Source organism: uncultured Campylobacter sp., from assembly GCF_905373215.1.
Taxonomy (GTDB): domain Bacteria; phylum Campylobacterota; class Campylobacteria; order Campylobacterales; family Campylobacteraceae; genus Campylobacter_B.
Map to the genome: position 1 here is coordinate 1 of NZ_CAJPRT010000015.1, position 53,994 is coordinate 53,994.

General features: G+C 44.3%; 41 protein-coding genes, 2 pseudogenes and 5 CRISPR repeat arrays. Of the genes and pseudogenes, 17 read left to right on the top strand and 26 right to left on the bottom strand.

Annotated features, from left to right (window positions below):
• Window positions 1-109: 109 nt before the first annotated feature.
• Window positions 110-355, bottom strand: a complete 246-nt coding sequence (locus QZ176_RS07570; protein ID WP_040303199.1) for a helix-turn-helix transcriptional regulator — start codon at window positions 353-355, stop codon at window positions 110-112.
• A 291-nt stretch (window positions 356-646) separates the two neighbouring features.
• Window positions 647-1,203: direct repeats of the CRISPR family, unit length 29 nt; unit sequence TTTCAATTCCCAACGGGATGGAATTCTAC.
• 127 nt (window positions 1,204-1,330) lie between these two features.
• On the bottom strand, window positions 1,331-2,233 hold the full coding sequence (gene ppk2, locus QZ176_RS07575) for a polyphosphate kinase 2 (protein ID WP_295152493.1): 903 nt from the start codon (window positions 2,231-2,233) through the stop codon (window positions 1,331-1,333).
• 108 nt (window positions 2,234-2,341) lie between these two features.
• Between ppk2 and dsbD the strand changes: the two genes are divergently transcribed.
• The 15 genes and pseudogenes from dsbD to QZ176_RS07650 all read left to right on the top strand — a co-directional run bounded on the left by dsbD (window position 2,342) and on the right by QZ176_RS07650 (window position 14,064).
• On the top strand, window positions 2,342-4,312 hold the full coding sequence (dsbD, locus tag QZ176_RS07580) for a protein-disulfide reductase DsbD (protein ID WP_295152495.1): 1,971 nt from the start codon (window positions 2,342-2,344) through the stop codon (window positions 4,310-4,312).
• Window positions 4,313-4,360: 48 nt separating this feature from the next.
• Window positions 4,361-4,939, top strand: coding sequence for an imidazoleglycerol-phosphate dehydratase HisB (hisB, locus tag QZ176_RS07585; protein ID WP_295152497.1), 579 nt, complete (start codon window positions 4,361-4,363; stop codon window positions 4,937-4,939).
• Between the two features lie 261 nt (window positions 4,940-5,200).
• Window positions 5,201-5,623 (top strand): hypothetical protein, encoded by a 423-nt coding sequence (locus tag QZ176_RS07590; RefSeq protein WP_295152499.1) that lies wholly within the window; start codon window positions 5,201-5,203, stop codon window positions 5,621-5,623.
• An 8-nt stretch (window positions 5,624-5,631) separates the two neighbouring features.
• The gene (locus QZ176_RS07595; protein ID WP_295152500.1) at window positions 5,632-5,769 is read left to right on the top strand and encodes a hypothetical protein; all 138 of its coding nucleotides are present in this window, start codon (window positions 5,632-5,634) and stop codon (window positions 5,767-5,769) included.
• Between the two features lies 1 nt (window position 5,770).
• Window positions 5,771-6,718, top strand: coding sequence for a substrate-binding domain-containing protein (locus QZ176_RS07600; RefSeq protein ID WP_295152502.1), 948 nt, complete (start codon window positions 5,771-5,773; stop codon window positions 6,716-6,718).
• 86 nt (window positions 6,719-6,804) lie between these two features.
• Complete coding sequence (locus QZ176_RS07605) at window positions 6,805-7,293, top strand: HAD-IIIA family hydrolase (protein ID WP_295152504.1); 489 nt, start codon at window positions 6,805-6,807, stop codon at window positions 7,291-7,293.
• Window positions 7,294-7,348: 55 nt separating this feature from the next.
• On the top strand, window positions 7,349-7,882 hold the full coding sequence (gene lptC / locus QZ176_RS07610; RefSeq protein ID WP_291937575.1) for an LPS export ABC transporter periplasmic protein LptC: 534 nt from the start codon (window positions 7,349-7,351) through the stop codon (window positions 7,880-7,882).
• Window positions 7,846-8,361: a lipopolysaccharide transport periplasmic protein LptA gene (gene lptA / locus QZ176_RS07615; protein WP_295152505.1), complete on the top strand. Its 516-nt coding sequence runs from the start codon at window positions 7,846-7,848 to the stop codon at window positions 8,359-8,361. Before lptC ends, lptA begins: the two co-directional genes overlap by 37 nt.
• Window positions 8,358-8,657 (top strand): annotated as a pseudogene (locus QZ176_RS10460) (GTPase); the annotation flags it as partial. The gene lptA and the pseudogene QZ176_RS10460, both read left to right, overlap by 4 nt.
• A gap of 237 nt (window positions 8,658-8,894) precedes the next feature.
• A pseudogene (locus tag QZ176_RS10465) lies at window positions 8,895-9,257 on the top strand (YihA family ribosome biogenesis GTP-binding protein); the annotation flags it as partial.
• Between the two features lie 112 nt (window positions 9,258-9,369).
• On the top strand, window positions 9,370-10,191 hold the full coding sequence (locus tag QZ176_RS10470) for a GNAT family N-acetyltransferase (RefSeq protein ID WP_306528396.1): 822 nt from the start codon (window positions 9,370-9,372) through the stop codon (window positions 10,189-10,191).
• Window positions 10,158-10,646, top strand: a complete 489-nt coding sequence (locus tag QZ176_RS07635; protein ID WP_005869105.1) for a hypothetical protein — start codon at window positions 10,158-10,160, stop codon at window positions 10,644-10,646. The genes QZ176_RS10470 and QZ176_RS07635 overlap by 34 nt, the downstream gene beginning before the upstream one ends.
• A complete protein-coding gene (gene mrdA / locus QZ176_RS07640) occupies window positions 10,643-12,463 on the top strand; it encodes a penicillin-binding protein 2 (protein ID WP_295152510.1) in 1,821 nt (606 codons plus the stop codon). The genes QZ176_RS07635 and mrdA overlap by 4 nt, the downstream gene beginning before the upstream one ends.
• A gap of 328 nt (window positions 12,464-12,791) precedes the next feature.
• Window positions 12,792-13,274: a hypothetical protein gene (locus tag QZ176_RS07645; protein WP_295152512.1), complete on the top strand. Its 483-nt coding sequence runs from the start codon at window positions 12,792-12,794 to the stop codon at window positions 13,272-13,274.
• 247 nt (window positions 13,275-13,521) lie between these two features.
• The gene (locus QZ176_RS07650; protein WP_295152514.1) at window positions 13,522-14,064 is read left to right on the top strand and encodes a hypothetical protein; all 543 of its coding nucleotides are present in this window, start codon (window positions 13,522-13,524) and stop codon (window positions 14,062-14,064) included.
• A 433-nt stretch (window positions 14,065-14,497) separates the two neighbouring features.
• Window positions 14,498-15,117: direct repeats of the CRISPR family, unit length 30 nt; unit sequence GTTTCAATTCCCAACGGGATGGAATTCTAC.
• A gap of 12 nt (window positions 15,118-15,129) precedes the next feature.
• A CRISPR array of direct repeats spans window positions 15,130-16,912; the repeat unit is 30 nt; unit sequence GTTTCAATTCCCAACGGGATGGAATTCTAC.
• A 34-nt stretch (window positions 16,913-16,946) separates the two neighbouring features.
• Window positions 16,947-22,791: direct repeats of the CRISPR family, unit length 30 nt; unit sequence GTTTCAATTCCCAACGGGATGGAATTCTAC.
• A gap of 100 nt (window positions 22,792-22,891) precedes the next feature.
• Window positions 22,892-24,499: a CRISPR direct-repeat array (repeat unit 30 nt; unit sequence GTTTCAATTCCCAACGGGATGGAATTCTAC).
• Window positions 24,500-24,885: 386 nt separating this feature from the next.
• On the opposite strand, the gene cas1 is transcribed toward QZ176_RS07650, so the two are convergent.
• From cas1 to QZ176_RS07740, 18 genes are all read right to left on the bottom strand, one after another.
• On the bottom strand, window positions 24,886-25,884 hold the full coding sequence (cas1, locus tag QZ176_RS07655; RefSeq protein WP_295152515.1) for a CRISPR-associated endonuclease Cas1: 999 nt from the start codon (window positions 25,882-25,884) through the stop codon (window positions 24,886-24,888).
• A gap of 16 nt (window positions 25,885-25,900) precedes the next feature.
• Window positions 25,901-26,179 (bottom strand): CRISPR-associated endonuclease Cas2, encoded by a 279-nt coding sequence (gene cas2, locus QZ176_RS07660; protein ID WP_295152517.1) that lies wholly within the window; start codon window positions 26,177-26,179, stop codon window positions 25,901-25,903.
• 8 nt (window positions 26,180-26,187) lie between these two features.
• Window positions 26,188-26,685 carry a Dna2/Cas4 domain-containing protein gene (locus QZ176_RS07665; protein ID WP_295152519.1) on the bottom strand — a complete coding sequence of 166 codons (498 nt, stop codon included), beginning with the start codon at window positions 26,683-26,685 and terminating at the stop codon, window positions 26,188-26,190.
• A complete protein-coding gene (gene cas3, locus QZ176_RS07670; RefSeq protein ID WP_295152521.1) occupies window positions 26,685-28,862 on the bottom strand; it encodes a CRISPR-associated helicase Cas3' in 2,178 nt (725 codons plus the stop codon). The genes QZ176_RS07665 and cas3 overlap by 1 nt, the downstream gene beginning before the upstream one ends.
• Window positions 28,852-29,565: a CRISPR-associated protein Cas5 gene (gene cas5, locus QZ176_RS07675; RefSeq protein WP_295152523.1), complete on the bottom strand. Its 714-nt coding sequence runs from the start codon at window positions 29,563-29,565 to the stop codon at window positions 28,852-28,854. The genes cas3 and cas5 overlap by 11 nt, the downstream gene beginning before the upstream one ends.
• Window positions 29,566-30,483, bottom strand: a complete 918-nt coding sequence (gene cas7b, locus QZ176_RS07680) for a type I-B CRISPR-associated protein Cas7/Csh2 (protein WP_295152525.1) — start codon at window positions 30,481-30,483, stop codon at window positions 29,566-29,568. It abuts the gene before it with no gap.
• On the bottom strand, window positions 30,483-32,276 hold the full coding sequence (locus QZ176_RS07685; protein ID WP_295152527.1) for a TM1802 family CRISPR-associated protein: 1,794 nt from the start codon (window positions 32,274-32,276) through the stop codon (window positions 30,483-30,485). Before QZ176_RS07685 ends, cas7b begins: the two co-directional genes overlap by 1 nt.
• A 117-nt stretch (window positions 32,277-32,393) precedes the next feature.
• The gene (locus QZ176_RS07690) at window positions 32,394-33,125 is read right to left on the bottom strand and encodes a CRISPR-associated endoribonuclease Cas6 (RefSeq protein WP_295152529.1); all 732 of its coding nucleotides are present in this window, start codon (window positions 33,123-33,125) and stop codon (window positions 32,394-32,396) included.
• A 72-nt stretch (window positions 33,126-33,197) separates the two neighbouring features.
• Window positions 33,198-35,225 (bottom strand): glycine--tRNA ligase subunit beta, encoded by a 2,028-nt coding sequence (gene glyS, locus QZ176_RS07695; RefSeq protein ID WP_295152531.1) that lies wholly within the window; start codon window positions 35,223-35,225, stop codon window positions 33,198-33,200.
• Entirely contained in the window at window positions 35,209-35,343 is a 135-nt protein-coding gene (locus QZ176_RS07700; protein ID WP_291937682.1) for a hypothetical protein, read from the bottom strand. The genes glyS and QZ176_RS07700 overlap by 17 nt, the downstream gene beginning before the upstream one ends.
• On the bottom strand, window positions 35,340-36,701 hold the full coding sequence (locus QZ176_RS07705; protein WP_295152533.1) for an endonuclease/exonuclease/phosphatase family protein: 1,362 nt from the start codon (window positions 36,699-36,701) through the stop codon (window positions 35,340-35,342). The genes QZ176_RS07700 and QZ176_RS07705 overlap by 4 nt, the downstream gene beginning before the upstream one ends.
• A complete protein-coding gene (locus tag QZ176_RS07710) occupies window positions 36,689-37,177 on the bottom strand; it encodes a tRNA (cytidine(34)-2'-O)-methyltransferase (protein WP_295152560.1) in 489 nt (162 codons plus the stop codon). Before QZ176_RS07710 ends, QZ176_RS07705 begins: the two co-directional genes overlap by 13 nt.
• Window positions 37,170-37,958 (bottom strand): hypothetical protein, encoded by a 789-nt coding sequence (locus tag QZ176_RS07715; protein WP_295152534.1) that lies wholly within the window; start codon window positions 37,956-37,958, stop codon window positions 37,170-37,172. Before QZ176_RS07715 ends, QZ176_RS07710 begins: the two co-directional genes overlap by 8 nt.
• Window positions 37,959-38,007: 49 nt before the next feature.
• Entirely contained in the window at window positions 38,008-39,108 is a 1,101-nt protein-coding gene (locus QZ176_RS07720) for a CCA tRNA nucleotidyltransferase (RefSeq protein ID WP_295152536.1), read from the bottom strand.
• A complete protein-coding gene (locus QZ176_RS07725; protein WP_295152538.1) occupies window positions 39,089-40,447 on the bottom strand; it encodes a hypothetical protein in 1,359 nt (452 codons plus the stop codon). Before QZ176_RS07725 ends, QZ176_RS07720 begins: the two co-directional genes overlap by 20 nt.
• A complete protein-coding gene (locus QZ176_RS07730) occupies window positions 40,440-40,682 on the bottom strand; it encodes a hypothetical protein (RefSeq protein ID WP_295152540.1) in 243 nt (80 codons plus the stop codon). Before QZ176_RS07730 ends, QZ176_RS07725 begins: the two co-directional genes overlap by 8 nt.
• 9 nt (window positions 40,683-40,691) lie before the next feature.
• On the bottom strand, window positions 40,692-41,762 hold the full coding sequence (leuB, locus tag QZ176_RS07735; protein WP_295152541.1) for a 3-isopropylmalate dehydrogenase: 1,071 nt from the start codon (window positions 41,760-41,762) through the stop codon (window positions 40,692-40,694).
• Window positions 41,763-41,771: 9 nt separating this feature from the next.
• Window positions 41,772-42,254 carry a 3-isopropylmalate dehydratase small subunit gene (locus QZ176_RS07740; protein WP_295152543.1) on the bottom strand — a complete coding sequence of 161 codons (483 nt, stop codon included), beginning with the start codon at window positions 42,252-42,254 and terminating at the stop codon, window positions 41,772-41,774.
• A gap of 407 nt (window positions 42,255-42,661) precedes the next feature.
• Here QZ176_RS07740 and rpoD point away from each other — a divergent pair, with 407 nt between their 5' ends.
• Window positions 42,662-44,542 carry an RNA polymerase sigma factor RpoD gene (rpoD, locus tag QZ176_RS07745; protein ID WP_295152545.1) on the top strand — a complete coding sequence of 627 codons (1,881 nt, stop codon included), beginning with the start codon at window positions 42,662-42,664 and terminating at the stop codon, window positions 44,540-44,542.
• A 435-nt stretch (window positions 44,543-44,977) separates the two neighbouring features.
• Window positions 44,978-45,241, top strand: coding sequence for a hypothetical protein (locus QZ176_RS07750; RefSeq protein ID WP_295152546.1), 264 nt, complete (start codon window positions 44,978-44,980; stop codon window positions 45,239-45,241).
• A 569-nt stretch (window positions 45,242-45,810) separates the two neighbouring features.
• On the opposite strand, the gene QZ176_RS07755 is transcribed toward QZ176_RS07750, so the two are convergent.
• From QZ176_RS07755 to QZ176_RS07780, 6 genes are all read right to left on the bottom strand, one after another.
• Complete coding sequence (locus tag QZ176_RS07755; protein WP_295152548.1) at window positions 45,811-47,253, bottom strand: DKNYY domain-containing protein; 1,443 nt, start codon at window positions 47,251-47,253, stop codon at window positions 45,811-45,813.
• Between the two features lie 174 nt (window positions 47,254-47,427).
• Window positions 47,428-48,669 (bottom strand): uracil-xanthine permease family protein, encoded by a 1,242-nt coding sequence (locus QZ176_RS07760; protein WP_295152550.1) that lies wholly within the window; start codon window positions 48,667-48,669, stop codon window positions 47,428-47,430.
• A 612-nt stretch (window positions 48,670-49,281) separates the two neighbouring features.
• Window positions 49,282-50,175 carry an NAD(P)H-dependent glycerol-3-phosphate dehydrogenase gene (locus tag QZ176_RS07765; RefSeq protein WP_295152562.1) on the bottom strand — a complete coding sequence of 298 codons (894 nt, stop codon included), beginning with the start codon at window positions 50,173-50,175 and terminating at the stop codon, window positions 49,282-49,284.
• A 958-nt stretch (window positions 50,176-51,133) separates the two neighbouring features.
• Window positions 51,134-52,555, bottom strand: a complete 1,422-nt coding sequence (gene gatB, locus QZ176_RS07770) for an Asp-tRNA(Asn)/Glu-tRNA(Gln) amidotransferase subunit GatB (protein ID WP_295152552.1) — start codon at window positions 52,553-52,555, stop codon at window positions 51,134-51,136.
• A 112-nt stretch (window positions 52,556-52,667) separates the two neighbouring features.
• A complete protein-coding gene (locus QZ176_RS07775) occupies window positions 52,668-52,892 on the bottom strand; it encodes a hypothetical protein (RefSeq protein ID WP_295152554.1) in 225 nt (74 codons plus the stop codon).
• Window positions 52,882-53,562 (bottom strand): F0F1 ATP synthase subunit A, encoded by a 681-nt coding sequence (locus QZ176_RS07780; RefSeq protein ID WP_295152556.1) that lies wholly within the window; start codon window positions 53,560-53,562, stop codon window positions 52,882-52,884. Before QZ176_RS07780 ends, QZ176_RS07775 begins: the two co-directional genes overlap by 11 nt.
• Between the last annotated feature and the right edge of the window lie 432 nt (window positions 53,563-53,994).

A 53,994-nucleotide genomic window follows, 5' to 3' on the forward strand; every position in this document is an offset into this window, starting at 1 on the left:
CTTCAAAACCGCCTTGTAAAAGATCGCAAATTTCGACTCTTTTTTCTCATAAATCACGCGAAAGACGCCCTGCAGATCCAGCTTTTCTTGCAAAGTAATGTTTTGCACTCTACTCTCCTATAAGTTTTTTTATCTTATGCAGCACAAACGCAGCGTCGTCGCTATCGAGCTCGCACAACATCTGGCATATCGCGGTCGCGGCTTGCGGCTTGGTCGTGCCCAAGCGCCAGTCCTGATACGTCCGCATCGACACGCCTAACCTCTGCGCCATCGCGGCGTGCGAGATCTTTTTGCCGTTATTTTTGGCTTCGACGGCATTGTGCAAAATGTTGAATATATCGCTCGTTTCTAACATATGAAAATTATACAAATTTATTCGTTAATTATACATAAAATCGTATAAAATGAATAAAAATCGTGTTATTCATAAGTAAAAATAGCAAAACACTTCGTTTATCCGTGTGAATTATACAGAATACTGCATAAAATAAACATAAAATTTTATAAAATTTTGCATGTTATGCCGTAAAGATAAACCGGCATGCACAAACAGGTATCTTATCGAGCGGCACATTAAATTTTTAAACCGGGATAGATGAAATTTTAATATCGAAGCTTTTGGGATTTGATTTTTTGATCGGTTCTGGCAGCAATTACAAACAAGATGGAATTTTACCCTATGCCGAGCCATATCCGCTGGTAAAAAGAGTGTTTCAATTCCCAACGGGATGGAATTCTACTTTAGCTCCTTTTATGTATTCCTCGTCGCTGAGCCCGTTTCAATTCCCAACGGGATGGAATTCTACGATGAGCTTGACGAGCTACAAGCAAAAGACTGTTCGCATTTCAATTCCCAACGGGATGGAATTCTACTTAGACCAAAACGATGGCAACAATATCCTAATTGATTTGTTTCAATTCCCAACGGGATGGAATTCTACCATCCTTGCAAGCTGCAAATCCAGCTCTTTAAGCTCGTTTCAATTCCCAACGGGATGGAATTCTACCGAGATGGAAAAGAAGTGAGATTTATTGTAGAGGAGTTTCAATTCCCAACGGGATGGAATTCTACGCTTACGAGCGAGAGCTTGCAAGGCAGCTCGGCGGTTTCAATTCCCAACGGGATGGAATTCTACTTTATTTGGCCGCGCAGCTCATCGCTTAGGTCAAATAGTTTCAATTCCCAACGGGATGGAAATCCCGCTAAAGATTTTAAATGAAAAGCTGTAAAATTCAATGCCTTTCTATTATTGGGAAATAATCCCTAATGAGGCAATTCCTAAGCAAGCCTCCATGGCAATTCTTAGCGAGTAATCTTCATTGGCAAGATTTAACCCTTTTTCTTATCCTTCTTGTTCTTGCGGGAGGGGCTTTCCAGCTTGCGCCAAGCCTCGCTTTTTTGGCTATCCTCCATTAGGACTATCTCTCTGGCGCCGTTTCGCACGAGGTTTGGATCCACCGCAAGTTCCTTCGCATCGATCTTTTCGGGATAGTCTATGCGCGAGAGTATGCAGCGGAAGGCGTTTAGTCGCGCGATCTTTTTGTCGTTGCTATCAAGGATCGTCCACGGCGCAAACTCGGTATTTGAAGCGAGCAGCATCGAGTATTTTGCGAGCGTGTATTGATTCCACAGCTCCTGTGATCTCGCATCCACCGGCGAGAGTTTATATTGCTTCAGCGGGTCGGTACGGCGCGATTCGAAGCGCCTTTTTTGCTCCTCTTTGGAGACTGAGAAGTAAAATTTAAACAAAATTATCCCCGCACTTACCAAAAGCTCCTCAAATTTAGGCACTTGGCGCAGGAAATCTTTATGCTCGGCGTGGGTGCAAAAGCCCATCACCGGCTCAACCATCGCGCGGTTATACCAGCTGCGGTCAAAGATCGCAATCTCGCCGCCGCTTGGTAGGTGCGCGACATAGCGCTGGAAGTACCACTGCGTCTTTTCGACGTTGCTCGGTTTTTCGAGCGCTACGATACGGCATCCGCGTGGATTTAGATGCTCGGTTAAGCGCTTGATCGTGCCGCCTTTGCCCGCCGCGTCGCGCCCCTCCATCAAAATTAAAATTTTCAATCCTCTCTCTTTTACGAATTTTTGCAGCTTCAAAAGCTCGATCTGGTATCTCTGCAGCAGCGTTTCGTAGTCTTTGAACGAGATTTTTTCGTACTTTGAGCTTTTAAATTCTATCTCTTTTAGCGCTATTTCGCCTGTTTCGGTTTTGATCTCTTTGCTCATATCGCCTCCTAAAAATTTTAAGGAATTTTACAAAAAAGTTCTTTAGATTACACTATAAATTCATACTTATTACGTTAGAATGTAGGAAAAAATTTCAAAGGATAAAATTTGATCAGATCACTTATTTTGGCAGCGCTTTTTCTTTTAGGCTTGGGCGCCGAGCCCCTAAAACCCTCCGATGCGTTCAAGCTTAACGCGGCGGCGCAAAGCGATGGCGTAACGCTAAGCTTTGATATCGCGGACGGGGTCTATCTCTATCAAAACGAGATAAAAATTTTCATCGGCGGCGCAGAGGTAACGAATTTAATAAACCTGCCCGCCGCGACCGAATATAAGGATTATAAAATTTACGAGGGCAAATTTAGCATCGTCGTGCCTTTAGGCCTCGTGCTTGCAAATGCCGCAGACAGTGATGATTTCGTGCTTAATGGTGATTTTTTGGGATGCACTAAAGCGGGCTTTTGCTACCAGCCGCAGCAGTTCGGATTTAGCTTCAAGCGCGTGGTGGAGGGCTATCAGATCAGCAAAATTTCAAACTCCGTGCTGAAAAGATACCGAAGCGGTGGAAATTCCGCGCAGATTTCTGCCGCATACAGCGCACAAGGCGGGGCTGTAAATTTTAAAAGCAATTCTCAGGCTTCGGGCGAGGAGGCAAATCCTGAGACAAACTCGCACGCAGCGGGAAATTCCGCGATAAGCTCGGCTGAAAACACTGCTATAAATTCCGACGAAGCTTCCACGCACAAAAATCCGCACGCAAATTCCATCTCCGAGCAGGATAAAATTTTAAACGTTCTTAGCGGCAAGAGCTTCATCGCGGCGATCGCGCTGTTTTTCGGCTACGGCGTGCTACTCTCGCTAAGTCCTTGCGTCTATCCGCTCATCCCGATCCTCTCGTCGATCATAGTGGCAAAAACCTCCTCCAAGCCGAGCGCGAAAACGAGCCTCACCGTAAGCCTTGCGTATATTTTTGGGATGGCGAGCTCGTATGCGATTTTAGGGGCTTTCGTAGCGGTTTTCGGGCAAAATTTACAAGGCCTGCTGCAAACTCCGCCCGCGCTGATCTTAACCTCGCTCATATTTGCCGCGCTCGCGCTTTCGATGTTCGGATTTTACGAGATTCGCCTGCCCGCGCGTTTTCAAAGCTTCTTAAATAGCAAAAGCGAAAAGAGTGGCGGTCTGATCGGAGTTTTTTCGATGGGGCTCATCTCGGCGCTCGTCGTATCGCCGTGCATCTCCGCTCCGCTTGCGGGCGCGCTCGTTTACATTGCGGGCAGCGGCGATGTCCTGCTGGGCGCGGCGGCTCTTTTTGCGCTCGGGCTCGGAAGCGGCGCGCTACTGCTTGTGGTGGGGCTCGGCGGCGCATTGCCTAGGCCCGGAGCTTGGATGGAGGTGGTGCCTAAAATTTTCGGCTTTTTGCTGCTTTTTACGGCGGTGTGGATTTCGCGCACGCTTATCGGCGAAAATTTAAGCCTGCTGATTTACGCGGTTTTAGGCGCGATCTTTGCAGGATTTTTAGGGCTGTTTGACGGCGGCGCGAGCGGGATAAAGCGCGCTTTGGCCCTTATAATCGCGCTATATTCGGCGCTGCTGCTTGCGGGCTTTGCCAGCGGCGCGAAAGATTTTTCCAGACCGCTTGGTAATCTAATCCCGCAAAGCACGAGATATTCCAGCGGCGGTTTGGGAGGCGAGAGCTTGCAAGCAGGCGAAATTTCTCGCGCTAAAAATTTAAGCGGCGCGCATTTTTCGTTTGTGCACGATCTGGCGCAGCTGCGCGGCGAAATAGAAAATTCCAAAAAGCCCGTGATAGTGGATTTTTGGGCTAGCTGGTGTAAAAATTGCGAGCAGAGCGAGCGAGCGTTCGCAGATCCTGTGCTTGCCGGCGCGCTTGATAAATTTAGCCTTTTAAAGATCGATCTTAGCGAAGATAGCGAGCAAAATAGGGCGATAAAAGCGCATTTTAACGTATTCGGTCCGCCTACGATTCTGTTTTTTAAAGAGGGCGCCGAGATTGCGAGCCTGCGCCAGATCGGCAGCGTAAATTCCGAAAAGCTGGCTGAGATTTTAAGCGAAATTTAGTGAAATTTAGATAGATTTCAAACAAAATTTAGTTTTAAGGATTGCGCGATGATAAGCAAAAATAGGGCTACGAAAGAGACCAAAATCGAGCTGGAGCTGGAGCTTTACGGGCGCGGCTCGGCGCAGATACAAACGGACATCGGCTTTTTTGATCATATGCTTAGCGCGTTTGTCAAGCACGCGTGGATCGATCTAAACCTGCGCTGCGAGGGCGATTTACAGGTCGATTTTCACCACAGCGTCGAAGATTGCGGCATCGTGCTCGGAAGCGCGATAAAAGAGGTGATCTATCCCGCGCAAAACATCGAGCGCTTCGGCGATAGCGTCGTCGTGATGGACGAGGCGGCGGTTTCTGCGGCGCTTGATTTTTCCAACCGCGCGTTTTTGGTATTTGATTGTCCTAGCCTAAAGCGCGGCAAGATCGGTGAATTCGACGCCGAGCTCGTGGAGGAATTTTTTCGCGCTTTGGCTTTCAACGCAAATTTCACGCTGCATATAAGCCAGATTCGCGGCAAAAATCTGCACCACGTGGCGGAAGCCGCGTTTAAAGCGTTTGCCGTCGCATTCCGCCGCGCGATAAGTATCAACGAGCGCGCCGGCGTGCCTAGCACTAAGGGCGTTTTATAGCGGCAAATGCGCGCTAAATTTAGCAAAATTAGCAATTCGCGGTTTTGTAATTTTATCGGCGTTTGAAATTTTACTCTCGCCGCTGCTTGAAATTTGCAAAATTTCGCCCTTGCTCGGGCAAAGCGCGCCGCTTTATTAAGATCGCTTGCGCTGGCGGTGCATTTGCGCCCGCCGCGAAAACCGCAAACTTATGCTATATGAAATTTCACACCGCTAGAGCGCTAAAATGCCGCTTTGCATATTAAAATTTAAAGGTAAAAAATGAATATTTTCGGATCGCTTATGGAGATTTTAAATGTGCTCTTTTTGATCTGCTTTGTTTGGCTTGTCGCGTGCTTGATTAAATTTATCAGATCAAAAGACGAGCCGGAGCGCCATAAAAGAGATAAAAAATTTCTAATTATTTCGACGGTTGCGTTTTTGTGCACCCTTACTCCGCTGGTATATTTTGAGTGGCTGCCGGATCTATTCATCTCGATCTCGGTTTTGATCGCGCTGCCGATAATTTCGTTTATTTTCCTCATCGTGTATTTGGTAAAATTTATTAAATCCGCTAAAAGCGCGCCCGAGCAGCGCAGAAAGATTAGAAATCTCCTGATCCTCTCCGCGTTTTTATTCATAATCTTTTCAGCCGCCTTAATAGGCTTTTTATGGCTGCTTAACAGTGCGCTTGCGCATATGTGAGGCACAAAATGAGCGACAGGGCTTTTAAAAAGACGCTAGCCGCGATCTTTACGGCGTGGGCAATCAGCGTTTGTGCGCTAGTCGCAGCGGCGCTGTATCTGCAGAGCAAATGCTCGATCATCTCCTATATCGCAAACGGAAACTAAGATGAAGCGTGCAATTATCGCCATTTTGCTGGTGTTTATCTTGGCGGCTTTCGATTTTGCGTTTTACCGCCTTGTCGTGAAGCGATACGTCAATCAAAGCAGCGCCGAGATGCAGGCCAAATCGATCGAGCTACATAAATTTCTGCCGTTTGATGAGGGCTCGCAGATCGTGCGCGTTAGCTCCAGTTTAAAACTTAGCGGCGATCTGCCCATAATTGACGGTGCAGCGGCTTTGTATCCCGTCTTTTCGGCGTTCGTCGCGGCGAACTATCCGAAGGACAGCGTGGAATTTGACGGGCAAAATTTCACGAATGTTAGCAAGCTTAAATTTAGCAATACCCGCGGCGCGTACAAGGCCATAAGCGACGGCGAGGCGGATCTCATTTTCGTCGCCGCCCCTTCGAAGCAGCAGCTTGATTATGCGCAGGAAAAGGGCGTGCGCTTGCGCTTCGTGCCGATCGGACTGGAGGCGTTCGTCTTTATCATAAATGCGAATAACAAAGTATCTAATTTAACCGTGGATCAGGTGCGAGGAATTTATTCGGGGCAATATAGCAACTGGTCGCAGCTCGGCGGCGAGCGCATGCACATAGATGCCGTGCAGCGAAACGCAGGCAGCGGCAGCCAGAGCGCGTTTTTAAAATTTATGGGTGAAACGCAGCCTAAGCGCAAGATCACGGGCTTTTTCGGCAGTGCAATCGGCTTTTCGTTTCGCTATTACGTCGAGGGGATCGTGCAAAACGGCGGCGTGAAGATGCTTAGCCTAAACGGCGCGTATCCGAACAAAGAAAATATCGCTAGCCGCAAATACCCGCTTGTAGCCGAAATTTACGCGGTTTACGATGAAAATAACAAAAACGAAAATATCCGCACGCTGATAGATTGGATTCTTTCGCCGCAGGGGCAAAGCATCATCGAAAATAGCGGCTACGTGCCGATTAAGGGCTAAGATCGCAACTTAAATTTATACGGCGTTTGCTAAAAATTCAGCCAAATTTCGTTAAAATCACAAAATTTCAAAAAACGGAAAACGAAGTGATAAAGATCATATTTTTAGACGTAGACGGCTGCCTTAGCGACGGCGGGCTGTATCATTCAAACGGCGGCGAAGAGATGAAGAAATTTAACGTAAAAGACGGGTTTGGCATCCAGGAGTGGCAGCGGCTGGGACTAAAGGTCGCGATCATCACCGGCAAAAGCTCGCAGATCGTCGCAAATCGCGCGCGTGAGCTAAAGATCGATACGTTCTTTCAAGGCGAAAAAGATAAGCTCTCAAGGGCGGAGCAAATTTTAAAAAATTTTAACCTAAGCTTTGATGAGGCCGCTGCGATCGGCGATGATATAAATGATGCGAAGCTTTTAAATGCGGTCGCGATCAGCTTCAAGCCCGCCGATGCGCTAAGCTCGCTAAAAGCGGACGTCGTGCTAAGCAAAAACGGCGGCTGCGGCGCGGTGCGCGAGATGATCGAAATACTCGTCGATAAAAATGACATGCGCGAAGAGTGGAATAGCAAATGGCTGTAATTTCGCAAGCGCGCGCGAGGGGCAAAATTCTGCGTAGATCAAAAGGAGCCGAGCGATGGTGATAAAAATTTTCTACGTCGCGATTGCGATCTTTTGCGTCGCGATGGTGTTTCTAAGCGTGCAGACGCCGTATTTTAGCGATATGTTTAGGCAGGATCTAAGCATTGCGAATATGGAGATGAAAAAGATCGTGGATTATCAGATCGGCGAGCGCGTGGATGCTAAATTTACCGCAGATAGCGGCACGCGCTATAAGGATCGCGACGAGTTTGTAAATTTTAAAGCCGAGGAGATTAGCGCGGATCTGAATCACACTTTGGTTTCAAAAACCGCGACGCGTGCCGGCGAGCTGATAAAATTTAACGGCGACGCGCATTACGTAAACAGTAGAGGCTTTGATTACACGGCGCAGGAGATCATCTACGATACGAGCAGCAAGATCGTCCGTTCCGATGTACCGTACGTGCTGCGCCAAGGCGGCGACCGTATCACGGGCGCAAGCATAAGCTACGACACCAAAACCAAACAAACAAACTCAAAAGGAATCCACGCATGGTATTTAATAAAAGATCAAAACTCCACAAACTAATACTCGCAGGCGCGCTAATTACGGGCTTTGGCGCGTCAGCTCTCAGCGCCGCGCAGGAGCAGGTCGAGGTCACGGCGGATAATTTTTTCGCCGACGAGATCAAGCAGATCAGCGTCCTAACGGGTAACGTCCATATCAAAAAGGGCGCTTACGATACGCTAAATTCTGACAAAGTGACGATCTACTTCGATGCCAAGCGCCAGCCTACCAAATACGTCGCGACGGGAAACGCAAATTTTAAAATTTTACTCAATCAGAAGCATTATGACGGCAAGGGCGGCGTGCTGACCTACGATCCGACTATCGAGGCTTACACGCTCGAAAACAACGCCTATCTGCACGAGGCCGAGACCAAAAAGGAGGTTTACGGCGATAAGATCATCGTAAATCGCCAAAAGGGCACCTACGAAGTAAAGAGCGGCGGCGGCGAGAAAAAGCCCGTGCGTCTGATCTTTCAGGTCGAAGATCAAAACAAATGATCTATCCTAGCAGCGCGCAGTTTATCACCTCCGCCGCAAATATCGCGGGTGCGCCCGAGTTTGCGATGAGCGAAGTGGCGTTTTTGGGGCGTTCAAACGTCGGCAAAAGTAGCCTGATAAACGCGCTTACCGGGCGTAAAAATCTAGCCAAATCAAGCTCGACCCCCGGCAAAACGCAACTGATAAATTTTTTTGAAGTTAAATTTAAACAAAAGCTTGCCGCAGATTTGGACGGCTCGCAAGCCAAAACGCCGCCCGATCTGGCAAGCAAAGAGGCTTTAAACTCGGCTGCGAATTGCGCGCGAGATTTTGCGGACGCTGCGGCGTCTGAGCGAAATTTAAAGCAGAACTCTATTTTAAATTTAAAAAGCGTTTCGGCGGATTTTGGATCGGATCGCGAGACGAATCCTACAGCAGGTTTGACGCCAAATTCCGCGCAAATTTCTGAATTAAATTTTACAGGCAGATCTGCGCTAAATTTAGCGGGCAATCGCGCCTTTTCGGATCTTGCGAGCTTGGGGGAAAATATCTCTTTGATCTTCGTGGATCTGCCCGGGTTTGGGTATGCTAAGGTCTGCAAAAAACTGCATTATATCTGGCAAAAAAATCTCGACGAATTTATCAAGGAGCGCCTAAATATCAAGCTTTTCGTCCATCTCATAGACGCGAGGCAGTTTGATCTTGCAATAGATAAAAATTTACAAAACTATCTCGCTAGTTTTCTGCGCGGCGATCAAAAGGTCGTGAGGCTCTACACCAAAGCCGACAAGCTCAATCAAAGCGAGCGCGCAAAGCTTTTGAGGCACGATCCGCAGGCGATTTTGGTCTCTACACTAAAGGGTAGCGGGCTTGTGAAGGCTCGCGAAATCATCGTGCGCGGGGCGTTTGGATTATGAAATTTCTAAATTTAAATACGCAAAATTTCGCGGCGCAGAATTTCAAAATAATTAAATTTAGCGGATATAAAATGCACCGCGAAAATTGCGCGAAGATTAGGGAAAATTTTAGATGATACGGCTAAAAAAAGCGCGCCTTTGCGACATTTCGCGTATGCAGGAGCTCGTAAAAGAGGAGGTGCAAAACGGCGTAATCTTGCCGCTTGAAAGCGATGAGATAGCTGCCAATATCCGCTCATACGTGCTGGCGTTCGGCTGCGATTCTAAGGCGGATACAAGCTTTGATTCCAAGGAAAATTTGAGTTTCGATTCTAAAGAAAATTCCGATTTAAATTTAGCCAGGAATTCTGATTCAAATTTAGTGCGCAATTCGGATTTAAATTTAATCCAAAGCTCCGCCGCAAATTTTGCCAAAAATTCTACTGAAAATTCCGCCGAAAATATCGCGGGTAATTTTATGTCGCAACGAGCTACGCCGCAAAGCGAAGCACAGGTCGTATCTGAGGCGAGCCGCGCACAAGCGGGCAAAGAGCAAATTTTACGGAGCGAATATTCGCTAAGCGCGGGCGTTTTTCAGAATGATTTTTCGCAGCTTTGCGAATCGCAGTCCGCAAAAGATGCGGAAATTTTGGCGGGCTTTGCTTCGCTTAAAATTTTTAACGCAGATCTTGCCGAGGTGCGCTCGCTCATCGTCGCTCCGCAGTTTCGCAGGCGCGGCATTGCCAGAGCTATCGTAAACGAGCTGCTCGGCGAAGCGAAATTTTATGGGCTAAAAAGCGTATTTACGCTCACCTATCAAAAAGAATTTTTTGAACGCCTCGGTTTTATCGAAATCCCAAAGGACGAGCTGCCTGCACAAAAAATTTGGGCCGATTGTATTAAATGCAAAAAGTTTCCGGTATGCAACGAAATCGCACTTATCTATACCTTATAGCGGACACGCTTTTTAGCGCGGGGGTTCTTTTCTACCTGCTTCTAAGTGCGGTGTATAGGGGGCTGCCGCCGCTGATCGGATTTTTTTTCACGGCGATGGTGGTGCAAAAATATGAAAACGACGTGAAATTTAAAAAGTTCGGATTTAGCTGGTTTTTCTCTATTTTTTATCTGTTTTGCGCCGAGCAGATCCACGGATTTAACCTATTTAGCGTGGCTATCGCGTATTGTATATTTTATTTCGTAGTCTATGAAAACTCATTTAAATATATTAAATTTAGAAATTTTTTGATCTGCTTTTACGTGATGATCAGCTATGTTTTGGTCTTTGTGGTGAGCAACGCGATCTCGGCGATCAAAAAGAGCGAGTATCTGCCTCTAAGCGGCGAGTATTTAAATTACATCGTGATTGAAATTTTGCTCGCTCTGCTCTTTTTTAAGGGGCGGTTGGTATGAGGCTGAAGTTCGTATTTGCTTTCGTGATACTATTTTTTAGCATGCTTTTGGTGAGAATCTATTATCTTTCGATCAAATCGAACGAATTCTACGAACAGGTCGCTAAAAACAACGTCATCTCTACCGAATACATCCCGCCGGTGCGCGGTCAAATTTTAGACGCCAAAGGTCGCCCACTCGCGATAAATAATCTCGGCTTTTCTCTATCAATTGCGCCGCATCTAAAAGACGCCGCGCTGCAAAGCGAGCTAAATAACATCTCGCGCTACTTTAAAGATCTCAACGTCACCGCGATGAGCAAGAGCTACAAGGACGCAAATTCCGCTTACAATCAAGACTTTATCGAAGTCGTGCCGTTTTTGGACTACAACGCCACGATACAGCATTTCGCGAGCTTGAGCCTGCACGAAAATATCAAAATTTCGCCCGCTTCGCAGCGCTTCTACCCTTACGGCGCGCTGGCTTCGCACATCATCGGCTACGTAGGCCGCGCAAATAAAAAGGATATCCAAAGCAACCCCCTAAGCGCGCTTACCGGATACAACGGCAGAAGCGGCGTCGAGGGGTATTATAACGAGCTTTTGCAGGGCAGCAAGGGCGAACGCAAAACGAAGGTTACGGCGCTAAATCAGGTCGTAGAAGAGATCTCGATGCAAGAGCCCAGCAGCAGCGAAATTTCGCTTACCATCGATCTTGAGCTGCAAAAATACCTCGAGGAAATTTTTAAAGATAAGGACGGCGTAGCGATCGTGATGGATCTGCGCGACGGCGCTATTATCGCAGCGGGCAGCTTCCCCGAGTACGATCTAAACACCTTCGTGGGCGGAATTTCACAGGCGCAGTGGGACGAGTTGATAAAAGATCCGCGCCATCCTTTTACGAATAAGCTCGTAAACGGCCTCTATCCGCCCGGTTCGGTCATTAAGATGGCCGTAGGTATGAGCTTTTTAAACAGCGGCAAGATCAACGAAAACTGGAGCGTGTTTTGTAGCGGCGCGATAGAGCTTGGAGGGCGTAAATTTCGCTGCTGGAAGAGCTGGGGTCACGGCCGCGTGAGCTTAGTAGAAGCAATTAAAGGCAGCTGCGACGTGTATTTTTATGAAGGCTCGCTGCTAGTGGGGATCGACTATATGTCCGCGTATCTGCAGCGTCTGGGGTTTGGTAGTAAAACAGGCGTCGATCTACCAAATGAGTTTGTAGGCACGATGCCTAATAAGGCCTGGAAAATGCAGAAATTTAAGCGCGCGTGGTATCAGGGTGAGACTGTCAATGCCTCGATCGGCCAGGGCGACGTGCTTGTCACCCCTATGCAGGTAGCTAAAAACACCGCGCAGATCGCCTCGGGCAAGGCTATCACGCCGCATTTTTTAAAAAGTATCGACGGCAAGCCGGTAGAATTTGCCCCTACCGAGCTTTTCACGCCGAAAGAAAAGGCGCAGCTACCCCTCGTGCGGCGCGGGATGTATGAGGTCGGCAACAACCCCGACGGAGGCACAGCCTACAAGCTCATCCATACCGCAGTAGTGCCTCTAGCGGTCAAGACGGGCACCGCGCAGGTCGTAGGCATCTCGCAGACCGCCAAGAAGCGAATGAAAGAGGCCGATATGGACTACTTCCACCGCTCGCACGCCTGGATGACGAGCTTTGGGCCGTACGACAAGCCGCAATATGCCGTAACCGTGCTCGTAGAACACGGCGGCGGCGGCGGAAGCGCGGCAGGTCCCGTGATAATGCAAATCTACGAAAAGCTCGCCCAGATGGGCTACATCGACGCAAATGCAACGACCAGTAAAGATACCGCAAAGAAGACGAAGTAGGATGGGATTTTAGAATTTTAAAATTTTAGAATTCTGCTCGTCCTTCGCGGAGTTGGAATTTTATCTAGCCCCATAGGTTTAAAATTTTAAAATTTATCCGCTTCTGTGAGTCTGAAATTTTAAAATTTAGCGCAGTGCGGGGGGCTTTGAAATTTAGAATTTTACCCGTCCTTCGCAGATTTTAAATTTTAAAATTTAGAGTAGCAAAAGACCTTAAAATTGAGTAGATCAAAGCAGTTTTAAATTTTAAATACATTATATATTAGCGCATAGGCGGATATAAATATATCGTAGTATAATCCGAGAATTAAATTTTGAGGAGGAGAGAATGGCGTTTGTTGCGGAATATATTTCTAAAGAGGATATTAAGAAATATGATATTATAAATCGTGTAGATCAGTGCTTGGCAAAATATCATTATGATCCACAGGGGCCTAATGAAATAAAGTGGTTAGACTGGGTCATCGACAGGCAAAGAGATATTTGGCTTATCTTTGTTTGTAGCCCGCATCTGCCTGATCCAAGAGACGGATATACTGGAGAGGAGATTTGGCTGCTTTATTATAAAGGTAGAGAAATCGAGCTTGATATAAGGCGAATTTATGATGAGACAACGAGTAAATATTTCACGGAAAATCCATTTAAGGTCAAATATAAATTCCAAAGCATAAATTCTGACATTGGAGATATTTCAATGGATGAAATTTATGAAATTTTAAATGAAGCCTTGTCTGAGTATGGTAGCGGCGGTATTGAAAATAGGGAATATGTTCCAAAAGAACACGAAGTCGTAACTTTTCTGCACGATTAAATATAAAGGATAAAAAATGACACGAGAACAATAAGCAAGGTGAGAATTATAAAGTCACGTTAATAGATGCAAGAAAAGGATAAATAGTTTTTTATCCGATCAGAATTCAGCTCGGTAAATTTTAAAATTTAGCGTAGCTGAGGCTAAAATTTGATGAGAGATCACGACAAAAGCTCTTTAAAAGTGCCGAAATGAAACGCGGTATAAAAGCCGAATTGATCTTAAAAGCTATAAATTAGGGGCTAGGGTGATAAAAGAGTTTATTAAAAAATGTTTTGAGCTAAAAGGGGTGAGGATTTTATTCTGGATCGCCTTGCTCTTTTTCACAATAGATTGCTTGGGTATTATATTTGCTAGCATAGATGCGGTTTTTTTGACGGAGTATAGCGGTTACGATATCGCGCATCCGTTTTCTATCGTTTTAAAAGCTTTTGAACTAACGTGGCACGAAGAGGCGAGCGATAGCGAAAGCGATATTTTTGGCGCTATGGTGTTGTATCTATTTTGCGCGACGGTAATTTTGCCTTTAATCATCTGCTGCTTAGTATTTTCTAAAATAAAGGCTTTTATTCTACTGGATAAAATATCCGGCGCATCTGCATTTTTTATAAGTCTATTTTATACTTATTCGCTAGCTGTGATAATTCTGGCAAAAGCTGATTTGACTTGGTTAGGTCATCTGTTTGATCGCTCAAATTTTAATTTTAACATAATGATTATAAGCGCTTTATCGTCGCTAATAATCGCGTCTGCGATGGTTTTTATTCTAAAAGGAAGAGATAAAATTTAATGCGGATAAGCTTATGAGATCGTTTTTGTTTGGATAAATTTTGCGTAAATTAATACGCAAAATTTTATGAATAGAGCTCGAGATATGTAAATTTAAAAAGGTAAATTTTGAAATGATCTTAAAATTTGCCTCCGCTTCAGATTTAAAATTTTAAGTTTCGAGGTTTGAAATTTCGATCATCGACTTCGATTTTAAAGCTCGTCGGCATTTCAAATTTTATAATATAAAATTCTCGTGTTTCGAACCACGCAGCTTGAAGTCGCTGCTTCTTAAATTTGAAATTCTAAGCTCTGGGATGCGGAACCCTGCTCGATAAATTTTAAAATCTAAGCCGGAATTTTATTTGGTAAAAATTTTATCAGGCAGAATTCGGCTCGGTAAATTCTATAGAATGCTACTATGTAAGAGGAACAAATGAAATTTTAAATAGAGCATTTTAATTCCCAACGGGATGGAATTCTACTAAGATCGCCGTAGGTTAGGCGTAAAATTTCCTCAGTTTCAATTCCCAACGGGATGGAATTCTACTGCAAAAATGCTTTGACTTTACTTGCAAATCTCAGTTTCAATTCCCAACAGGATGGAATTCTACCCATTATGGATGCCTTAGAAAAAGGACGCAGGCAAAGGTTTCAATTCCCAACGGGATGGAATTCTACGCAAAGTCATCTATACGATCCGCGCCGAGTTTGAAGGTTTCAATTCCCAACGGGATGGAATTCTACCTTTGCACCAACTTTATCTAAGCGAGCAAGCTCTTTGTTTCAATTCCCAACGGGATGGAATTCTACTACAAGGTGATTAGGCACTACAATCAGAGGCTTGTGTTTCAATTCCCAACGGGATGGAATTCTACTCTGCACGCGAAGAACTTTTTGGGCTATTTTTTGTTTCAATTCCCAACGGGATGGAATTCTACGAGAGATCAGAGAGAAGCTGGAGCGCAAATTTTAGTTTCAATTCCCAACGGGATGGAATTCTACTCGTATTGTCAAAATTTTTCCTTTTTCTATTGACAATGTCGTTTCAATTCCCAACGGGATGGAATTCTACCAACCTTAAACGTCATACAGCCTGAAAGGGATGGAATTCTACTTAGAAACGGGCTTGACGCCGTTAGGTCATGGAAGTTTCAATTCCCAACGGGATGGAATTCTACCTGCGCGATCACGTTTCTGTCATCTTTCGATTTGGTTTCAATTCCCAACGGGATGGAATTCTACCAAAGCCAACAAAAAATACGTAACACCTTTACCTTGTTTCAATTCCCAACGGGATGGAATTCTACTTGATCGAAACTATCGACTTGAACGCTATGGTTAGTTTCAATTCCCAACGGGATGGAATTCTACAAGCGCTATATATCCGCAAAACAGAATAATCAGCGTTTCAATTCCCAACGGGATGGAATTCTACGCGATGGAGATTACGTTTCTTGGCTTGATTCAGAATGTTTCAATTCCCAACGGGATGGAATTCTACGTAAGAAATAAAAACGTATATTTCGGAGTTTCATCGTTTCAATTCCCAACGGGATGGAATTCTACCCTGCCTGCGTGGAAATTTTACGAAAGTATAGCGGTTTCAATTCCCAACGGGATGGAATTCTACTCTTCTCCTTTAAATTTTTAAAACGGATATGGGAGTTTCAATTCCCAACGGGATGGAATTCTACGGCGATATTTGCTCGTCATTTCATAAAGCTCGAGCTGTTTCAATTCCCAACGGGATGGAATTCTACCATCCTCAATCGTTATTACGCGCTCCTCTTTAGGTAGTTTCAATTCCCAACAGGATGGAATTCTACCTTACGCCTACCAATTTTTCGACGACCCCGGTTATGTTTCAATTCCCAACGGGATGGAATTCTACCTTTGCAAGGATATTCTTAACGGTCTTGATTTTAGTTTCAATTCCCAACGGGATGGAATTCTACGCACAGATCGAAGCAAGCGCTATAATTGCAGAAAGTTTCAATTCCCAACGGGATGGAATTCTACGCTGCTCACTAAATACGCGCCTGGTTAGCACGATGTTTCAATTCCCAACGGGATGGAATTCTACCAAAATTCTCATCGAGAAATTTCTGCTGGAGTTTGTTTCAATTCCCAACGGGATGGAATTCTACGATATGCAATACTGCATAGCTGTAGCCAAAAGTTTGTTTCAATTCCCAACGGGATGGAATTCTACACGAAATGATCGAGCGTGGGTTTCTGCAGAGGTAGTTTCAATTCCCAACGGGATGGAATTCTACAGAGCTTATCGTTAGAATTCTATGCAAAGACGATCGTTTCAATTCCCAACGGGATGGAATTCTACAATCTCTGGCGAAGTTGAGAAGATTCGCATAGGTAAGTTTCAATTCCCAACGGGATGGAATTCTACAATGTTGCGCTTAACGGCAGAAAAGGCGATAGAAGGTTTCAATTCCCAACGGGATGGAATTCTACTAAAAATCCCTGCGATTTCGTCGAGTTGCCTAAATTTGAGTTTCAATTCCCAACGGGATGGAATTCTACGCGAGAAAAGCAGACAAAGTCGTAAACAAAGTTTGGTTTCAATTCCCAACGGGATGGAATTCTACTCTGCCGAAGCTGCGCCTAAAAGCCACGTAATGCGTTTCAATTCCCAACGGGATGGAATTCTACATTGATAAAACAGGCATTATCATCGGCAAATGGGGGTTTCAATTCCCAACGGGATGGAATTCTACCAGGACTACTCTGCGCGCGATATACGCCGAGTGGAGTTTCAATTCCCAACGGGATGGAATTCTACTTTTTTAGGAGCTTCCAATAGCCCAATGTCGCCTTTAGTTTCAATTCCCAACGGGATGGAATTCTACTAAATATGCCCTCAAATCACGAATATGCCGATGTGCCGATGTTTGCAAGCGAATGGAATTCTACTAAATATGCCCTCAAATCCGAAGCCAGCGACGGGCGTTTCAATTCCCAACGGGATGGAATTCTACCAAAAATTCGGCTCTCTGAAAATATTACGAAAGGCGTTTCAATTCCCAACGGGATGGAATTCTACTCTAGCTTTACGATTGTGCGCTTTATCTCGGTTATTGTTTCAATTCCCAACGGGATGGAATTCTACTTTAATGCGGGATTTGGGTACTTTCCAGGATTTGGGTTTCAATTCCCAACGGGATGGAATTCTACTTTGAGCTTCCGCCTGCTTTGAAGCGTAAGCACTACGTTTCAATTCCCAACGGGATGGAATTCTACGCAGCGCTGCTTGCAAACTCTATAGGCTCGCTCGTGTTTCAATTCCCAACGGGATGGAATTCTACCCTTTACCTTTTCGTCCTGCTTAAAATTTAGCTCGTTTCAATTCCCAACGGGATGGAATTCTACCCGATTCTTGGCGTAAATTCTTGCGCCAACAGATATTGTTTCAATTCCCAACGGGATGGAATTCTACGTTTCATACCTTTTAAAATATGTTCTTAAAACGTTGTTTCAATTCCCAACGGGATGGAATTCTACGATATGAGTGATGAGCGTTTAAAGCTTTATTGGCACGAGTTTCAATTCCCAACGGGATGGGAATTCTACTTTGCAAAAACGTTTTAGCTCTACTTGCAAATCCCAGTTTCAATTCCCAACGGGATGGAATTCTACTAAAGCGATACGGAATTCCGACAAATTTGTCTTTAGTTTCAATTCCCAACGGGATGGAATTCTACGGATAGCTCATGCTAAAAAGGCTATTGGTGCCTAGCGGTTTCAATTCCCAACGGGATGGAATTCTACTAAATTCAAATTTCGATCTATTCGAAAATGTGGATTGTTTCAATTCCCAACGGGATGGAATTCTACGCTACCGTTAGCGTCGCCGTAGTCTTTATTTTGCTGTTTCAATTCCCAACGGGATGGAATTCTACTAATATTCTTGTTCTTTTTCGTTTAATTTTTTGTAGTTTCAATTCCCAACGGGATGGAATTCTACGGTATGAAGCTACTTGAAAAGCTTAGGAAAACTAGTTTCAATTCCCAACGGGATGGAATTCTACATTAAAACGACGAACAAAAGCAACGCAAAACCAATGTTTCAATTCCCAACGGGATGGAATTCTACTCATCGTCGGTAAGTTTTCTTACGATTATTTCAGTTTCAATTCCCAACGGGATGGAATTCTACAGAGACAATAGTATCGGGATAGCGATTTACACCGAGTTTCAATTCCCAACGGGATGGAATTCTACGAGAATGCGACATTGTCGTATGTGCCAGTTGTATAATTGTTTCAATTCCCAACGGGATGGAATTCTACCTTTTCTAGGTCGTTTTTAGCTTCTTCGGGGCCGGGTTTCAATTCCCAACGGGATGGAATTCTACCCAGCTGTGCTAGCGTCGCGTGCCTATCTCTTTGCGTTTCAATTCCCAACGGGATGGAATTCTACAATTATGATCGTCGTCGAGGCAGTTGAATAAAGGTTTCAATTCCCAACGGGATGGAATTCTACGCTTTTCAAACGGCTGGGATCTGGCCGAGAAAGAGTTTCAATTCCCAACGGGATGGAATTCTACTGTTGAAACCGAACGTAAGATGAAAAATAGCGTTTGTTTCAATTCCCAACGGGATGGAATTCTACTAACATACGCCTGATACTCTGCCGTGTCCTGATCACGTTTCAATTCCCAACGGGATGGAATTCTACTTTATGCTGCGAAAAGAGAGGCGAAAGCTGTAGAAGGTTTCAATTCCCAACGGGATGGAATTCTACTTAAAATGATAGTGGTTTCAGTCTCACTCTCATTTGTTTCAATTCCCAACGGGATGGAATTCTACCCCGGCTGCGTGAAATACGTGATCGGCGGCAAGCGTTTCAATTCCCAACGGGATGGAATTCTACGCAGACGTCAGGAGGCTAGCCAATAGGCTCTCCGAGTTTCAATTCCCAACGGGATGGAATTCTACAAAGCTCATTAAGTAGCATAACTTTCTCTCACAGTTTCAATTCCCAACGGGATGGAATTCTACCTGGCTCAGCAGTAGAAAAATAATCGAAAGCAGTTTGTTTCAATTCCCAACGGGATGGAATTCTACATTATGCAAGGGACAACCGAAGAGCAAAAGCGAGCGTTTCAATTCCCAACGGGATGGAATTCTACTTAATTCAGTATCATTAGCACCGCCCATATAAAGAGTTTCAATTCCCAACGGGATGGAATTCTACTTATCGTTACGTCTGAATTCTTAGCAGTGTAGAAAGTTTCAATTCCCAACGGGATGGAATTCTACTTAAAATTTGGCACCGAACTTAGCGCCAAAATACGTTTCAATTCCCAACGGGATGGAATTCTACCGGAGATCAGAAAGCTATTGCAAGCCTGGATTTGTTTCAATTCCCAACGGGATGGAATTCTACCATTATAGATACCGGCTATATAGCTCTTAAGCTCGAGTTTCAATTCCCAACGGGATGGAATTCTACTTATTGTCGCTTGGAAGCGATATGATAAAGTCACGTTTCAATTCCCAACGGGATGGAATTCTACTTAATCCCAAAAATGACCATTCTTGTGATTTTAAAGTTTCAATTCCCAACGGGATGGAATTCTACCTTAGGGTAGATTTTAGAGCTTTGGGCTCTAATTGTTTCAATTCCCAACGGGATGGAATTCTACTCCAGGAAGATTTTATAAGGAAGGGTAAAAATGCTGTTTCAATTCCCAACGGGATGGAATTCTACGGTAGCTTTATCAAGAACTTCGGGTGCAGCGCAAAGTTTCAATTCCCAACGGGATGGAATTCTACCGAGCCCGCAGATGATCGCAAGGTAGAAATTCCGTTTCAATTCCCAACGGGATGGAATTCTACCTTTTATCATTGGAGCTGCAGGCGAATGTACCCGGTTTCAATTCCCAACGGGATGGAATTCTACTGATGAATACGTTGCATTCTTGCACCGCTTGAGGGAGTTTCAATTCCCAACGGGATGGAATTCTACCGAGGCAAAAGAAAAAAGATTTTTCCTTTTTTATCCGCGTTTCAATTCCCAACGGGATGGAATTCTACCGAGGTGTATAAACTCTATCACAGTGGAAACGATACGTTTCAATTCCCAACGGGATGGAATTCTACACACGGGGCAGATTTCGGACGGAAAGATCGGCGACGGTTTCAATTCCCAACGGGATGGAATTCTACCTTCAAAGATATTTAAAAGGAGCTGGAGTATGAGACGTTTCAATTCCCAACGGGATGGAATTCTACAAATTTAAGGCAAAGTGCATGGCTGATTTGAAGAGTTTCAATTCCCAACGGGATGGAATTCTACAAAGCTCTGTTTTTAATTCCCTTGCTTTAGCCAAGGTGTTTCAATTCCCAACGGGATGGAATTCTACACAATCATCTAAGGAATGTCTATTTCTATATCATGTTTCAATTCCCAACGGGATGGAATTCTACTTAATAAGTTTATCAAAGCTACGCATAGAGGAGAGTTTCAATTCCCAACGGGATGGAATTCTACTCTTTCGAAACTATTCATTTTTTAGCTCCTTTTCGTTTCAATTCCCAACGGGATGGAATTCTACACGGCATTCTAAAGTTTAATGCTGGGCTTCCGTCGTTGTTTCAATTCCCAACGGGATGGAATTCTACGGATGATGAGGACTGCTTGGCGCTTCTAAAGAAGCGTTTCAATTCCCAACGGGATGGAATTCTACGCTGCTCACCCAGATGACTTTGGCAAGATGCAGTAGTTTCAATTCCCAACGGGATGGAATTCTACTGTCTGCTTGATCTAACTGACCCTATTTTTAAACGTTTCAATTCCCAACGGGATGGAATTCTACAAAATTTATCCAGTAAGCATCGTCCTCGTCAGTAGGTTTCAATTCCCAACGGGATGGAATTCTACTATGCTGTTAAAGCCGGTCTTGCTTTGCTTAGACGCGTTTCAATTCCCAACGGGATGGAATTCTACCGAATAATACCAACGGTGCATTTTGCGACACAAGAAGTTTCAATTCCCAACGGGATGGAATTCTACTCTTTATTATCATCGTTTTATTTTCGTTTTTCAAAGATGTTTCAATTCCCAACGGGATGGAATTCTACAGTCACAAGCGATTATGAGCTTGCGTGGATAGCGCAGTTTCAATTCCCAACGGGATGGAATTCTACGCAAATCGAACTCAGCTTAAGCGAACTCGAGTCTTGTTTCAATTCCCAACGGGATGGAATTCTACCCTAAATATAAAAAAGATTACCAAGAACAAATAAAGTTTCAATTCCCAACGGGATGGAATTCTACCTTTTTGTTTTTTTGCTTGCTGATGAAAATTTGGATTGGTTTCAATTCCCAACGGGATGGAATTCTACTTTTTTAATCTCTCCCAAAAGCTCTTTATTTTTGGCGTTTCAATTCCCAACGGGATGGAATTCTACCGTGAGCGGGAGGCTATGAGAGAAGCGGCAAGCTCGTTTCAATTCCCAACGGGATGGAATTCTACAAACAGCAGACTTTTATTGTTGCGATAAATTGTATGTTTCAATTCCCAACGGGATGGAATTCTACTTAATGCCGGCAAACTTGCCGCTTCTGTGCGCTAGGGGTTTCAATTCCCAACGGGATGGAATTCTACTTAATGCCGGCAAACTTGCCGCTTCTGTGCGCTAGGGGTTTCAATTCCCAACGGGATGGAATTCTACAAATTTCCGCTGATTAAAATGCCGTCTGTCTCCAGCTCGTTTCAATTCCCAACGGGATGGAATTCTACAAAGTATCCACTAAAAGCAACATTAGAGAATATAAAGTTTCAATTCCCAACGGGATGGAATTCTACGTATTTGCGTTCCGATCAAAGACTTCCAAACGGAAGTTTCAATTCCCAACGGGATGGAATTCTACCCATTACTCATTTTTATATCCATTTATATCAATGTAGTTTCAATTCCCAACGGGATGGAATTCTACTCAGATACCCCCGTGGATACAGGCAGGCTGAAAAAGTTTCAATTCCCAACGGGATGGAATTCTACTTAAAACCTATCACTTTTATAATTGCTGCGGGTAGTTTCAATTCCCAACGGGATGGAATTCTACCTATATCGCCGTCAATGTAGTTATCCCAGAAATTGTTTCAATTCCCAACGGGATGGAATTCTACCGGATAAGAATGTCCAAAGAGAGTTTTTTGATGAGTTTCAATTCCCAACGGGATGGAATTCTACTCTGTAGGCGAAATTAAGGATTACAAATTTCTTAGTTTCAATTCCCAACGGGATGGAATTCTACCCTTTAAAAATAGCTTGCAAGCCGCATTATTGGCTTGTTTCAATTCCCAACGGGATGGAATTCTACTTGGAATTGGGAATGCTTTGAATATCGCATCAAACCGTTTCAATTCCCAACGGGATGGAATTCTACTAACGTTGCCATTATCTCGACTAATCGTCCTAAAGAAGTTTCAATTCCCAACGGGATGGAATTCTACTCATTGCGCAAATCCCCTCTCTGCGTCTTTGCTATGTTTCAATTCCCAACGGGATGGAATTCTACTTAAGAGGTCTCGAGCCTCTTTAACCTGATTTTCATCGTTTCAATTCCCAACGGGATGGAATTCTACAAATTACTAAAATTCTCATTTTATGCCTCGTTAAATTGTTTCAATTCCCAACGGGATGGAATTCTACTATCGCTTAATAGAGGCACCGAATAGTGATCGTCGGTTTCAATTCCCAACGGGATGGAATTCTACCCCGTTAATTTCGCCGTTTGCTATTTGAGCGGTATTGCTATGAAAAAGTTGTCTTTTCTAAAAGACCGTTAATTTCGCCGTTTGCTATTTGAGCCGCAGTGTTTCAATTCCCAACGGGATGGAATTCTACTGGAATCAAAATATTCGCCTTTTGAAGTATCACAACGTTTCAATTCCCAACGGGATGGAATTCTACCTGCGTAGAAGTTGGAATTCTTTGCTAAAGAGGAAGTTTCAATTCCCAACGGGATGGAATTCTACATGAAGAAGGGGTGGCCGCAGGAAAGCAAAGTGCCGGTTTCAATTCCCAACGGGATGGAATTCTACAAAGTGCTATTAGCGGTAGTGCTACCGCTGTAGAGTTTCAATTCCCAACGGGATGGAATTCTACTTAAATTTTCGCACAATAGAAATAATTTTTCCATCAGGTTTCAATTCCCAACGGGATGGAATTCTACACTTGGATGTATGACGAGACGCCCGACGGTGATCGTTTCAATTCCCAACGGGATGGAATTCTACGCGCTCACATCAAACATCGAGGCGCTCAGCTATTGTTTCAATTCCCAACGGGATGGAATTCTACACAATCCGTCCAAAAAGTCGCTCCACCACTGCATGTTTCAATTCCCAACGGGATGGAATTCTACCTATATAATCGACTGCCTGTATTGCCGCTTTGTAGTTGTTTCAATTCCCAACGGGATGGAATTCTACCCGGTGTTTGGTAAAATCTGCCTTGCTGCTGTTGCCAGTTTCAATTCCCAACGGGATGGAATTCTACGCCGTCTTTGCTAGTTACGAATACGCCGAAAGGTAGTTTCAATTCCCAACGGGATGGAATTCTACAAAAAATTGTGAATTTCATCGATGACAAACAAAACACGTTTCAATTCCCAACGGGATGGAATTCTACCCAGTAATAGGAATCATCTTATACATCTTGAGCCCCGTTTCAATTCCCAACGGGATGGAATTCTACTAAACCCATTGTTTATCCTTTCTAGGGCTAGAAAGTTTCAATTCCCAACGGGATGGAATTCTACACGAATTCCACTACCCTATTATAGACTTCTTTACGGAGTTTCAATTCCCAACGGGATGGAATTCTACCTTTGCCTCCATTCCTAACCCGTCAAGCGCCCCGCCGTTTCAATTCCCAACGGGATGGAATTCTACACTATGTCACTTGAAAAAGAGATAATTCTCATTGAGTTTCAATTCCCAACGGGATGGAATTCTACACCGAGCAAGGTGCGCTATTACCTCCAAGATTACGTGTTTCAATTCCCAACGGGATGGAATTCTACTGAGCCTCTTCCTGCTTAGATAGGCTCTCATTAATATGTTTCAATTCCCAACGGGATGGAATTCTACCATGATGAATATTGCAGGAATGGCGGCGGACAAAAGTTTCAATTCCCAACGGGATGGAATTCTACCGTAAAAATGAGGTCTTGAGTTTACTTTGGAGCGATGGTTTCAATTCCCAACGGGATGGAATTCTACGTTAGATTATAATCAACCATAGCTTTTTTAAGATTGTTTCAATTCCCAACGGGATGGAATTCTACGTTGGCAAGCTCAGCGCCGTTTAAAGACTTTTTCGATAGTTTCAATTCCCAACGGGATGGAATTCTACTAACAGATGCGTCGATGGCAACAGATGCGTCAGTGAGTTTCAATTCCCAACGGGATGGAATTCTACCGCACGAATTTTGCCATTTTTCTAGGTAGAAATTGTTAAGAGTATATATTTTTATGCCTTAAAATGGACTAAATTTAAAAAAGCGCCGATTGCTCAATGCCCAAGATTTCGGCATTTCAAAATCTTAAAAGCAACTTTATCGCTATCTATATGTATCATGAGTGCAAATGCTAAAATCTCGATATAAGATATTCAAAAATCGAAGTGTGAATAATAAAAAGCTGAAATTTTAAAAGCATATGCGTTTTTAAAGCCAATTCGTTCGCCGTTCCGTGCTTCAGATCAAATTTATTTCAAAAGCACATGCATCTTAAGAGGGCGCAATCTATAGGCACAAGTGATTCTAGTCAAAATTTCAAAAGCACGAATGAGCTTAAAACCCCGGCCTACCGCCATACCAACCCCTCGTAAGGCACGCCTTCACAGACGTATTTTTTGATATGATTTGCCTCGCGACGGATGATTTGACGCCAGGTTAAGCTCTGTCCCGCTACGTTCGCGCAAGATGATAGTTTCTCGATCATTTTTAGTTCGATCTTTTGCACCGCTTCTCGACCGAATCGAATACGCCCCGCATCCGTTTCAAAATCTTTTGCCGTAATCTCGCGTTTATTTAACATTCCAAAAATTAATCTATCACCTAAAATAGGCTTAAAAATCTCTGCAAGATCTAGATGCAGACTTAGCGCACGGTAGTTTGGCTCGTGTAAAAAGCCGATGCGCGGATCAAGCTCGGTTTTGTAAATTTCGCTGAGGCAGACGTTATAAATACGCGTATTTACATAGCTAATGAGGGCATTAATTTTATCCGCCGGCGGGCGTTTGGAGCGTGTCGTAAATTTAAAACTGCGCTGATCCTCGATGATTTTGTTCCATGCCGCGAAATACTGCTTGGCAAAGCCGCCTTCCACCGCCATTACCGCTGCTATGTCGCAGGCGCGCGCTAGAGCATCCAGATGCGGCGCAGTATCGAGCGAGACGCCGTAAGCCTTGCAATTAATGGCTGCATTTAAGATGCGAGCGCGAGTAATCTCGCGAGCGATAAAAAGGCGCTTAGAAAGATCATCAAAAGCCCGCAGCTGCGCCAAAAGCACAAAGCCGCTTTTATTTACGGAATTTGAAGTGTTCGGGAAAAAGCTGCCGCGAAAGCTTTGATAGGCGCTAAAAATATGCAGCAAAATGTTATTATCGGCCAAAAACGCCATAGTATAAGTGTCAAGCTCTACTCGCGCCAAAATATAAATTTCATCAATCGCGTTAATCGGCAAAATTTTACTAGTTAGAATTCCACCCTCGTCGTTAAATTTATCGAAGTATAGATTATTATCTTTGCGGCGCAATCGGCCTGGGCTTAAAATAAAATGCGTGCGATCCGATTTTTGCATACTTTATCCTTAAATTTTAGCTGAATATTGCTTCGTTTTTATCGCACCCGATGACGAGACGCTGTGAATATTTGAGCGAATTAAAAGTATAAATTACTACCGAATCAAGCTTGCTGGCGCATTCTTTTTGCAAAATCGCCATTAATTTTTTAAGATCGCTCGCTCTGATTTCACCCTCAAAAACGCTGAATTGCACGCGAGGCAGAAACTTCTCGACCGCCTTTCGGACGCGCGCGACGTTATTTTTCTCCTTTTCGTCGCTGCTTGAAATATCGTAAAATAAAATAGCGTACATTCTATCTCCTAAATGCAATAATCACAATAAGCGCAATTCTCGCAAATCTTTTGCGGGCTAAATTTAGGCGGCTTTGGCTCGTTCACAAGGGCGACAATGTCGTTTAGAATTGTTTCGATTTTAGTAAAATTTTCGGCGTTATCCTCAATAGCTATGACGGTTTTGCCGCTAATTAATTTGCCTTTTACCTCTTTTAAATTTAAGCCTGTTTTTAAAAGATAGATGTAAAAAAGTAGCTGCATCTTGCCTGCTTCTGGATTTTTTAGGCTCTTTTTATATTCAGTGATGAGATAATGTCCGCGCTGCTTGGAAAGCTTGTCAAATTTCAAATTTGAAAATGCGAAGTCCTGTAAACCGCTCTCTTTAATGTCCGCTAGCGCCTTGCCCATCAGCATGTTTTCATCCTCCTGATTAGCGTGAATATTGTGTGCGTAAAGCCATGCTTCGCGTTTGCAGGTAATGTAATAATTCACAAGTGTGCCGGTGATTTGGTCTTTGCAAAACATTAGTCGAAAAACTCATTCTTGAGATTTAAGGCGGCATCCTTTTTAATCCCGAAATTATTATTGTACGAAGTATCGCCGAATGATAAATAATAGACATCTTTTAGCCCATCAATACGCTTTATATTTAAACGCTTTGCATCAAATTCTGTGATATTTACACCAAATCTATTAATTTTCTTAATAGTATTCGTAAATATATCTTTCTTATTAAATTTGTCCATATCAAGCCTATTAATTTCAAAAATTTCGTTTTGAAATTCTTTAATATAATCTTCTTTTGGCTCAATTATTACTAAAATTTTGAGCCTATCGTCCATCGCCTCGCTAATCTTTTCGTTTATATCGTAAAATCCGAGCTCTTGCATCTGCTCCGCCAAAAATAAACTCTCTAGGCTTTGCTTTATGGCGCTGAAATACCTAGTAGAAATATCTAAAATTTCGCTTTCGATGATATCCCTTTGCTTTAGAATTTTTACCAAAATATTATCGCTAATGCGTTTTAAATCACTATAAATGAGATCGGAGTAGTCGCAAATATCGTTAAATACGTATAGTTCTCCCAGAGCTGCGAAATTTCTATTTATACGACCGGCAGTTTGGATAATCGAGCTAATGGGCGCTATCTCTCTAAATCCGACATCAAAATCCAAATCCACGCCAGCTTCGATAGACTGCGTAGAAATTAGCAAGATCGGATCACCGTGCCCACTTTTATTTTTGGCAATCGCGTATTTTATATTTTTGATATTTTTTCGTTTGTGATCGTCGCACATATATCCGTTTAGGCAAAAAACTTTAAATTCATCGTAAAATTCCAAAAATAGCTCTTGCGCTTTTTTAATGGTATTTACGACGACTAGTGTATTTTTGCTTTTTGCCAACTGTTTAATCTTGTCTTTTAAAGCACTCTCGTCACCATCAAACCATTTCAAAACGTATCTATTTTGGTCTTTGAAATAATCCAAATTTGAAATTTCTTTAAATTTAGTCGCATCAACAATAGGCATTGTGGCGGACATAAAGATAAAAATGCAGCCAAATTTCTCCGCCATCATCTCGCAAAGCTTCATAAAATCCGCCCTGAACTTATACGGTACTGCCTGCGCCTCATCGATTATTATTACACTATTTTTTAATCGGTTAAATTTTACGCTATCTTTATTTTTGTTTCCAAAGAGTGCAAATATAAATTGATATAGCGTGGTTACGTTAATATCTCCGCTAAAGGAATCCATCAAAAATTTAACTTTAGAATAGCGATCTTGCGGGGTACTTTCATCTATCGTAGTTTTGTGATGAATTTTATGAATTAATATATTTTTATCGTCTTTAAAAATCTCTTTTATCTCATTATAAACTTGATCTATGATAGCCGTAAACGGCAGCACGTAAATAATACGTTCTTTATTAAATTTAGCGGCAAAATTTAGCGCAGTCAAAGTCTTGCCGTAGCCAGTAGGCGCGGTTAAAGTAAAAAGATTATGATCTACATCGAAATTATTTAAAACGAATTTTCTAAACTCACTTCTTTTTGCGTTTGGCTTACGATTTTCCAGAGCTTTGATATATTTTTCGATCGTATTAGAATTCGCCGGTTTAGAAACAGGAATTCTTTGATTAAAAATAGCTTCATATTTATCACTATAAATAAGCGACGAAAATATGTCTTTGAAATTTAAAAAGTCATCGTAATCAAACTTCTTTTTCGCAAATTTGAAATATTCTCTTAAATGTTTAGCTTTAATTAAAAGCTCATTTTTATCCCTTTTAATATCTTTGTAAATTTCTAAACCTAAAGCTTTATCTACGACTTCATCCCAAAAGCCTAGTTCCTTCGAGCTCTCAAAATATTTGCCGAAATTTTTATTTTGCATTGTAAGCTCACAAAAATTTTCTACATTTCCGTGGTGTGATACGATGGATAAAAACCCAAAAGCCGTATCTAGCTCATTAAATTCTGAATTTAGTAAAAATATGTAAGCGGATAATAAAGCGTGATTTTTATCTGCAATTTTTTCGGTAGGGTTTTTGATATAAATTTGAAAATTAGTTTTTAGCTTGGCTATATCGTGATAAATTTTAACGCATTGTAAAAGCCTACTATCCGCTTCGGCAAGCATATTTGTTATATGCTTTATTAGTGGTTTGTTAGGATGTGATAGCAGCTCACTTTGCAAAGTAGACCTTGTAGTCATTTATTTGATAAATATTTCCTCTATTCTTTGCTTTGATTTGACTATTGCCGCTTAGCTTGATAACGAAATCTTTAAAATCCTTAAAAATTCGACCCTCTTCGCATCCGCAAGCCATTCTAGCCGCAGTAAGTCTAATATCAAAGCTTTGTGCATCAAATATAAAATCGTCCATTAAAACGAACGTATCTATAAAACTTTCTTTTTCATGCACCAATTCACAATTTTTTATCTCGATATATTTAAAATCCGCTATACAAAAATTTATACCTAAATATGGTGTAAAGGAGCATCTATGAGCTTTTAAGCTGTCGATTATATTTTCTTTATAAGAAGCGTTTAAAGCACTTAAATCAACGAATATAACATATCTAGGATCTTTTATTAGCTCTTTATAAAACTGCTTTTTCTCGCTAGAATCTTGATAGCCTTGTTCGATATGCATATTTGACGATAGAGCAAATTTTATACCGTTAAAAATCATAGTTTTTTTGCGAAATTGCGAACTTAAAATAACGCTATAACCTATATCGTTAAGTTTAAAATAATTCATTTCACCTATAATCGCCCCCAAAAACCCCATTACGGCAGTCTTTGGCGGCACCGGATATGTAAGAGACGAGTAGATAGTAGCCGGATGAGAAAAATGCGCATAATCTCCCGATAGCTCAAAAGCTATTATATCCATTTAAAATCCTATTTTTATCCAATTACTATCAAATTGTGATCTGTTATTTTGCTCGAAGTCAAAATCGCTCATATACTCTATTTTTTCGATCTCTTGCGCGTATCTAGTAAGTTTAGCTTTTAATCTAGAAAAATCAATCGTAAAATCATTTATACTTCTTATCTCTATGTCTTCTTTGCTACTATTTATAGCCACACAGTTATTTAAATCTCCAGCGAAAGTATCATTTTTATATGTAATTACTAGCATAAATCTAGGCATCTGACCCATTTTAGTGCGAGTAATTAAATTTTTAGTCCCGCTCCAGAGCGCGCCTAAAATCACTTTTACATCATCTTCACTTAAATTTGTAATCTTTGCACTATGATTATCCACTATTCCGTAAGTTGCAAACATTGCATAATTTAAAAAATCTTCTTCTCTAAACGTTTTATTTGCCTTATCGCTACCACTTGCAAACGCGCCGGTGCCTTTTATATGCTCTACCGCAACTCTATGAAGCGATCTGCTCATTCTAAACTGAATGGGTCCAACAAATTGAATTCCTGCTGTTTTTATGCCTTCTTTTTTCATCTCGTCTTTATCCGATATCGGCAAAACTCCACCAAATGCGCGAATATCGATAAATTTAGATAAAATTTCTTTTTCAATCTCGATTTTTTCTTGCCTTACATTAATTACTTCACGTATTGCGCTTTTGCAATCTAAGATATTTTCATCTCTTTTATACTCTTTAATGAAAATCGCACTTTCGTCTTTTTTCATAATTTCATCTCTAATTGTTCGCTTTATACGTACATCAGTGACTTCTGCTATACCCGTCTCATCGTCTATCCTAGGAGCGTTATCTCTTAGCATATCGCCGTTTGGATTAAAATTTTCGCCGTCCCAAAGAAATAGAATTTCCTTCTTTTTCATTACTCGTCTCCTTGAGTGTTATCTTTAATATATTTCGTAAAATCACTTCCGCCCATAGCAAAAGCTAGCGTTACATAAGCGCTCTTAACTCGCTTTTGAGATAAAAACGCACCTGGTAAAATTCCAATCAAAATATCGCGCATGATTTCTATATTAGCGCTTCTTTTTCCTCGCGATACATTGGAGAGTTTTTTGTTAGTTTCATCGCATTTGGTCCAAATCCGTTCTAAAAGCTCTTTCGTAATTAGTCCGGCATTATTCAGCCATTTTTCGAATGAGCTATTTTTGCTAATAGCAAATTGGCGATTTATCAACCCTGCAGACATCATTCCTAGCAAATATGCACTCTGCAATACTTCATTATCTTTTAGAAATTCACTATTTTTCAAAATAGAGCTTATTAGCTCTTTTTTATCGCTTAAGCTTTGCAAATTAACCTCCCTTGCAAATGATATTTTTTCATTTAAAGCACCTATTTCATTAAAGAAATTTTGATATTTTTCGATACTTTTTATACTTCTATTTTGATATGTCTTAACGCAATTAAAATAAAATCCCCACTCTATTTTTGACGCATAACTAGAGTTAATGTTGCCTTTATAAATCAAAGCAGCATATTTTTCCATCATATCATCTAAATTCATCCTATTTTGCGATAATAAAAAATCCATAATATCGATGTTTTTAAGAAATAAATTTTGCATGTAAATAGTATCGTCTTGTTGATCTTTACTATCTTTTCGCCTAATCGCCCTAATGTTATATCTACCCATTAAATCGGAAATTTTAGAAATATAAGACGGCAATACATCATCTATTTGCAATAATACATTAACCGCAGCATTGCTTTTTTTATAAAATAAAATTGTATTTAGCACGGGCATATTTGCTTGTGCTTTAGCTACGGATTCCAACTCGTAATTAATACTTTCTTCGATATTTTGTATGCCTTGCAGATCTTTTTTCTTTTCGCTTGGATCTTTTAAAATTTCCACTATTTCTTCTAATAAATTTGCATCATTTACCATTAACGTCGGTAAGACCGCCATTTTATCCCCGTAAAAATTAAAAGATAATTCCTTATCAATTGCCATAAAACCGTTTTTAACCAAATTTGCATTAGCACTATTTAGAGGTAGTAATCTAACTTTAATGTCTTGCAAAGCAGTCGGTAGCTCATTTACGGAACAAAACGCTAAATTCGCATCTCCGCCGATACCCATACTATTTGTAAGCATATCATAACCATAAATTTTGGCAGTTTTACTATTATCGCTATCACTTAAATGACTCGTAAAAACATTTTTGAAATACGCTGAAACTGGTCTACCCTCCCAAGATAATGCAAAAAAAGTAGCCACTTTCATGCCTTTTTTCTTAGGCTCTTCTTGTAGAGCTACAATTTCACTTAAAATATCATCAAAAAAGCTCTCATTTAAGCTAGATAAATCCGTTAATATTTTATCATTTTTGATATCGTCAGGATTGAAACAAGAGAGCATATTTTTTACGGCTTTTAAAATTCCTTTTATAAATTTAGGCGTATCGTCTTTTACGGCTTTGCTAATGAATTGGACGTTGGGGAACAAATTACCAGAATTCGCGCCTATGCCAAATCTACAAACTATTAAATCGTCTCTTGAAATATTGTTATTTACCGATATTTCTTTACTTTTAATATCGCAAAGATAAATTTTAATAGCATCATATTCATAGCTCTTGTTGTTGATTTTAGTTTTCTGTTTATCATAAATTTCACCGATACTAGAAAAAATTTTAACTATATCGCCCAAAATTTATCCTTTCTAAAACATAGGTGAATTATAACTAAATTTTAATTATATTGTCAATAGTTATTGTATTTTAAGAAAACAATTTGCCTTTTTTAGATTTTTATTATACAATCGATTTCAAGGCAAGCAATTATCCTTTTTAGGATTTGAAATTTGTACTTTAATAAGGTCTTGCTTTACAACCTCCAAAACCCCTACTCCGTAGTTCATGCACCCACTTCCAGCTCCCGCGCCAAGGATCAAATTGATTAGTTCTGCATTAGCTACAATTTTCCATCTTGCCTGCCACGCATATACCGGCTCGCGATTGTTGCCGTAATAGAATTTCACAGATTCACCCAGCTTTTGCCACAATAAATTTAACTCCATTTCGCCATCATATTTTCGCCCCATAATCGTCTCAAATCGCTGTAAAATATTCGTCTTCATCATCTCTAAATGCCTGCTATCTTGCGGCTGCAAATAAACCTTATGTCCCAAAAGCCCGCTTACTGCGCACGCCACGTAGCCTTGCACAATAGCTTCGTTCTCGAAAATTTTATGATTTTTTGCTTCGACGGTAGTTTGCGTAAATAGAATTTCACCCAAGCTTAGCCCGTCTTTTAGCACTGCTAGCGCGATTTTACGTTCAAACTCCGGCTCGCATGAAGCAAATCGCACGCGCAAATCCTCTCCTCGCAAGATAAAATCAAACACCGTGCGTTTAAAAATTTTACCGCTTGATTCGTGCCTATATCCTACGTGCTCTGAAGCCGGCAGATAGCGATAAAGAAAGCCCTGAATCAACTGCGAGAGAGATTTTGTGATTTTTAGATTTTTAGTTGGTAATTTTGCGTTGATTATTAGCATTTGCGCTCCTTTGCGCGGTAAAATTTTGCCCAAGGTTCGCGCAAACCTTGGGCAAATGAGCTCTAAGTAAAATTAAAATCCTATCTCTTTGATATCGGCAAACTGCAAAAACGCGCGATAAATTTGCCCGATATTTGCGATACGATTTGCGCGTATCGCGGCATCCTGGACGTTTATCATTACGTTATCGAAAAAATCATCAATCACGCCTTTAAGCCCAAATAGTGAGCGCAGATACCCACTCACGTCGTTTTCGTTGAGCTTAATCGCCCTGAATGCCGCATTTAGCGCACGCTCAGCGTCGTGTTCGAATAGGTTTTCGTCCACCGCGCCTATTTTTTCGTCCTTGATGATATTGGCTAGGCGCTTAAAGGTCGCAAAATTTTCCCCGAAATCCGCTGCTGCTGCGATCTCGCCCAGCGCCTTTATGGCCTTGCTTAGTAGTAATAGATCGTTTTCTCCGCTTGCGATGCACGCCTTGATCACGGACGGATTTATCTCGTCAAAAATTCCGTATAACCTATCTTTTATAAAATCCAGCAGCTTAGAAATGTTAAATTTCTTATAATTTGGCGCCAGCTTTTGCGCCAACGCATTCGCATCAAAGCTCAATCCTTGATTTAGTAAAATTTTAATTAGCCCCGTAGCTGCGCGGCGAAGCGCGTACGGATCTTTATTGCCGCTTGGAACTTTATTGATACTAAAAAGTCCCAGGAGCGTTTCAAATTTCATCGCTACAGCAATTACGCTACTAAATACGCCGCTTGGCAGCTCGCTATCCTCGCCGCTAGGCAGATATTGCTCGCGTATCGCGCGGCATACATGATCTGCCAGTCCAGCGTGTGCGGCATAGTAACTACCCATAATGCCTTGAAGCTCGCTAAATTCGCCCACCATCGTGCTGCTAAGGTCTGCTTTACTAAACATTACGGCATTTTCCACATCCCGCGCGAAGTCCTTTTTGCCGATCTCCGCCTCAATCTGCGTAGCATAATCCGCGCTCAGCGCCCTTGCTACAGCTAGCTCGCGCACTTGCTTATCATAAACTGAGCCAAGAGCTTGCATATAGGAAATTTGCTTAAGTTTTTCAGGGCTAAATTCCGCTTGCAAATCGCTTTTCCAAAAAAACATAGCATCGCTTAGGCGCGCGCGTAAAACTTTTTCATTACCACGTACTACAAGCTCGTCATCATCGGTGATCGCATTACTAACGACAACGAAGTGATTGCTTAGGCTTTTACCCTCGAAAACGGGAAAATAGCGCTGATTCTCCATCATCGAAGTGATAATGACCTCTTTTGGCACGCTTAAAAAATCTCGCTCAAAGCTGCCTAACAGCGCCGTCGGATACTCGGTGATCGCCGTTACTTCATCTAGCAACGCAGGATCGACCTCGATCTTAAAACCATGCTTTTTCTTGAGCTTTGCAAACTCGCTTAGAATTTTATCTTTTCTTTTTTGCTCGCTTAAAATTACGCCGTTACGCTCCAGTAGTGCGAAATAATCTGCGGCGTCTTTAAATTTAATCGCTTCATAGCCAAATTTTCTGTGCGGAAAAAATGCAGCCGCGCTTCGCACGCCATAAATTTCAAAATCTACGTTTTGACCGCCCAAAACGCAGGCTATGCTTCTTATCGGACGGATAAACTCAAACTTGCCGCTACCCCAGCGCATCGCGCGTCCAAAATTTAGCGATCGTAAAAACTCCTCTATCATTTCGCCTAGGATTTCACGACTATCACGCCCTTTTTGCACCGCAGCGTGGTAGAGCACCTCTTTGCCGCCTATCTGCCGAAATTCCAGCTCACTTTCGCTTATGCCGCATTTTTTAGCAAAACTTAGCGCTGCAGGGCTCCACGCACCGTCTTTGAGCGCGACGGATTTTGGCGCGCCCGTGCTTACGATCTGCGCATCATCGCCGCGTTGCGGAAAATCCTCGTGAAATAGCACAAATCTACGCGGGCTAAATTCGAAGCGAAAGTCGCTATTTATGCGGTTAGCCTCAAGCACCGCGCGCCATTTTGGCGCGATATTCGCACGCTCTTTTAAAAACGGGATCGCAGGCAGCTCCTCGACCCCAATCTCAATGAGTAGTTCCATCTTTATCCTTTTTTCGTTGATTTCGTTTTTCGTTTTTCTCCATCATTTCGCGGTTAAATCCTACGATCATAAATATCATAAAAAGCACGAAAAGTGCGGTTATAACGGCGTGTATCATTCTACTATAAATTCCTTTTGCCCTTTATAAATCGTAAAATAGGCATTTTTAAATTCTAAATTTTTGCCGTTTTGCACAGGAGCGCTTTTGCGAAAGATTCTAAACTCGCCCGCGCCTTTTAGATCAATTATGCCGTCTTTAACGTCGCCTTTGATCGTGCTTATCACATCTCCTGCGCGCAGCTGCCGCACCGATGCGCTAGGCAAAACGTATGGTGCGATAGAGCCTACGTTGCCGCTTCTAGCTACGATCTCAAAATCGTCGATCTCAAAGCTTTGTTTATAAAATTTCGTCTTTTTTACTAGCAGATCGAGTTTATCGCCTAGCTGCAGCCCGCTGCCGCCATAGACAAAAACTCCGCTTCCATCTTGGGAGACCGCAAAGCCGTGGCGGTTTGCAAAGCTCACGACTGCACCTTTTATCAGCACAGGCTCGCTTATAATGCGCCCGTAAAGCTCCTCTATCGTGACGGTCTTTGCGGCGCTATCGATATTTTTAGCTAAAAATTCTTGCTTTCTTGGCGTAGATTTTAAAGCGCCTTCGTCCGTCAGAATGAAGCTAATCGGGAAATGATCGGAAGCGGTAGAGGATTTAGCAACCGCGAAACTGTCCTTTTTATATCCCGGCTCGCTACTAAAAAAATCGTCGCTAAGTAAGATATGATCGAGCACCGCGCCACTTTCATGAGACTCACAAGAGCTAAAATGCTTTAACTGCAAGCAGGGATGTAGCGCCCATAAATCGCTAAATCCATCGCGCTCGATAAGCTCGTTTAGCAAAGAATTTTGCCCAAAATTCGTATTAAAATCTCCCGCTACGATAGCGCGTTGGTGCCCTTGCAAAACCTCGCGTAAAAAGGCGAAATTTCGCCTGCGCTCGCTTAGCGGATTGCGTGCAGAGAGCATATGTACGACATAAAAGCTAAAATCAGCGCCGCCAAGCGCAAAATCAGCGCGCAAAATATCTCGTGTTTTAAGCTCTGTCGGGCGGTAAGTTTTTTGAAATTTTATCGGTATGCGCGACATCACCGCCACACCCGCAGGCGCAGTCTGCGCGCGCGAAAAAGCGTAGAATTTATAGCCCGCCTTCTGCGCAAGCGCTTTTAGCACGGCTTCGTTTTCGATCTCTTGCAGCCCCAAAATATCGGCATTAAGCGCGCTTATCTCGTCCGCTATCTCTTGCAGCTTGCGCTCGTATTTTTGCTCGCTCCAGCCTCCGCGCCCGATCTTAAAATCCGCGTACTCCGTGCCGTCGTTTACGCCGTCGAATAAATTTTGCACGTTAAACGATGCGATTTTCAGCTCCGCTGCACCCGCGCCGCAGAAAAACATCGTAAAAAGTAGCGCTAAAACTCGCAAACCGCGCTCCTAAAGTCGAATTTATCGATATTTTGGCGGATCGCTTCGTAGGTTACGATGCCCACGCTGGTGGCTAAATTTAAACTGCGCCCCGCCCCGCTCATCGGGATCGTGATGCAGTTTTCGCGGTTTGTGCGCATTATTTCAAGCGGCAGCCCGTGCCCTTCGGAGCCGAAAATCAAAAAATCGCCCGGCTGAAATTTTGCCTCATAGTAGAGCTTGTTCGTCTTCGTCGTCGCAAAAAAGAAGCGCTGCTTAAATTTCTCGTTCGCCGCCATAAACTCGTCCCAATTTTCCCAAATTTTAAGATCCAAGCTCGCCCAGTAATCAAGCCCCGCGCGGCGCAGATGCTTATCGTCGATGACGAATCCCAGCGGCTTAATCAGATGCAAAGGACACCCCGCATTGACGCACATGCGCCCGATGGAGCCCGTGTTTGTGTGGATCTGCGGATATACTAACACGATATTAAACATCAAAAATCACCGATTTTGCATGAGCAGAATTTTGCGATTTAAAATTCCGCGAGGCAAAGTTTTGAGATTTAAAATTCCGCGAGACAAGGTTTTGAGATTTAGAATTTTGCAAAGCCAAATTACACGGCTTGGGATTTCGCGCAGTAAAGCCTTGCAAATTTGAATGGGCAAAATTCTGTAATTTGAAATTCTGCGAAATAAAATTTAGGTTCATGATTTTGCGATACTGCAGGACGTCAGATCTCTCCTTGTAGCGACACGGCTCTTGCATTTTTTTGTGGTGCGGCGAGGCAACTACTCCCATAGCACAGGACGCGCAATACGGCTCGCTAAATTTTGCTTTAATGCGTTTAATACGACGCAGGCTGTGAGATTTTGTGCCAAGATATCCTAATCCGCAAAATTTAATTTCGCTGTAATGTGAGCCGTGAAATTCCGTCTCGCTGCTGCACGGCTCGTATAATTTCCCGCCGCAGCGATGTGATCTACGAAATTCGCGCGATCCATAAAACTTCGCCTCGTGGGCTTTTTCGGTATGGCGACACGACGGATGAAATTTTAATAGGTCAAATTCCGCGTCGTGAAATCCTACCGAGCTAAGCTTTGCACTATGAAATCTTACGCCGCAAAAATTTAAATTTCGCTCGCCATAAAAGATAAAATTTCGCGCAGCAAAAATCACGAAATTTTGCCTGCGATCAAAGCAAAAAACGCACTCTTGCAAAGACGCAGCATTCTTGCAAAACGCGTAAATTTCGTCGCGACGATAGAATTTTTTCATAAAACTAGCTCCTAAATAAAACGGCGATTTTACAAAAATCTCTCTAAATTTACGCTTTTAAAGCCGCTACAAACGCCCTAATCTCCGCTTCTTGCAGCCTCTCAATCTCCTTGCCGATCGCAGCGCCGCGCAGATTGCGAGCGACATCCGCTGCGCAAACCAAGCTTTTAAATTTCTTATCCCAAATCCCAAGCCGCTTCGCCGCTTGCACCCTACCTTTACAATATAGCCCGAGCCACTGCTTAAGCGGCATTTTTAGAGCGATTTTACATAGTCGCTCGTCGCTTACCCGCTTAAAAAACGGCTCGCTAAGTAGCCTTTTATAAAGAGAATTTAGCCCTAAATTCTTTAAAATCTTATTTTTATCTAATCCTAAAAAATTCAAAAACGCGTATAAAAAAAACATTTCATTTCTTACGAAAGATTCGCCGTGCTCTATGAATTTTATCAGCCGCTCATGCGTACGCGTATCAATCCGCAATCCAAAAACCCGCTCATAAAGCCCCAGCTCTTGCATTAGCATCATCCCATATCGGTGCGCAGGTGCACGAAAAAATTTAATCAGCTCTGCTTTAACGCGCTCGCAACTAAGATCGCTAACGTCGATGCCGCGCATAAGCTCTAAGGTGCGCGGCTCGGCGCGAAGCTCAAATCTCGCGGCAAACTGCACTGCGCGATACACGCGCAAGCTATCCTCCACGAAAGTGTGCGGATCAACCACTCGCAAAATCCTCGCACGCAGATCCGCAAGCCCGCCGTAAAAATCGAGCACTTTGCCGCTTATAGCGTCTATCATCATCGCATTGATCGTAAAATCGCGCCGCCTGCTAGCCTCATGTTCGTCCGTAGCCAAAGCGACGCTAAAGCCCTTGTGTCCGATGTCTGTCTTACTCTCGGTGCGCGGAAGCGAGATGTCGAAGCTTTTATATTTATAGACGAAGTAGCTTTTGCCGACGCCCTGTGCGCCGAAGTCTTGCATAATTTGCTCGAAGCGACGCGGACCCACATCGTAAAGCTCCACATCCACATCAGCACTTGTCCGCCCTAAAAAATGATCGCGCACGCAGCCACCTACCAGATATATGCGTGAGCTAAATTTTTTAAGATAATCTAAAAGCGCGATGAAATCGTCATTTTGATAGATTTTCAAGTCGGTTTTCGATACTTGCAAGCAAAAATTCCATAAATTTTAAATTTAGCTCCACGCGCGCGTTCAAATCGCCCTTCTCAAAAGCGTTTAGTCCCTCAAAAAGCACTAAAATCCGCTCTTTTATCGCGCTCAAAAACTCCGCTTCGCTTAAAATTTTAAAATCTACATTTGCGAGATATTTTGATTTATCGCCCGCTTGTCTCGCAGCCCCAAGGTGTCGCGCTTCCTCGGGCTGGCGCAGGGCGGAATTTTGAGCACCAGAAGAGGCAAAGCTTCCCGCTTGCATATCCTGCTTGGCGGAATTACGAAGCTGCGGCGTGGCGAGCTCATGATCTCGCGCCTCAGGGATCGTAAAATTCTGCGGCTGCGAAACGAAATTTTGCTGCTGCACGGCAGCATTTCGGATCTCTAGTGCGGCGAAATTTTGAGCTTGAAGCGACGCTAAATCCTGCTTTTTAGAATGCGCTGTGCTGAAATAATTGTCAACTTCGTTTTCTTTGAAATCAGAACCAGACCCAAAATCGTCATTGCGAAGTTCCTTAAAATGCGCACCTAAAATACGAGGTGTCAAATCTTGCCCGCTTTGGGAGTCGTCATCCGTAGAATTTAGCGCTAATTCAAAATCTTTACTTTCGGCAGAGCTTTGCGCTATGCTTGCGTCCCTGCTTTGCGGAGAAACAAATCCATTCATATCGCTGCCTAAACTATCGCAAATTTCGCCTGCGATGCCCGATAAATCACGAAAGCTTTCGTCAAATTTCGCGACGGAGCTTTTTAAAATTTCATCGCTTGCAAAGGCGGTATTTACGGAATCTTTGCTACTTGCAGAAGCGGAATTTATAAAATTTTCTCCATTTAAAGAGACGGAGGCCGCGGAATTCTCACCGCCTGCAAGATTAGAATTTTTAAAATTCTCCTCGCTGGAAAAAGTGAAATTTTCATCTTTTACGGCAAATTTTTTTAAAGTAGCGTCCGCTGTAAATTCTGCGCTGCTAGGCGCAGAGCTCTTGCGTGCAAGGGCATTTGAACGATCTAGGGCGGAATTTAAAGCGTCCGATGAAACAAAGCGCGAAGTGGAATTTTTAGTATCTAAGGAAGTGAAATTTTGCGCGTTTGGTGAAGCGATATCCGGCGCAGATGCGGAATTTAAGGCATCAGGCGCAATAGGATCTGGCGCAAAAGAAGTGGGGCTTAAAGCATCCTGCGAAGTCTGTGATCCTGCTTCAGCGCTGTTTGCATTCACAGCCCCCTCTTGCTGCGCCGCCAAATCTTGCGCGCGCTTTTGTGCTTTCATCTCATTGACTGCTTCGATGATATCTTCTAGTTCATTTTCATACATCAATTAGCCACCTCTTAAATTCTGCTTGTTTACGTGCATCGACGCTTAAAAAGCGCTCCAGCATCGCCATATTGACGCCAGAGCTTACTCGATGATTTAAATTTAGCCGCGCAAAAAGCACTGCCGCATCGCCATCTTGCAGATTATCGCGTAAAATACCGCGACAAATCCGCATCGCGCCGTAGATATCGCCTTTTTTCTCAAGCTCCATAGCGTATGCTAGTGCGCCATTCAAAGCTGGCTCCTAAGCCTTAGCCGCGTAATCTGCGATGATCGAGCCAATCTCTGCGGTCGAGCAAATTTCTTTGGCGTCGTACTGCGCAATGTCCTTGGTGCGGTAACCGTCGCGAAGCACGGCGCGTACGGCAAGCTCGATCGCCGCCGCGGCCTCATTTTCGCCGAATGCGTATTTCAGCATCATCGCAGCGCTTAAAATCGTAGCTATCGGGTTTGCGATCCCCTGCCCCGCGATGTCGGGCGCACTGCCGTGAATCGGCTCGTAGATGCCTACCTTGCCGCCGATACTCGCACTCGGAAGCAGCCCGATCGAGCCGCAGATCATGCTCGCCTCGTCGCTTAAAATATCGCCGAACAAATTCTCCGTCAAAATCACGTCGAACTGCGCAGGCGCCCGCACGAGCTGCATCGCGGCGTTATCTACGTACATAAACTCCAAATTTATCCCCGCATAATTTTTCGCTAGCTCGCTTACGACCTCGCGCCACAGCTGGCTTGTTTCAAGCACGTTGGCTTTATCCACGAGCGTTATCTTTTTGTTTCGCAAAAGCGCAGCCTCAAAGGCAACTTTTGCGACGCGCTCGATCTCGGCAGCGTTGTAGCACATCGTATTTAGCGCATCCTTTTCGTTTTTAACGCGCGGCCGCCCGAAATAAATCCCGCCCGTAAGCTCGCGCACCACCATTATATCGACGCCTTTGATGATCTCCGGCTTTAGCGTCGAAGCGTTTATCAGCTCATCAAAAATCATCGCGGGACGTAGATTTGCAAACGCTCCAAGCTCTTTACGGATTTTAAGCAGTCCGCTTTCGGGGCGCAGTTCGCGCGGCAAGCCGTCCCATTTAGCTCCGCCGATCGCACCGAAAAGCACTGCGTCGCTTGATTTAGCGGCATTTAGCGTCTCATCTGGAAGCGGAACGCCCATAATGTCGATCGCCGCGCCACCCATCAAGCGGTAGTCAAAATTTAGCTCAAAATTAAATTTATGGCTTACGGCATCAAGCACCTTGATCGCTTCTTCGATGATCTCAGGGCCGATTCCGTCGCCTTTTATCACGCATACGTCGTATTTTTTCATCTAAATTCCTTACAAGTTTATCTTTGTTTTTGCATAATTTATCGCTCCGCCCGCGTCGAGTAGCTTTTGCATAAACTCGGGGATTGCGCCGAATTTATACTCAGTTTTTTGAGTTAAATTTTTAATTACGCCGCCCTTTAGATCGATGCTAAGCTCGTCGCCCTGCGCGATCTTATCCGTCTCGTCGCATTCGAGGATCAAAAAGCCCGTGTTGAAGCTGTTTCGATAAAAAATCCTAGCGAAGTTTTTTGCGATCACGCATGAAATCCCGGCGGCCTTAAGCGCCATCGGAGCGTGCTCGCGCGAGCTGCCGCAGCCGAAATTTTTCCCCGCTACGATGATGTCGCCGCGAGCGATTTTGGACGAAAAATCCTTGTCAGCATCCTCCATAATGTGCGTCGCAAGCACCGCTGCGTCGGAGGTATTTAGGTAGCGCGCCGCGATAATAATGTCGGTGTCGATATCATCGCCGAATTTCCATACTTTTGCCATATTTCCGCCTTAAATTTTAAAATAGATGCGCGATTTTACCGACAAATTTATTAAAATCCGCTCAATCGCTCCGATATGAGGGCGAAATTCCTCGCTTGAAATTTGGGGCTAAATTTAAACGCGAGAGCGCAGAGATAGGAAGTGTGGAGGCGTTAAATTTTAAATCGGCGGCGTAAAGGAGGCGGAATTTCGGCGCGCTAATTTTCGTCTTGCGAACGCGGGATTTTAAAGAGCAATCTTAAATTTAGCTAAAAATATAACCTAAATTTTAAAATTTAGCCTAATTTCTAAAATTTGAAAAATCATTAAATTTAGATGGTTCGCGCCGTATATAAGCAAAAATAAAGAGCGTTTCGGTATAATCCGATCTTCCAAAACCAAATACACAACGACACAAGGAGATTTTTATGGCGAGCCCAAAAGACGCCTTAACGCCCATCGAGCAGTTCTTCGACGAAAATCAGAAAAGCTACATCACCTACGAAAGACTGATAAAATTTTTCGACAAAGCCCCCACCGCGACGGCCGTTAAGAAGGTCGAAGCGCTTACCAAAAAATTTGACGTCGAGCTGATCTCCGCCGCAGAAATCTCCAAAATCAAAAATTTAGAGGACGCAAAACTCAAAGAAGCGACGCAAAAAAGGCTGCTAGACGAGGGCTGGGACGAGGAGTTTGATCTATCTAGCGACGTCGAGCTTTTGGAGTGGAGCCGCTCGGACAGCCCCGTGCGGATGTATCTGCGCGAAATGGGGCAAATCCCGCTACTTAGCAAGGAAGAGGAGATCGAGATCAGTAAAAAAATCGAGCTCGGCGAAGACATCATCATCGACGCGTTTTGCTCGGTGCCATACTTAATAGACTTCATTTTAGATTATAAAGAGCCGCTAATCAACCGCGAACGCCGCGTCAAGGAGCTTTTCAAGAGCTTTGACGACAGCGACGAAGAGGGTGAAGATGAGGACGAAGAGGAGCTGTCGGAGGATGATTACGATGATGAGGAGGAGAGCACGGATGAGGACGAGGCGAAGCAAAAGCGCTCTAGAAAGAACGATAAGCGCGCTCTAAAGGTCATCGAAAGCTTTAAGGCTCTTGAAAAAGCCAAAAAGGACTGGATGAAATTTGCCGAGAAAAACGCCGAAGCGATCAAGGAGAGCAAGGGAATTTTATCGAAGCTGAACTTGGCGTTTAAAAAGAAAATTTTAAAAGAAAAGCTCATGGATCTGGGCCCAACCAGCAAGCTCATCACCGAGATCGTAAAATCGATGGAGACCGCGCTAAAAAGCGACGAGGGCTTTGAAAAGGAGCTTAAGCGCCTGGAATACAAGCTGCCGATGTTTAGCGCCGAACTGCGCGAAAACCACAAAAAAATTCTAAAAGAGATCACGAGACTTAGCAAAGACGACATCATCGCGCGCGTGCCGGAAGCTACGATGGTCTCGACATATGTCGATATAAAAAAGCTCTTTTTAACCAAAGAGGCGAGCAAAAAAAGCTTTAATCTCGAGCCCGAGCGGCTGAAAGAAATTTTAGAGCAGATCAAGCGCGGCAAGCGCATCAGCGATAACGCAAAGGCGCGCATGGCGAAGTCCAACCTGCGCCTGGTCGTCTCCATCGCCAAGCGCTACACCAACCGCGGGCTGCCGTTTTTAGACCTCATCCAGGAGGGCAATATCGGGCTTATGAAGGCGGTGGATAAATTTGAATACAAGCGCGGCTATAAATTTTCGACATACGCGACGTGGTGGATCCGCCAGGCGATATCGCGCGCCATCGCCGATCAAGCTCGCACGATTCGCATCCCGATCCATATGATCGAGACGATAAATCGTATCAATAAAATCACGCGCAAATATATGCAAGAAGGCGGCAAGGAGCCCGATATCAACGTCATCGCACAAGAGGTAGGCCTTAGCGTCGATAAAGTAAAGCAGGTCATCAAAATCACAAAGGAGCCGATCAGTCTAGAAGCGCCGATCGGAAACGAGGATGACGGCAAATTCGGCGATTTCGTCGAGGATAAAAGCTCGGTTTCGCCGATCGAGCAAATTTTAAAATCCGACCTTAAAGAGCAGATCGACGATATTTTAGAACAGCTCAACGACCGCGAGCGCACGGTGATCCGCATGAGATTCGGACTGCTTGACGACGAGAGCGACCGCACGCTCGAAGAGATCGGCAAAGAGCTCAACATCACTCGCGAGCGCGTCCGCCAGATCGAAAGCTCGGCGATCAAAAAGCTAAAGCACCCAAAGATCGGCCGCAAACTCAAAACCTATATCGAGAGCTAGAACAAAACGCAGATATAATTTACTCTTTTTACTCTTTGAACGCCCGGCAAATTTAAAACTATAGATAGTCGGGCTTTGGCGTAGGCATTATGATCTTAAACGCACGACAAACTAAAATCCGCCCAGATCCAAGTTGGGGTGTCAATAATATATTTTTCAGTCTAAATTTTATCAGGCGAAGCAACAAATCAAGGCATAGTAAAATGCAGCAGTACTTAAAACTCCGATTTTTATGGGCTTAATGTTTGAAATCCGTAGGTTCCAAACTCCAGCGGAGTAAATTACACGCGGGCTCTGCGCCATAATCAGATTGAAAAAGAAGTTTCAAAACTCCAGCGGAGAGAATTTACACTAAAGAAGACGACAATTACGATGTTTTGGTGATACAGTTTCAAACTCTAATGGAGGAAATTTACACGGAATACACAGGTATGAATGAATACGATCACTTGTGGTTTCAAACTCCAGCGGAGAAATTTAAACCAAAGCTTCCGCGCGATGGAGCAGGAGAGGCAGCTGTTTCAAACTCCAGCGGAGAGAATTTACACGATTGCGAACTACTCTAGAGTACCGTATTTTGAGAGTTTCAAACTCCAGTGGAGGAAATTTACACTCAGCTCCGGGCAGGATCCGCGCGGCGCCAACATCGAGTTTCAAACTCCAGCGGAAGAAATTTACACGCTTCGTAAAGCGATATAGTAGGCGTTTGCGTGTGTTTCAAACTCCAGCGGAAGAAATTTACACAGCGCCAGAAATTCTATTTTTGTAGGCTATGAATATTTGAAGTTTATATTCCTACCCCTTAAATTTAGATAAGCGGCAAAGGCAGTCTAAAATTAAACGCCGTATTTGCGATGTTTTGCAAATCTTAGCCAAAACTTTATCTACATATTTGCAAAATTTCAATCAAAATCGATAGCGCGATTTAACGACACAAAAGCCGCCGCCGTTTCGGCGTGCTATCATTCCATCCCGCACCATCTAGCTGGCTTACTGCGCGCTGACAAACCGACAACTCGGCACCGGCAAACTTTGGCACACATTCAATCGCATCCCGCCGCCACGCCACTACCCCCGTACCCTCAATCGTAGCGCCCATAAATTTTGCCGCATTGCTGCGCCGGCAATCGCAATACTATCTTAAATTTACTGCTCCGCCGTGCCGTCTCTCTCTTAAAATTTACTTTCTGTAGCCAAAGGTGCGCTGGACAACGTGATATCGGTATTTTTGCCTTGCTCTAAATTTACCTTTCGTAACGCCACTAAATTTAGCCGCGCCGCAAGCTGCGCTTTCTAAGGTAGCTATAAATCCAAGCCCCAAGCAGTAAAACCGCCGCGAGGCAATACATATAAAAGGCCGCGCCGTTTTCATACTCCACGTCCTGCGCGCTAAAGACCTGCTGCGACATCTCTGGGTTTCGCGCCGCCTCGTCTGCGATCTGCGCCATCACCTCATCATCATGCACATCCAGCGTGATCTTTCGCAGCTCGATGAAATTCGTCCGCTTATCCAGATGCCTGCCGCTGCGACCCGTGACGTAAACGCTATGCGAGTAAAAATTTAGATAGTAAAATCCCGCGTCGTCTTTCAAAAGCTTCTCCGAGATCTGCCGCACGGCGCCTTTAAACGGATTATCGCCCGCCCTTTTTAGCGCGCTTAGCCGGCTGGCGTCTGCGCCGAATTTATAATACACGTGCCAAAACGCGTCCTTGAGCCAACCCTCGGCGCCGCTGCCGCGCGGACGATTTAAAATTTTATCCTTGCTTAGATAAAATATGCCGTTTTTACTCGCAAACAGCATGTATTCTTGATGCCCGCCCTGAAAATTTAGCGGCGTATAGGGCTCGTTTGCAGGCTCAAATCTCTCGCCGTTCATCAGCACCGCGCCCGCCTTTGGATCATAAAGAAACTCTATACCGGCGTTTGGCTCCACGAGATACATCTGCTCGCTAGGCGTGAAATTTAGCCTCTCGCCGTCCGCATAAACGCTGCGTCCGTCGCTCAGCCACCGATCGACCGGGCGAAAGTGCGCGAGCGAGCCCGGGCCGTCTTCGTGTATGATTTTTAGCTTTATCTGTTTTAGATTTTTTGCATCCGCACCCGCTAAAATTTTACCCTCGTAAAATACCCGCTCGCCGTCCGTGGCGACGTAAGGGCTCTCGGTCAGCGGCGAGATAGGCGCGCTAGTATCAAGTCTAGCGTAGGGATAGTTGTACTCCTGCGGCCATTTAGAGAGCCCAAACGCATGTAAAAACACTTTGCAAATATAGCTTATCGCGCCGCCCGTGCGCTGCGTGACATCCGAGCAGAAATAGCTTACGCGCCCGTCGCTGTAGTAGCGAGAGCCGATCTTTTGCGTGCGAGCGGGATCCAGCCCCGACATCTTGCGAGCGCCGCAAAACACGCTATTAGCGTCCATGCCGACGTTTGTGTAGGAGTATCTGCCGGTATCAAGCGCACGAAAGCTCGCCGCGTCCGCGCCGCCCTCCAGCTCGTAAGGAGCGAGATTCCAAGAGCGTAGATAAATTTTGCCACCGATGTTGTAGTAACCCCCGATCTTTTGCGCGTCCGCAGGCAGTTCGCGCGAGCTATCATACACCGATAGCTCATAGATAAAAACGAGCGAGACGAAAAGCGGCACGAAAAGTACCGCAAATAGCGGCCTTAGCGCCTTTTTATCAAATTTGCTTAAATTATTCGCCTTTTTCATAAGGCGATTATATATCTTGCTAGTTTAAAACGTTAGAAATTTACGAGGGAAATTTTAAAATTTAGGCTGCGGTAAATTTGACGGCGAAAAGCTGCGGGTAAATTTGACGGCGAAATTTTAGCTCAAATTTACCCGCAACCGCGCGAAACGACGCAAGCCCCGCGCGAATTTAACTTAGTAGCCGTCAAAATGCTTGGTCTTCGGTAGCACCAAATTTAGCGTGATGCCGATGAGCGCGCCGAGCCCCACGCCGCTAAAGCTCATCGCGCCAAAATCCAGCACCATGCCGCCGATCGCACACACAAAAATGAGCGCGACGATGATCATATTGCGCGGCTCGGCTAGATCCACGTCGTTTTTGATTAAAGTCTCCATGCCCACGCTAGCGATAATACCGAAAAGAAGCAGCATAATGCCGCCGATGACGGGAGCGGGGATTGTAGAGAGCGCGGCGCCAAGCTTGCCCACGAAGGCTAGCAGTATCGCCGTAAGCGCGGCAAAGGTCATGATGGCGGGGTTATAGGCCTTCGTGATACTGACCGCGCCCGTGACCTCCGAGTAGGTGGTGTTTGGCGGTCCGCCAAAGCATCCCGCTAGCGACGTCGCGAGTCCGTCGCCTAGCAGCGTGCTTTTAAGCCCCGGATTTTTTAGGAAATTTTCCTTCGTGACGTTACTGATCGCAAGCATATCGCCGATGTGCTCGATCGCGGGCGCGATGGCGATAGGCACCATGTAGATTATCGCTTCAAGCTTGAAAACCGGCGCGGTGAAATGCGGCAGCACAAACCACGGCGCATTTAAAATCGGCGTAAAATCCACGATGCCGACAAACAGCGACGCGCAGTACCCAGCCGCGATGCCGCAAAGTATCGGCACGAGGCGCAGCATGCCGCGGCCAAACATCATAACGACGATGACGGCCGAGAGCGAGATGAGCGCGATGGTAAGCGACTGCCCTTGCGTATAAAGCGCCTCTTTGCCCTTGCCCATGACCATATTTACGGCTGCGGGCGAGAGGATGAGGCCGATCGTCATGATAACGGGTCCCACGACCACGGGTGGTAAAATTTTATGCAAAAATCCCTCGCCTTTAAGCCTAATGAGCAGGCTCAGAACCACGTAAAAAAGTCCCGCCGCGATCACTCCGCTCATAGTCGCGGCGATGCCCCACTCCTTCACGCCAAAGCTTAGCGGCGCGATAAACGCGAAGCTAGACGCGAGAAAGATCGGCGGAACGTGTTTGCGCGTGATGAGCTGAAACAGCAGCGTGCCGATTCCCGCCGTAAACAGCGCCACGGACGTATCAAGCCCCGTTAATATCGGCACCAGCACGAGCGCGCCGAACGCGACGAATAGAAACTGCACGCCGACGAGAGCGTCGCGTAGCCTGAGATTGTAGCCTTCGTATTTTTCCATCTTGTTAATTCTCCATTCGCTATGGATTTTCGATAAATTTTTATTACTTGCTGCAGTCGCGGACGAACAAGTCCGCTCCTTTGCAAGCACTAAAAATTTATCAAAACTACACATCATCTGTCTTGAATATTTTCAAAATTTATGCCTTTCCGCCCCATTTTACCGCAAATTCTATCCAAAGCCCACGATTGCACTCCTTCATTCGGCTCATTTCCGCTTCGTCTAAAGAAAAAATACTACGCCTTAATTTTTAAATCTGACACATCAAAAATTTTGACCTACCCGGTCGCAGACAAGCAATATGCTCCACTCTCCGCTGCCGACCATCGGCGGCTGCAAGCAAAACGAAGCAGCAGCGCTTCCAAACTACCTGCGATCCATCTTAAATGTTTTAAAATTTTAGCCTCTTTTTAAAATTTTACGACCTCGCTTTAAAATTTCGCACTCAAGCTTAAAGCAAAATTTCAAATCAAAGCCGCGTAAGCAGATCCAAACAAACAACGACCAAAATCCGCAAACCAGCAACTAAATTTCACGAACATAGCAGATAAATCAAAACCTATGTAAGCCGAATCCGCCACTAAAATTTAGCGAGAGAATTCCGTCGTACGGCTATTTTTTGCGCAGCAGGTCCTTTAAACTCGCTCTTACGTCCTTGCCACGCAGAATTTGCGCGACCTCGGTAGCGATCGGAGCGTAGATCTTATGCTTTGTCGCGATATTTACGACCGCTTCGGTCGTAGCCACACCCTCGGCTACTTCACCCAACTCGCGCAAAATTTCTTCGAGCCTCTTGCCGCGCGCAAGTCCTAGTCCCACGCGGTAGTTTCGCGATAGCACACTCGAGGCAGTCAAAAACAGATCGCCCACGCCGCTTAAGCCCAAAAAGGTCTCGTCTCGTGCGCCGAAAAACTTGCCGAAGCGTGCGATTTCTACAATGCCGCGCGCGATCAAGCTCGCTCTAGCGTTATTTCCGAGCTCGAGCCCATCGCAAACGCCGCTAGCGATGGCGATGACGTTTTTATACGCACCGCACACTTCTGCGCCGATGATATCGCCACTCGTGTAGGTCTTGATGTAGGTAGGGAAGGCACTTGCGAAAAGTTCGGCTAGATTTTCGTTACACGAGCTTACGACGAGCGCGCAAGGCAGCTTCTGCATGACTTCGGTGGCAAACGACGGACCCGATAGATAAGCAAGATTACCGCGCGCGACGTGAGATTCAAAAATTTCGTTCAAAAACCTACCGCTAGCCGCGTCGATGCCCTTGGAAGCGACTAGAATTTTTTGATTTTTGTAGGTGAAATTTTTATATAGCCACTGCGCGGTTTGTTGCGCTGCGAGCGCAAACACCAGTGCTTCGCATTCCAGCGCTTCGCTCACGCTTACAAAATGCGGAATTTGCCTTGGCGTGCGCGAAGTGATGACACATTCGTTTTTTGCGCTAAGCGCGTCAAAAAGCGCGCTACCCCATTTGCCCGCGCCGATAACCGCGATTTTCATTATGTTCCTTTTTAAAAATTTATTCGCAAATTTGCGGTTTTTCAAATTTCATTCTATTGAAATTCCCGTTCTTTGAAAATTTAGCCCAAAAGCGCCTACATGAGCCTGTGCAAACGCTAGCCGAAGCCACGCTTTAAAATTCACTTTTTGAAATTTCATCTCATCAAAATTTCGCTTCGTTAAAATTTCGCGCTTTTGAAATTTACCTCACTAAAATTTCATACTTTTAAGTTTTTGCTCTTCCGCCAAAAAAACACTTTCACAAAAGGCGCGGCAGTAAACGAATGAGGATTTTGAAACTTCATTATACGTTTTAAAATTTCACTCGTGCATCGCCAAAGCAAATCAAATTTTTAAAAATTTTACTCAGACGCTTAAGCGCAAATCGCGCTTTTAAATCCGCTTAAATCTATCGAGGCGTGCTTTGAGCCTAGATAATCTGCGGTAGCTCGCCACGTTATCGTTTGGCGCAAGGTTTGGGGCACGCGCATCCAACGCGGCGATTGATTAAATTTAGCCTACACATGGACTCGCCACTCAAATTCGACCCTACGTATTTGATCCTATCCGCGCACCCCGAGCTGCCGCTTTTGCTCTCGCAAGCAAAGCAATTTTACGCATTCCCTGAGAGCTTTACCGTGCTTTGACGGTAGCCGTAAGTAAAATTTTTCTAACGGACGCCTTCTTAAACCTCTCCGTCGCAGACCGACACTCGACGCAAACGGCTCGCACGAGAAAAAACGAGCTCAAAAGAACAAAACGTGCGCGAGGAAAGCGGGTAGCCGCCAAGATCGCACCGAATGAAATTATAACACGCAAAAGCCCTCGTCATTGGCGCCTGAAAGCTTTAGCCTGAAGCAAAACGCTACGGGCGGATTTAAAATTTTATCCCAGAGGCTTTATCTATCGCATACGCCGCGCCGCATTTAATTCGCCGTTTGCCGCCGCAAAAGCTGCGAAATCAGCCCAGCTTCTGTTTCAGAAGCCCATTCACCTTAGCAGGATTAAACGCGCCCTTGCCCTCTTTCATCACTTGGCCTACGAAGAAGCCGAATAGCTTGTCCTTGCCGCCGCGGTAGTCCGCGACCTTGTTCTCGTTCGCGCTCATCACGCGCGCTATGATCTCCAAAATAGCGCCGTCGTCGCTTACCTGCCTCAAGCCAAGCTTATCGATGACCGAGCTTACCGCCTCGTCGTGCTCCATTAGATAATCAAGCACCTCTTTGGCGGCCTTTTGAGACACTGCGCCGCCTTCGATCGCGCTTAAAAGCTCGCTCATCTTTGCGCTACCTACGGGCGAGTCCTCGATCGTAACGCCGTTTTTGAGCCTGCCCGCAAGCTCGACAGTAAGCCAGCTGACGCAGAGTTTAGGCTCATGTCCCGCCGCGATCAGATCCTCAAAAAATCGCGCATTTTCGTAGGTCGAGATTATGATCTCGGCGTCCTTTTCTTTAACGCCCAGCTCGCGGACGTAGCGTGCCTTTTTCTGATCGGGTAGCTCGGGGATCTGCTGCGCAGCAGCTAGCATCTCGTCATCCACAATCACGGTTAGCAGATCGGGGTCTGGGAAGTAGCGGTACTCGGCGCTGTCTTCTTTGCTGCGCATCGGCTTGGTGATAAGCTTAGCGGTGTCAAAAAGGCGCGTTTCTTGCACGACCTCTTGCTCATATTTGCCGTCCTGCCACGCTTCGATCTGACGCTCGATCTCAAACTCGATCGCCTTTTGGATAAATTTAAAGGAGTTTAAATTTTTAATCTCCACGCGCGTATAGAGCTTTTGCTCGCCTTGCGGGCGGATGCTGACGTTTACGTCGCAGCGAAACGAGCCTTCTTGCATGTTAGCATCGCTGATATTTAAAAAGCGCAAAATGCTGTGGAGTTTTTTTAGATACGCGACCGCCTCGTCCGCAGAGCGCATATCAGGCTCGCTTACGATCTCCAAAAGCGGCGTACCGGCGCGGTTTAGATCGACCAGGCTGCGCGAGCTTTCGTGATTATTTTTGCCCGCATCCTCCTCTAGGTGCGCGCGCGTAATGCCGATGCGCTTGCTCTGTCCGTCCGCGGCTATAAAAAGTTCGCCGTGCTCTACGATCGGGATCGTCCACTGCGAAATTTGATACGCCTTGGGAAGATCGGGATAGAAGTAGTTTTTGCGGTCGAATACCGACTTGCGATTGATCGTCGCATTGACGGCGGTGCCGAAGCTGATGGCTTTTTTAACCGCCTCCTCGTTTAGCACGGGAAGAGCGCCCGGGAGCGCTAGGCAGGTCGGGCAGACATGCGAATTCGCCTCGTCGCCAAAGCTCGTGGGGCAGGAGCAGAAAATTTTGGTTTTGGTATTTAGCTGGCAGTGTACCTCTAGGCCGATCACGGTTTCAAACATAAACTTAACCTTTTAGAATAAAAATTTCGCGTAATTTTACAATTTTTTGCTTTAATACTCGCTTGTAGCGGCACACGGCGTGGCTAAATTTTAAAATTTTGCCAGTAAAATCTTACTCGCCTTCGCGGGCTAGTTGTTCTTTCAGATCAAAAACATCGACCATCAAGCAGGTGATGATGACGCAAATCACGCCAGGAGCGGTGCAAATGAAGAGGAATTTTAACCCCAAAAAATAAAATGAAGGATAGGCAAAAAAGACTAATGCGCCGACGAAAATCAATCCGAACGACGCACCCACGAGGAAGTATAAGAAATTTCGCTTAAAATTAATGCTCATCGACGATCACGGCGCCCGCTAGATAAACGTAGCTTAAAACCATGAAAATAAAAGTCTGCAAAATCGCCATAAAAGTAAGCAGCGCGAACGGCACCATCGGTATTAGCGCAGGAGCGAGAGTAAGCATAACGAGCAGGAAGGTATCATCGCCTTTGATATTACCGAAAAGTCGGAAAGAAAGCGATACGACGCGCGAAAAATGCGAGACGATCTCTATGACGAACATAAACGGAGCTAGGATTTTTACCGGCCCCATAAAGTGTTTTAAATAGTTGATCACACCGTGCTCGCGAACGCCCTCGAAATGGTAGTACAACCAAACGCAAAGCGTAAGCGAAAGGGTTAAATTTAAACTCGCGCTCGGCGACTCAAAGCCCGGCACCAAGCCGATAACGTTACTAAAAAATATCACAAATCCCAATGTTGCGATTAGCGGAAGATATTTTTTGGCTTGTTCCTCGCTACCCATCGCGTCCTTACCGATCGTTAGCACGCCGCTTAGGTAGGCTTCGGCGATATTTTGCATGCCGTGTGGTACAAGCTGAAGCGAGCGAGTGGAGCAAAGCGCGACGGCTAAGATGATAGCGACGACCAAAAAGAAGTAAAAAAGGTAGATAAAAGTGTGGTCGTAAGAAATTAAACCGCCGAAAAGGAAGATGTCTTTTAGCATAAAAACCCTTGATCGTTGAAATTTGAGGCGTATTTTACACTTCTATTCGTTAAAGTATATTTAAATTTACGCTAGCGAGTGAAATTTTGAGCTTTGCGAATTCTTGCACCGCTTACTTGCCTAGCACTTACGTCTAGCTTGCGCACCATTTCTGCGGGGATTTTGCGTTTTTTTTTGATATTTAACTTCACATTGCCCGCGAACGACAAAATTTTAGCTGGTAAGCACGAAATTTACGGCTACACTGCCAATTCGCCATTATTGCAAATATAGAATTAATCTGGCACATACGGCGAAGCTCTAAGCCGGCTGGCGATAAAATTTGTGTTTAAAGATACGAAAAGCACGATAAAATTTACCGTGATGGCACCGCGATAAATTCCAAGAATTCCAAGAATTCCAAGAATTCCAAGAATTCCAAGAATTCCAAGA

Coding starts and splice junctions, on each gene's coding strand:
- QZ176_RS07570 (WP_040303199.1), bottom strand. CDS start 355: ATGTTAGAAACGAGCGATATATTCAACATTTTGCACAATGCCGTCGAA.
- ppk2 (WP_295152493.1), bottom strand. CDS start 2,233: ATGAGCAAAGAGATCAAAACCGAAACAGGCGAAATAGCGCTAAAAGAG.
- hisB (WP_295152497.1), top strand. CDS start 4,361: ATGATAAGCAAAAATAGGGCTACGAAAGAGACCAAAATCGAGCTGGAG.
- QZ176_RS07590 (WP_295152499.1), top strand. CDS start 5,201: ATGAATATTTTCGGATCGCTTATGGAGATTTTAAATGTGCTCTTTTTG.
- QZ176_RS07595 (WP_295152500.1), top strand. CDS start 5,632: ATGAGCGACAGGGCTTTTAAAAAGACGCTAGCCGCGATCTTTACGGCG.
- QZ176_RS07600 (WP_295152502.1), top strand. CDS start 5,771: ATGAAGCGTGCAATTATCGCCATTTTGCTGGTGTTTATCTTGGCGGCT.
- lptC (WP_291937575.1), top strand. CDS start 7,349: ATGGTGATAAAAATTTTCTACGTCGCGATTGCGATCTTTTGCGTCGCG.
- lptA (WP_295152505.1), top strand. CDS start 7,846: ATGGTATTTAATAAAAGATCAAAACTCCACAAACTAATACTCGCAGGC.
- QZ176_RS10470 (WP_306528396.1), top strand. CDS start 9,370: ATGATACGGCTAAAAAAAGCGCGCCTTTGCGACATTTCGCGTATGCAG.
- QZ176_RS07635 (WP_005869105.1), top strand. CDS start 10,158: ATGCAACGAAATCGCACTTATCTATACCTTATAGCGGACACGCTTTTT.
- mrdA (WP_295152510.1), top strand. CDS start 10,643: ATGAGGCTGAAGTTCGTATTTGCTTTCGTGATACTATTTTTTAGCATG.
- QZ176_RS07645 (WP_295152512.1), top strand. CDS start 12,792: ATGGCGTTTGTTGCGGAATATATTTCTAAAGAGGATATTAAGAAATAT.
- cas1 (WP_295152515.1), bottom strand. CDS start 25,884: ATGCAAAAATCGGATCGCACGCATTTTATTTTAAGCCCAGGCCGATTG.
- cas2 (WP_295152517.1), bottom strand. CDS start 26,179: ATGTACGCTATTTTATTTTACGATATTTCAAGCAGCGACGAAAAGGAG.
- QZ176_RS07665 (WP_295152519.1), bottom strand. CDS start 26,685: ATGTTTTGCAAAGACCAAATCACCGGCACACTTGTGAATTATTACATT.
- cas5 (WP_295152523.1), bottom strand. CDS start 29,565: ATGGATATAATAGCTTTTGAGCTATCGGGAGATTATGCGCATTTTTCT.
- cas7b (WP_295152525.1), bottom strand. CDS start 30,483: ATGAAAAAGAAGGAAATTCTATTTCTTTGGGACGGCGAAAATTTTAAT.
- QZ176_RS07690 (WP_295152529.1), bottom strand. CDS start 33,125: ATGCTAATAATCAACGCAAAATTACCAACTAAAAATCTAAAAATCACA.
- glyS (WP_295152531.1), bottom strand. CDS start 35,225: ATGGAACTACTCATTGAGATTGGGGTCGAGGAGCTGCCTGCGATCCCG.
- QZ176_RS07700 (WP_291937682.1), bottom strand. CDS start 35,343: ATGATACACGCCGTTATAACCGCACTTTTCGTGCTTTTTATGATATTT.
- QZ176_RS07710 (WP_295152560.1), bottom strand. CDS start 37,177: ATGTTTAATATCGTGTTAGTATATCCGCAGATCCACACAAACACGGGC.
- QZ176_RS07715 (WP_295152534.1), bottom strand. CDS start 37,958: ATGAAAAAATTCTATCGTCGCGACGAAATTTACGCGTTTTGCAAGAAT.
- QZ176_RS07725 (WP_295152538.1), bottom strand. CDS start 40,447: ATGTATGAAAATGAACTAGAAGATATCATCGAAGCAGTCAATGAGATG.
- leuB (WP_295152541.1), bottom strand. CDS start 41,762: ATGAAAAAATACGACGTATGCGTGATAAAAGGCGACGGAATCGGCCCT.
- QZ176_RS07740 (WP_295152543.1), bottom strand. CDS start 42,254: ATGGCAAAAGTATGGAAATTCGGCGATGATATCGACACCGACATTATT.
- rpoD (WP_295152545.1), top strand. CDS start 42,662: ATGGCGAGCCCAAAAGACGCCTTAACGCCCATCGAGCAGTTCTTCGAC.
- QZ176_RS07750 (WP_295152546.1), top strand. CDS start 44,978: ATGAATACGATCACTTGTGGTTTCAAACTCCAGCGGAGAAATTTAAAC.
- QZ176_RS07755 (WP_295152548.1), bottom strand. CDS start 47,253: ATGAAAAAGGCGAATAATTTAAGCAAATTTGATAAAAAGGCGCTAAGG.
- QZ176_RS07760 (WP_295152550.1), bottom strand. CDS start 48,669: ATGGAAAAATACGAAGGCTACAATCTCAGGCTACGCGACGCTCTCGTC.
- gatB (WP_295152552.1), bottom strand. CDS start 52,555: ATGTTTGAAACCGTGATCGGCCTAGAGGTACACTGCCAGCTAAATACC.
- QZ176_RS07775 (WP_295152554.1), bottom strand. CDS start 52,892: ATGAGCATTAATTTTAAGCGAAATTTCTTATACTTCCTCGTGGGTGCG.
- QZ176_RS07780 (WP_295152556.1), bottom strand. CDS start 53,562: ATGCTAAAAGACATCTTCCTTTTCGGCGGTTTAATTTCTTACGACCAC.